This window comes from Mesorhizobium sp. M0018 (assembly GCF_040323955.1).
Classification (GTDB): domain Bacteria; phylum Pseudomonadota; class Alphaproteobacteria; order Rhizobiales; family Rhizobiaceae; genus Mesorhizobium.
In genome coordinates this window covers 1-52,500 of record NZ_JAMYVL010000029.1, presented here as the reverse complement: position 1 = coordinate 52,500, position 52,500 = coordinate 1, and the positions used below count along the sequence as shown (strand labels likewise).

45 protein-coding genes and 1 pseudogene are annotated in these 52,500 nt (G+C 62.7%); 16 read left to right on the top strand and 30 right to left on the bottom strand.

All coding sequences use genetic code 11. The features are described from left to right. Window positions 1-452: 452 nt before the first annotated feature. Window positions 453-2,411, top strand: coding sequence for a M23 family metallopeptidase (locus NKJ81_RS28665; RefSeq protein WP_352542490.1), 1,959 nt, complete (start codon window positions 453-455; stop codon window positions 2,409-2,411). A 17-nt stretch (window positions 2,412-2,428) separates the two neighbouring features. Here NKJ81_RS28665 and NKJ81_RS28660 read toward each other — a convergent pair whose 3' ends face one another. After that, complete coding sequence (locus NKJ81_RS28660; protein WP_352542489.1) at window positions 2,429-3,994, bottom strand: MFS transporter; 1,566 nt, start codon at window positions 3,992-3,994, stop codon at window positions 2,429-2,431. A gap of 168 nt (window positions 3,995-4,162) precedes the next feature. On the opposite strand from NKJ81_RS28660, the gene NKJ81_RS28655 reads away from it, so the two are divergent. Further along, window positions 4,163-4,795: a TMEM175 family protein gene (locus tag NKJ81_RS28655; RefSeq protein ID WP_352542488.1), complete on the top strand. Its 633-nt coding sequence runs from the start codon at window positions 4,163-4,165 to the stop codon at window positions 4,793-4,795. Between the two features lie 165 nt (window positions 4,796-4,960). Here NKJ81_RS28655 and NKJ81_RS28650 read toward each other — a convergent pair whose 3' ends face one another. From NKJ81_RS28650 to NKJ81_RS28605, 10 genes are all read right to left on the bottom strand, one after another. Then, the gene (locus NKJ81_RS28650; RefSeq protein WP_352542487.1) at window positions 4,961-6,442 is read right to left on the bottom strand and encodes a L,D-transpeptidase family protein; all 1,482 of its coding nucleotides are present in this window, start codon (window positions 6,440-6,442) and stop codon (window positions 4,961-4,963) included. Window positions 6,443-6,680: 238 nt separating this feature from the next. Next, the gene (locus NKJ81_RS28645) at window positions 6,681-7,046 is read right to left on the bottom strand and encodes an MmcQ/YjbR family DNA-binding protein (RefSeq protein ID WP_352456638.1); all 366 of its coding nucleotides are present in this window, start codon (window positions 7,044-7,046) and stop codon (window positions 6,681-6,683) included. 147 nt (window positions 7,047-7,193) lie between these two features. After that, window positions 7,194-9,800: an ATP-dependent chaperone ClpB gene (gene clpB / locus NKJ81_RS28640; RefSeq protein ID WP_352542486.1), complete on the bottom strand. Its 2,607-nt coding sequence runs from the start codon at window positions 9,798-9,800 to the stop codon at window positions 7,194-7,196. A gap of 238 nt (window positions 9,801-10,038) precedes the next feature. Beyond that, window positions 10,039-11,013: a DUF4167 domain-containing protein gene (locus NKJ81_RS28635; RefSeq protein ID WP_352471311.1), complete on the bottom strand. Its 975-nt coding sequence runs from the start codon at window positions 11,011-11,013 to the stop codon at window positions 10,039-10,041. Between the two features lie 340 nt (window positions 11,014-11,353). Further along, window positions 11,354-12,223, bottom strand: coding sequence for a peptide chain release factor N(5)-glutamine methyltransferase (prmC, locus tag NKJ81_RS28630; protein WP_352542485.1), 870 nt, complete (start codon window positions 12,221-12,223; stop codon window positions 11,354-11,356). Then, entirely contained in the window at window positions 12,216-13,295 is a 1,080-nt protein-coding gene (gene prfA, locus NKJ81_RS28625; RefSeq protein ID WP_352542484.1) for a peptide chain release factor 1, read from the bottom strand. The genes prmC and prfA overlap by 8 nt, the downstream gene beginning before the upstream one ends. A gap of 8 nt (window positions 13,296-13,303) precedes the next feature. Then, window positions 13,304-15,574: a phosphoenolpyruvate--protein phosphotransferase gene (ptsP, locus tag NKJ81_RS28620; protein WP_352471315.1), complete on the bottom strand. Its 2,271-nt coding sequence runs from the start codon at window positions 15,572-15,574 to the stop codon at window positions 13,304-13,306. A 182-nt stretch (window positions 15,575-15,756) separates the two neighbouring features. Beyond that, the gene (locus NKJ81_RS28615; RefSeq protein WP_352471486.1) at window positions 15,757-17,010 is read right to left on the bottom strand and encodes an aspartate kinase; all 1,254 of its coding nucleotides are present in this window, start codon (window positions 17,008-17,010) and stop codon (window positions 15,757-15,759) included. Window positions 17,011-17,173: 163 nt separating this feature from the next. Next, window positions 17,174-19,405, bottom strand: coding sequence for a sensor domain-containing diguanylate cyclase (locus NKJ81_RS28610; RefSeq protein WP_352471316.1), 2,232 nt, complete (start codon window positions 19,403-19,405; stop codon window positions 17,174-17,176). Window positions 19,406-19,527: 122 nt separating this feature from the next. Continuing rightward, complete coding sequence (locus NKJ81_RS28605; protein WP_352542483.1) at window positions 19,528-20,097, bottom strand: putative glycolipid-binding domain-containing protein; 570 nt, start codon at window positions 20,095-20,097, stop codon at window positions 19,528-19,530. 214 nt (window positions 20,098-20,311) lie between these two features. Here NKJ81_RS28605 and ubiG point away from each other — a divergent pair, with 214 nt between their 5' ends. Next, window positions 20,312-21,061, top strand: coding sequence for a bifunctional 2-polyprenyl-6-hydroxyphenol methylase/3-demethylubiquinol 3-O-methyltransferase UbiG (ubiG, locus tag NKJ81_RS28600; protein ID WP_254816707.1), 750 nt, complete (start codon window positions 20,312-20,314; stop codon window positions 21,059-21,061). Between the two features lie 19 nt (window positions 21,062-21,080). On the opposite strand, the gene NKJ81_RS28595 is transcribed toward ubiG, so the two are convergent. Next, entirely contained in the window at window positions 21,081-21,971 is an 891-nt protein-coding gene (locus NKJ81_RS28595; protein ID WP_352542482.1) for a DMT family transporter, read from the bottom strand. A 101-nt stretch (window positions 21,972-22,072) separates the two neighbouring features. Here NKJ81_RS28595 and NKJ81_RS28590 point away from each other — a divergent pair, with 101 nt between their 5' ends. Continuing rightward, window positions 22,073-22,558, top strand: a complete 486-nt coding sequence (locus NKJ81_RS28590) for a MarR family winged helix-turn-helix transcriptional regulator (RefSeq protein WP_352542481.1) — start codon at window positions 22,073-22,075, stop codon at window positions 22,556-22,558. Window positions 22,559-22,627: 69 nt separating this feature from the next. Beyond that, window positions 22,628-24,120 (top strand): annotated as a pseudogene (locus NKJ81_RS28585) (FAD-dependent monooxygenase). 54 nt (window positions 24,121-24,174) lie between these two features. On the opposite strand, the gene NKJ81_RS28580 reads toward NKJ81_RS28585, so the two are convergent. Continuing rightward, the gene (locus NKJ81_RS28580) at window positions 24,175-24,828 is read right to left on the bottom strand and encodes a Vgb family protein (RefSeq protein ID WP_352471321.1); all 654 of its coding nucleotides are present in this window, start codon (window positions 24,826-24,828) and stop codon (window positions 24,175-24,177) included. A gap of 9 nt (window positions 24,829-24,837) precedes the next feature. After that, on the bottom strand, window positions 24,838-26,058 hold the full coding sequence (locus NKJ81_RS28575; protein ID WP_352471322.1) for a helix-turn-helix domain-containing protein: 1,221 nt from the start codon (window positions 26,056-26,058) through the stop codon (window positions 24,838-24,840). Window positions 26,059-26,210: 152 nt separating this feature from the next. Here NKJ81_RS28575 and NKJ81_RS28570 point away from each other — a divergent pair, with 152 nt between their 5' ends. Beyond that, on the top strand, window positions 26,211-27,011 hold the full coding sequence (locus NKJ81_RS28570; protein WP_352542480.1) for an SDR family NAD(P)-dependent oxidoreductase: 801 nt from the start codon (window positions 26,211-26,213) through the stop codon (window positions 27,009-27,011). A 141-nt stretch (window positions 27,012-27,152) separates the two neighbouring features. Here the strand turns inward: NKJ81_RS28570 and NKJ81_RS28565 are convergent, their stop codons facing one another. From NKJ81_RS28565 to NKJ81_RS28550, 4 genes are read right to left on the bottom strand one after another with little or no spacing between them, the layout of a single operon-like run. After that, window positions 27,153-27,578, bottom strand: a complete 426-nt coding sequence (locus NKJ81_RS28565; protein ID WP_352471325.1) for a DUF1178 family protein — start codon at window positions 27,576-27,578, stop codon at window positions 27,153-27,155. Further along, window positions 27,575-28,441: a carbon-nitrogen hydrolase family protein gene (locus tag NKJ81_RS28560; RefSeq protein WP_352503211.1), complete on the bottom strand. Its 867-nt coding sequence runs from the start codon at window positions 28,439-28,441 to the stop codon at window positions 27,575-27,577. Before NKJ81_RS28560 ends, NKJ81_RS28565 begins: the two co-directional genes overlap by 4 nt. Before the next feature lie 10 nt (window positions 28,442-28,451). Then, window positions 28,452-28,721: a glutaredoxin 3 gene (gene grxC / locus NKJ81_RS28555; RefSeq protein ID WP_352491813.1), complete on the bottom strand. Its 270-nt coding sequence runs from the start codon at window positions 28,719-28,721 to the stop codon at window positions 28,452-28,454. Between the two features lie 28 nt (window positions 28,722-28,749). Continuing rightward, complete coding sequence (locus tag NKJ81_RS28550) at window positions 28,750-29,550, bottom strand: ComF family protein (RefSeq protein WP_352542479.1); 801 nt, start codon at window positions 29,548-29,550, stop codon at window positions 28,750-28,752. A 54-nt stretch (window positions 29,551-29,604) separates the two neighbouring features. On the opposite strand from NKJ81_RS28550, the gene NKJ81_RS28545 reads away from it, so the two are divergent. Beyond that, complete coding sequence (locus NKJ81_RS28545) at window positions 29,605-30,477, top strand: methyltransferase domain-containing protein (protein ID WP_352542478.1); 873 nt, start codon at window positions 29,605-29,607, stop codon at window positions 30,475-30,477. 50 nt (window positions 30,478-30,527) lie between these two features. Here NKJ81_RS28545 and NKJ81_RS28540 read toward each other — a convergent pair whose 3' ends face one another. From NKJ81_RS28540 to argJ, 5 genes are all read right to left on the bottom strand, one after another. Further along, complete coding sequence (locus NKJ81_RS28540; RefSeq protein ID WP_352453066.1) at window positions 30,528-30,707, bottom strand: Flp family type IVb pilin; 180 nt, start codon at window positions 30,705-30,707, stop codon at window positions 30,528-30,530. Window positions 30,708-30,850: 143 nt separating this feature from the next. Continuing rightward, complete coding sequence (locus NKJ81_RS28535; protein ID WP_352542477.1) at window positions 30,851-31,156, bottom strand: hypothetical protein; 306 nt, start codon at window positions 31,154-31,156, stop codon at window positions 30,851-30,853. Window positions 31,157-31,283: 127 nt separating this feature from the next. Then, a complete protein-coding gene (locus NKJ81_RS28530; protein WP_023677979.1) occupies window positions 31,284-31,706 on the bottom strand; it encodes a (deoxy)nucleoside triphosphate pyrophosphohydrolase in 423 nt (140 codons plus the stop codon). Continuing rightward, window positions 31,703-32,482 carry a GNAT family N-acetyltransferase gene (locus NKJ81_RS28525; protein ID WP_352471332.1) on the bottom strand — a complete coding sequence of 260 codons (780 nt, stop codon included), beginning with the start codon at window positions 32,480-32,482 and terminating at the stop codon, window positions 31,703-31,705. The genes NKJ81_RS28530 and NKJ81_RS28525 overlap by 4 nt, the downstream gene beginning before the upstream one ends. Then, window positions 32,482-33,723, bottom strand: coding sequence for a bifunctional glutamate N-acetyltransferase/amino-acid acetyltransferase ArgJ (gene argJ / locus NKJ81_RS28520; RefSeq protein ID WP_352471333.1), 1,242 nt, complete (start codon window positions 33,721-33,723; stop codon window positions 32,482-32,484). The genes NKJ81_RS28525 and argJ overlap by 1 nt, the downstream gene beginning before the upstream one ends. A gap of 179 nt (window positions 33,724-33,902) precedes the next feature. Here argJ and NKJ81_RS28515 point away from each other — a divergent pair, with 179 nt between their 5' ends. Beyond that, window positions 33,903-35,129, top strand: a complete 1,227-nt coding sequence (locus tag NKJ81_RS28515) for a caspase family protein (RefSeq protein WP_352542476.1) — start codon at window positions 33,903-33,905, stop codon at window positions 35,127-35,129. 3 nt (window positions 35,130-35,132) lie between these two features. Here NKJ81_RS28515 and NKJ81_RS28510 read toward each other — a convergent pair whose 3' ends face one another. Continuing rightward, window positions 35,133-35,369, bottom strand: a complete 237-nt coding sequence (locus tag NKJ81_RS28510) for a putative antibiotic biosynthesis monooxygenase (protein WP_352471336.1) — start codon at window positions 35,367-35,369, stop codon at window positions 35,133-35,135. 108 nt (window positions 35,370-35,477) lie between these two features. Between NKJ81_RS28510 and NKJ81_RS28505 the strand changes: the two genes are divergently transcribed. Continuing rightward, window positions 35,478-36,134 carry a TetR/AcrR family transcriptional regulator gene (locus NKJ81_RS28505; RefSeq protein WP_352542475.1) on the top strand — a complete coding sequence of 219 codons (657 nt, stop codon included), beginning with the start codon at window positions 35,478-35,480 and terminating at the stop codon, window positions 36,132-36,134. A 43-nt stretch (window positions 36,135-36,177) separates the two neighbouring features. Here NKJ81_RS28505 and NKJ81_RS28500 read toward each other — a convergent pair whose 3' ends face one another. Continuing rightward, window positions 36,178-37,095 carry a peptidylprolyl isomerase gene (locus NKJ81_RS28500; protein WP_352542474.1) on the bottom strand — a complete coding sequence of 306 codons (918 nt, stop codon included), beginning with the start codon at window positions 37,093-37,095 and terminating at the stop codon, window positions 36,178-36,180. A 252-nt stretch (window positions 37,096-37,347) separates the two neighbouring features. Here NKJ81_RS28500 and secA point away from each other — a divergent pair, with 252 nt between their 5' ends. The 7 genes from secA (at window position 37,348) to NKJ81_RS28465 (ending at window position 47,580) form a co-directional block, all read left to right on the top strand. Continuing rightward, window positions 37,348-40,080: a preprotein translocase subunit SecA gene (gene secA / locus NKJ81_RS28495; protein ID WP_352542473.1), complete on the top strand. Its 2,733-nt coding sequence runs from the start codon at window positions 37,348-37,350 to the stop codon at window positions 40,078-40,080. A gap of 542 nt (window positions 40,081-40,622) precedes the next feature. Further along, window positions 40,623-41,684 (top strand): PP2C family protein-serine/threonine phosphatase, encoded by a 1,062-nt coding sequence (locus NKJ81_RS28490; RefSeq protein WP_352542472.1) that lies wholly within the window; start codon window positions 40,623-40,625, stop codon window positions 41,682-41,684. Next, window positions 41,681-42,754 carry a protein kinase domain-containing protein gene (locus tag NKJ81_RS28485; protein WP_352542471.1) on the top strand — a complete coding sequence of 358 codons (1,074 nt, stop codon included), beginning with the start codon at window positions 41,681-41,683 and terminating at the stop codon, window positions 42,752-42,754. The genes NKJ81_RS28490 and NKJ81_RS28485 overlap by 4 nt, the downstream gene beginning before the upstream one ends. Continuing rightward, the gene (locus NKJ81_RS28480) at window positions 42,751-43,815 is read left to right on the top strand and encodes a serine/threonine-protein kinase (RefSeq protein WP_352542470.1); all 1,065 of its coding nucleotides are present in this window, start codon (window positions 42,751-42,753) and stop codon (window positions 43,813-43,815) included. The genes NKJ81_RS28485 and NKJ81_RS28480 overlap by 4 nt, the downstream gene beginning before the upstream one ends. A 265-nt stretch (window positions 43,816-44,080) precedes the next feature. Continuing rightward, window positions 44,081-45,481 (top strand): lipopolysaccharide biosynthesis protein, encoded by a 1,401-nt coding sequence (locus tag NKJ81_RS28475; RefSeq protein ID WP_352542469.1) that lies wholly within the window; start codon window positions 44,081-44,083, stop codon window positions 45,479-45,481. Then, window positions 45,481-46,761: a GNAT family N-acetyltransferase gene (locus NKJ81_RS28470; RefSeq protein WP_352542468.1), complete on the top strand. Its 1,281-nt coding sequence runs from the start codon at window positions 45,481-45,483 to the stop codon at window positions 46,759-46,761. The genes NKJ81_RS28475 and NKJ81_RS28470 overlap by 1 nt, the downstream gene beginning before the upstream one ends. A 210-nt stretch (window positions 46,762-46,971) precedes the next feature. Continuing rightward, window positions 46,972-47,580: a hypothetical protein gene (locus NKJ81_RS28465; protein WP_023677966.1), complete on the top strand. Its 609-nt coding sequence runs from the start codon at window positions 46,972-46,974 to the stop codon at window positions 47,578-47,580. A 268-nt stretch (window positions 47,581-47,848) separates the two neighbouring features. Here the strand turns inward: NKJ81_RS28465 and ssuD are convergent, their stop codons facing one another. From ssuD to NKJ81_RS28440, 5 genes are all read right to left on the bottom strand, one after another. Continuing rightward, a complete protein-coding gene (gene ssuD / locus NKJ81_RS28460) occupies window positions 47,849-48,997 on the bottom strand; it encodes an FMNH2-dependent alkanesulfonate monooxygenase (protein WP_352542467.1) in 1,149 nt (382 codons plus the stop codon). Window positions 48,998-49,039: 42 nt separating this feature from the next. Next, the gene (locus NKJ81_RS28455) at window positions 49,040-49,888 is read right to left on the bottom strand and encodes an ABC transporter permease subunit (protein ID WP_352542466.1); all 849 of its coding nucleotides are present in this window, start codon (window positions 49,886-49,888) and stop codon (window positions 49,040-49,042) included. After that, the gene (locus tag NKJ81_RS28450; RefSeq protein ID WP_352542465.1) at window positions 49,885-50,679 is read right to left on the bottom strand and encodes a taurine ABC transporter ATP-binding protein; all 795 of its coding nucleotides are present in this window, start codon (window positions 50,677-50,679) and stop codon (window positions 49,885-49,887) included. Before NKJ81_RS28450 ends, NKJ81_RS28455 begins: the two co-directional genes overlap by 4 nt. 68 nt (window positions 50,680-50,747) lie before the next feature. Then, complete coding sequence (gene tauA / locus NKJ81_RS28445; protein ID WP_352542464.1) at window positions 50,748-51,755, bottom strand: taurine ABC transporter substrate-binding protein; 1,008 nt, start codon at window positions 51,753-51,755, stop codon at window positions 50,748-50,750. 258 nt (window positions 51,756-52,013) lie between these two features. Continuing rightward, a partial coding sequence (locus tag NKJ81_RS28440; RefSeq protein WP_352542463.1) for an NAD(P)H-dependent oxidoreductase occupies window positions 52,014-52,500 on the bottom strand: 487 nt, incomplete at its 5' end.

The window sequence follows — 52,500 nt, the reverse complement described above, 5'->3', positions numbered from 1 at the left end:
CTTCTTCGTCGCCAGCGGCGCGCCGCCCTCGTTGTTGAGGCGTATATAGTCGGGGGGCGTCCAAAGTGTCAACAGCGATTTCGAACTTTTTTGAATTTTTTGCGACGAAAGTTGGGGCGCCGCTTTTCTGTAGCCGACTGCCGCTACGGCATGGGGACAACAAAGCCGGCTGTCGCGGTGGAGCCCTATTGCCGCCGTATTGCAGTTTGACACCAGGGCCAACGAAGCCCGCGAAAGCGCCACCCGCGCAGGGCCTTCTATAAGAGACCAAACGGCGCCTCCCAGGCGCTTCCTATAAGAGACTAAAGAGAACCCATAGAGACAGACGTGTGATTGGGGATTTCGGCCGGGGCCAGGCGCTTCGTTGACTTCACCCGCCGTGACAGGCAAATGTCATGGCCACAACAAGAACGACAAGCCGTTCCGCCCCGGGGAAGAAGCAGCCTTTCTGGATGCCAGACACGGAAGATGTCATAGCCGACCTCGGCAACGAGCCGCCGCTGATCGCGGACGGCCGCAGCGGCCCTCCCGACCGGCGCGAGGTTTCGGCGCGCTGGCTGTCGGGCACCTTCCTTACCGGCGTGACCTCGAGCGTGCTGATGGGCGTGGCGCTGTTTGCAGCGCTTGACGGCCGCCAGCAGTTGGCGACGCCACCCGAGATCGCCGAACTGATCAGCCTTGCCAGTGGCGACGATTCCGGTGAGATTGCCAAGACGACACGGCTGGTCGCGCTGCGCCAGATCGCCAAGGCCAAGGATCGCCGGCGCATGGAAGTGTCGATGGTGACCAAGGTTGGCGACCGCGATGTCATCCACACCATGCCTTTCGTGCAGATCAAGATGGCGCTTGCCGCCGGTCACACGACCAGCCGGGCCTATCCGCCTTTCGACCCGATGCAGGTGTTTGGCAATGGCGACGACAATGCCGGCCAGCCGGCAGCCGCCGCCGCCAGCCAGATCTATGGCGCCAAGGTCGAAAGCGAGATGAGCTTGAAGACCGTCGATTTCCCGATCGAGACGGCGGCCTTCGACGAAAAGAGCGACCTTTCTGCCGACGAGGTGGAAAAGGTCGTGCGCGAGGCCGGCACCGATCTGAGCGACGGCGCTGTCCAGGTCGCTTCGCTGCATTATGTCGACCCACAGCGATTCGGTGACGGCTTCGCCGAAAGCATGGCCGGCTCCTATGACGTCAAGATCGTCCCGGAAAACGTCTCGGTGTCGCCGCGTGCCGCCATCGACGACCAGGCGCCGGCTTTCGCCGAGGAAATCATCCCCTTCACCAAGGATCTCGACATTGCCGAGGCCTTCGCTGATTCGGGCTATACCGGCGAGGATGCCACCGGAATGGCCGAGGCGATCGCCAAATTGCTGAATGCGACGGCCCTCAAGGCAGGAACCGTGCTGCGCGTTGGGCTTGAGGTCCATGGCGACGCCGCCAAGATCGTTCGCACCAGCGTGTACGACAGGACCCAGCACATCGTCACCATCGCACTCGACGACCACGACCAGTACGTGCCGGCGCAGGAGCCGGAGCCAAATCCCGAATTGCTGACGGCGTTCGACGATTCGCCTGCGCCCGTAGTGCGCGGCAATCTGCCGAACGTCTACGACGGCATCTACCGCACCGCCTATTCCTACGGCATGTCCAAGGCGATGACGCAACGACTGATCAAGTTGCTGGCGTCCGGTGTCGACTTTCAGTCGCGCCTCAATCCCACGGACCGCATCGAAGTGCTGTTCTCGCAACCCGATGGCGACGACCAGGCGTCTGACGAATCCGAGCTGCTTTACGTCTCCGCGACTTTCGGCGGCACGACGCGAAATTTCTACCGTTTCCAGATGCAGGACGGCAGCACCGACTACTTCGACGAAAATGGTAGCAGCGCCGAGCAGTTTCTGCTGCGCAATCCGTTGCCCAATGGCCGATTTACGTCAGGGTTCGGTGCCAGGCGCCACCCCATTTTGGGGTATGTGAAAATGCATACCGGCACCGACTGGGCAGCTCCCGTGGGATCGCCGATCATTGCCGCGGGCAATGGCGTCGTCGAAAAAGCCGGCTGGGCCGGTGGCTATGGCAAGCAGATCATCTTGCGTCACGCCAACGGCTACGAGACGTCCTACAATCACCAGAGCGCCTTTGCCAAAGGCATCGAGCCGGGTGTTCGCGTTCGCCAGGGTCAGGTTATCGGCTATCTCGGCTCAACCGGCCTCTCCACCGGTCCGCATCTTCATTACGAACTGATCGTCAACGGCACAAAGGTCGATTCGATGCGCGTCCGCCTACCGGTCGGCAAGACGCTGAAGGGCGACGACCTTGTCGCCTTCAAGCGCGAGCGCGAACGCATCGACGACCTGCTCAAGCAGGAAGACAGCAATCAGTTGAAGGTCGCGAGCGCCAAGATCGAAGGCTGAGCCGACGTTTTTCGTCGTCAGCCGAGCTGATTCGCCGTGTCGCGCGCCCATGGCAGCCGCTCGCCGGAAACCGTCGTCCACGCGGCGATTGCCGAAAGCAGGCAAAGCACCGCGGTCACCGCGGCAACGGCGGCGAATGCCGCGTCGCTGGCGGCAAGTCGTGCCGCATCGAGGCCGGGCGCCAGGCCGGCTGGCGGCGGTTCGCCGAAACCCGGAATGCCGGAGCCGGCAGCGGTGCCGAGCACGCCAGCATAGACCCAGGCCGCCAGCGATCCCATCGCCGCCACGGCAATCAGGCCGCCGATGCGCGAGACGGCGTTGTTGATGCCCGAGGCCGCACCCGTATCCTTGTCCTCGACCGCCGTCATGACGGCGGTCGACAGCGGCGATACCACCAGCGCCATGCCGAACCCCATCAGAGCCATCAGCGGGAATACCCCGATCCAGAAATTGTGGATGCCCCAATAGGCCAGCAAGGCAAGTCCGGCAAAGGCAAGAGCCACAACCAGACTGCCGCTGGCGATCGGAAAGCGAGGCCCGATGCGGTCGGACCACTGGCCGACCGGTCCGGACAACACTGCGATCAATGCCGAAAGCGGCAAGAAGATGAAACCGACCTCGGCCGCGCTCAGCCCCCATCCGGCGATCATGAGCATCGGCAGATAGAACAGATTGGCCGACAGCGCAAAATAAAGGAAGAAGGTAGCCACATTGGCGCCCGCGAACGCGCCGATCCGAAACAACGACAGATCGATCATCGGCTCGCGCCGCCGGCGCTCGAAGACGATGAACACGACGAGCAAAACCGCACCGGCGGCAATACTCGGGCCGGACATCAGCCCCTCCCCGTCGCCACTGATCGAGGTCAGACCGTAAGCGAGAGCTCCGAACGCCAATATGGCGAGTGCAGCGCCGCCGAGATCGAGGCTGCGCTTTTCCACCGGCGCGTCGGCAGGGACCTTGGCCAGCAGAAGATAGACCGAGATAAGGCCGAGCGGCAGATTGATGGCGAAGATCGCCCGCCAGATGCCGGCGCCGAACGCCGACAGCACGAAGCCGCCCAGCACCGGGCCGAGCGCCGTCGTCAGTGCTGATGCTGCGGCCCAGATGCCGATCGCCCGGCCGCGTTCCTTTTTCGGATAGGCTTTGGCGATAATGGCCAGGCTGCCCGGCACCATGATGGCCGCTCCGACACCCTGGATAGCCCGAAACGCAATAAGCACCGCCGGGTTAGGCGCCAGCGCGCAGGCAAGCGAGGCGGCAATGAACAGGACGATGCCGGCGACGAAGGAGTGGCGCAGGCCGAAGCGATCGCCGGCGGCGCCGCCGACGAGAATGAGGGCTGAGAGTGTCAATGCGTAGGCATTGGAAATCCATTGTGCCTCGGCGAGGCTGGCGCCGAGGTCGACGCGGATCGCCGGCGTCGCAATGGCCAGGACCGACCCGTCGATGAAGCCGAGCGCAGAAGCCAGGATCGCGGCGATCAGCACGAACCGCCGCTGCGCCTGCGGACAGAACGTATCGGCGGGAAGTGAGCCGGTCAGGGGAACGGCGCCGGTACCGACTTTGGTTGGCGTGTGCATGCCGCCTTACCTAGATCGCCGGCGCGCCGCCGACAACCGGCCAGCACGCTGTTCTCGTTGAAACCAGGCCCAACCTGGCCACACAGGCAGGATCACGCCGCTCAGGGTGCAAACGGGAAGTGCCGTGCTAAGCTTCTCGCAGCGCTACAGACAAGGGGGAAATACCGCATGAAACGGCCGCTCGAACCCTCGGCGGAAGGACGCGGGCGCGTTGTCGGCATCACCGACGGCGTGTTCGCCATCGCGCTCACCCTGATCGTTCTCGAGATCAGAGTGCCGGCGCATGAAACGGTGCATTCCGAACGCGAGTTGATCACAGCGATCACAGCACTGGCGCCGCGCTTCCTGACCTATGCGCTCAGCTTCCTGACGCTGACCATCTTCTGGTTCGGCCAGCAGGCGCAACACGGGCTGATTGCAAAATCCGACCGGCGGCTTGCCACGCTGAACCTCTGCTTCCTCGGCTTCATCGCCTTGCTGCCGTTCTCGACCGACCTTCTCGCCGACTTCCTCGAATTCAGGACTGCGGTGCTCGTCTACTGGTTCAATCTTTTGATGCTCGGACTGACGCTGCTCGCCAGTTGGCGCTACGCGGACAAAAACGGATTTCTGGCCGAAGGTGTCGACGCGGAGACCACCCGAACGGTCTATCTGCGCATCGTCAAGGCACAGATCCTGTGGGCCGTCGGCGCTGCACTCTGCCTGATCAGCCCGTTGCTCAGCGTCGGCTTCATCCTGGTGGTGCAGCTGATCTATGCCGCAGCGCCGCGCGCGCCACTGCTGCGCAAGGTCATCGGGTGAATGGAGCGACGCCTGTCCGCTTTAGGTGTGTTGAGATTCAGGTCAGGCCGAGCCGAAAATGGTGGCTTCCGAGAACCGGAGCGGAGCGTACTTTTGAGTACGTGAGCACCGGAAGCGGAGGAAGCCGCCGTTTGCAGGCCGGCATCACCTGAATATCAACATGCCCTACTCGACGAACTCCACCGTAACGCCGGGCGTCACGATCTTGGCAAGCTCGCGCGCGTCCCAATTGGTCAGCCGCACGCAGCCATGGCTTTCGGTCTTGCCGATCTTGGACGGATCCGGCGTGCCGTGGATGCCGTAGGTCGGCTTGTCCAGCGCAATCCAGACCGAGCCGACCGGGCCGTTCGGCCCCGGCGGGATGGTCAGGATCCTGTCGTTTTCGCCCTGCTTGAAATTGATGTTCGGGTTGTAGGTGTAGTTCGGGTCCAATGCGACACGCGACACCGCATGCGTGCCGGACGGCGACGGCGTGTCGGACGAGCCGATAGTCGCCGGATAGGCTGCGACCAGCTTGCCCGCCGCATCATAGGCGCGGACCTGCTTATTGGACTTGTCGGCGATGATGCGCGCCACCGGCGTCGCCACCAGCCTGCCGAAATTGGCGACCTTGATGATGGTGCCCGGACGATTGAAATTGGCGTCCGGATTGAGCTTGTTCAGATAGGTTTCATCCATATGGAAGCGCTCGGCCAGCGCTTCGGGTACCGACGTGTAGCCCATCCGATCGAGCTGGGCCTTTTGGCTGTAGTCCTCCGGTATCGAGGCGACATAGGGACCGGCCGCATCCTCGGGCGTGATCGTATAGGAGGCGAAGGCATCGCCGCCGGATTGCGCCAGGGCCGCCTGGATGCCGATTGCGTCGGTCGATTTCAGATTGCTGCCGGTGATCTCATTATAGGCGGCGAGCGCCTTGTCGACATTCGAGCCGAAGCGTCCGTCGATGACGCCGGGCGATGCACCGGCACGGTCGAGCAGCACCTGCAGTGCCGCCACGTCCTCGCGGGCGCCGAGCGCAAGCGACGGGTCGATCGCCGTCTTGCCGCCAGTGCTTGGCGGCGGGGCTGTGTCCGGCGGTAAGGCCGCCTGCTCGTTCGGCACCGTCGGCTCGACCGGCTCGATCGAGGCCTCGTTGAGCGGCTGGCGCTCGATGGTGCGCGGCTTTACCGGCTGCGCTGCCTCCGGATAACCGTTGCCGTAGCCGTCATCCCGTGGCGCTTCGGGGAAGGCTTCCACCGAATTGTCGCCATAGGGGTCGTACTCGTCAGCCGGCGGTATGATGACCCTGCCCTCGTCTTCCATCTGCCTGCGGCGGAACCGCGCCGTGTCCTCAGGGTCGTCGAGATAATAGGGGTCGTCCTCGACCGGTCCGAGGTTGCGCAAGCGCTCGCGGCGCAAGGCGCGGCGGTCGAGCCTGGTCTGCGGCGGCTGGATGGCGATGACCTTGCCGGTCTCCGCATCGACGATGACGCGGTTTCCCCTGGCATCGTAGTAGATATCGAGATTGCCGTTCTGGGCGACAAGAATGCCGCCTCCATTGGCGGCACGAACCACCCGTGGCGCGGCATCCACTATTGGCGAGGCCATCGCATTCGACGCCAGCAGCCCGGCAGCAAGCGCTGAAAGGGTGAAGATGGTGCGCAACATGATGGCCAAATTCTCCGGTCCGTAATTGCCGCCGCCGGCATTGTCTCTTCAAAGCGCCGCGCGTCTTTTTCGACGCGCAAAGAACGCTCTAACGCTTTAAATCTCCGCATCGTGCTTTGCGAAAATCAAAACTCGATTTCGGGCCGATGTGGTAGGCGAACCCCCTCGCCAGCAAATCAGTTGCCAACGATAAGGTTCCAATATGAACCGGGCATGAAGATGGCGGATTTCTGACCGATTAACCGGCAGCGAGTCCCAATTCCTTGCGCGCCTGCTTCGTCAGCTTCAGCACGACAAGACGGTGGCTTTCGCGCAGGTAATCCTTCAGCGCGCCATCATCCATGCTTTCGCCGGTCTGGCGCTGGATCCATTTCATGCCGCGTGAGGCAAGATAGGGCGCGGGCCGAAGGCCCGGCTGCTCCCTCAGCACGTCATAGGCGATGTCGGAGCATTTGAAGGTAACGAACGGCTCCTTGCCCTCACTCCAGCCGCCGATCGCGAAGACCTTGCCGCCGACCTTCCAGACATGGGCGCCGCCCCACTGCACGACATGGGTCGCCGAAGGCAGCGAGGCGCAGAAGCTGTTATAGTCGTCCAGCGTCATCTGCGCCCCGCCAGTGATGTTGGACCATGAACCGAAGGCCGGCGTAACAAAAGGGTATGCCGGTTTTTCGGAAAGGGTCATGGTCGAGATTGAAGATAGGAATTCCATCCCGATTCGATCGGGATGGAACAGGCTTTTGGCTTGAGCTCAGGCGGCTGCCTCGGTTGCCACGACCGCGGGCTTCGAGCGGAAGTTCAAGCGGTCGGAGCCGGCGGTGACCTTGACAGTCGAGCCGTCGAGGATCTCGCCGAGCAGGATCTTTTCCGCCAGCGGGTCCTGCAATTCCTTCTGCATCACCCGCTTCAGCGGCCGCGCGCCATAGGCCGGGTCGTAACCCTTGGCCGCCAGCCAGTCGATCGCCTCCTGATCAAGCGAAAGCGATATCTTGCGGTCAACAAGCAGGTTTTCCAGCCGCTTGAGCTGGATTTGGACGATCTGGCCCATATCCTGGCGGCGCAGCCGGTGGAACAGGATTACCTCGTCGATGCGGTTGAGGAATTCCGGCCGGAACGAAGCCCTGACGACATTCATCACCTCGTCGCGCACGACGTCGACATCCTGGTCCTCGCCAAGATTGACCAGATATTCGCCGCCGAGATTGGACGTCATGATGATCAGCGTGTTGCGGAAGTCGACCGTGCGGCCCTGCCCGTCGGTCAGCCGGCCGTCGTCCAGCACCTGCAGCAGCACGTTGAAGACATCAGGATGCGCCTTCTCGATCTCGTCGAACAGCACGACCTGATAGGGCCGGCGCCGTATCGCTTCGGTCAGCGCGCCGCCTTCCTCGTAGCCGACATAGCCGGGAGGCGCGCCGATCAGCCGGGCGACCGAATGCTTCTCCATGAACTCCGACATGTCGATGCGCACCATGGCGCTCTCGTCGTCGAACAGGAAGCTGGCCAGCGCCTTCGTCAGTTCGGTCTTGCCGACACCCGTCGGCCCGAGGAACATGAACGAGCCGAGCGGCCGGTTCGGGTCCTGCAGGCCGGCGCGCGCACGGCGCACGGCTTTCGACACTGCCTGCACCGCCTCGCCCTGGCCGACGACGCGCCTGCCGATCTCGTCTTCCATGCGCAACAGCTTGTCGCGCTCCCCTTCCAGCATCTTGTCGACCGGGATCCCCGTCCAGCGCGAGACGATATGGGCGACATGATCGGGACCGACCACTTCCTCGACCATGCCGGCCTTGCCGTCCCTGGCTTCAGCCTGCTTCAGCTGCTTTTCGAGTTCCGGGATCTTGCCGTAGGCAAGTTCGCCGGCGCGCTGGAATTCGCCCTTGCGCTGGGCAATGGCAAGTTCGTTGCGCGCCTCGTCGAGCTGCTTCTTGAGGTCGGCGGCAAGCCCGAGCTTCTGCTTCTCGGCCTGCCATTTCGAGGTCAGCTCGGTCGATTCCTCCTCGAGGTTCGAGAGTTCCTTCTCGAGCCGCGCGAGCCGGTCCTTCGAGGCATCGTCCTTCTCGACCTTCAGCGCCTCGCGCTCGATCTTGAGCTGCATGATGCGGCGGTCGATCTCGTCCAGCGCCTCGGGCTTCGAATCGACCTGCATGCGGAGCCGCGACGCGGCCTCGTCGACCAGGTCGATCGCCTTGTCCGGCAAGAAGCGGTCGGCGATGTAGCGGTTTGACAACGTAGCGGCCGCGACCAGTGCCGAATCCGAGATGCGCACCTTGTGGTGCTGCTCGTATTTCTCTTTCAGGCCGCGCAGGATCGAGACAGTGTCTTCGACCGTCGGCTCATTGACGAAGACCGGCTGGAAGCGGCGGGCAAGGGCCGCATCCTTCTCGACATGCTTGCGGTATTCGTCGAGCGTGGTTGCGCCGACACAATGCAGTTCGCCGCGGGCGAGCGCCGGCTTCAGCAGATTCGACGCGTCCATGGCGCCATCCGCCTTGCCGGCACCGACAAGCGTGTGCATCTCGTCGATGAACAGAATGATGCCGCCGGCGGCAGACGTGACTTCGGAAAGCACCGCCTTCAGCCGCTCCTCGAACTCGCCGCGGTATTTGGCGCCGGCGATCAGCGACCCCATGTCGAGCGCCATCAACTGCTTGTCCTTGAGCGATTCCGGCACATCGCCATTGACGATGCGCAGCGCCAGCCCTTCGGCGATCGCCGTCTTGCCGACGCCGGGTTCGCCGATCAGCACTGGGTTGTTCTTAGTGCGGCGCGACAGCACCTGGATGGTGCGGCGGATTTCGTCGTCGCGGCCGATGACCGGATCGAGCTTGCCCGCGCGGGCGTCCGCCGTCAGGTCGCGCGCGTATTTCTTCAGCGCGTCATAGCCCTGCTCGGCGCTCGCCGAATCGGCAGTGCGACCTTTGCGTACGTCGTTGATGACCTGGTTCAGCGCCTGCGGCGTGACACCCGCCTTGGACAGGATGTCGGCGGTCTTGGCCGATTTTTCCATGGCCAGCGCCTGCAATAGCCGTTCGACGGTAACGAAGCTGTCACTGGCCTTCTTGGCCAGTTCCTCGGCGGTCGAAAACACCTTTGCCAGCGGCTGCGCCAGATAGAGCTGGCCATTGCCGCCCTCGACCTTGGGCATTGCCTCCAGTGCTGTTTCGACGCCGAGTTTGACGTCACGGACATTGCCGCCGGCGCGCTCGATCAGCGACGCAGCCAGGCCCTCGTCGTCATCGACAAGGACCTTGAGGATATGCTCGGGGGTGAATTGCTGGTGATTGCGGGAAAGCGCCATGGTTTGTGCGGACTGGATAAAGCCGCGCACGCGCTCGGAATATTTTTCAAGATTCATGCCTGTCTCCTTCCGTCACCGGCCCGCTTCGCGGCACCGGATCAGATTGCGGTGACGGACCCGCCCGTTCGAGCCGGATCCTGTTCACGCAAGATATGGGACGCAAACCACGGACCCTCAAGACGCCTCGACACTGGCGAATGCATAATATTCCGAGCGCGCAAAGCAAAAACGGCGGAGATTTCTCTCCGCCGCCTGGGGTAAAGGATGCGCTAAGATCGACTGAACGTTTTTCCGATCAATTCTCGACGTCTGCGATCACAGCTTGACCGTCGGGGCCTTCAGCCGGCGCTGCATCGACATTGCCAGCGTCGGTATTGCCAGTCTCGGCATTGCTTGTCTCGGCACTGCTTGTCTCGGCACTGCCAGTCTCGGCACTGTCAGGGCCGGCGTTGTCGTTGCCGCCATTTGCCTGTTCGACATCGAGGCGCGGGCGACGCGGACGCCTGGGGCGGCGGGCCGGGCTGTTTTCGGCCGCGGCTTCGTTGAGCTCGGCCTGGGCGGCGAGACCCGCCGGCGAAAGGTTGTCGAATTGCGGTGCGGGCTCGCTCACAAAGACCGGCCCAGCGGCCGGCACGGGCTCCGCCTGCGCCGGCGTCTCGTCGCGCCGTGGCTGTTCGGCGCGCTGGCCACCCTGCTCGCCGCGCGCGCCATACTCGCCGCGCTGGCCGTTCTGGCCGTAACCGCCATTGGGGCGACGGTCGCGGTGGCGTCCGCCATTGTTGTCGCGGCCGTCACGGTTGTCGCGGCCGCCCCGATTGTCGCGGCTGTTTTCCTGGTTCAGAGCCAGCTCGGCCGGCGTGCCATCGATGACCGGCTGCGGGCCGGCACCGTGATTGGCCGCCGAACCCGACGTCTCGTTGGCATTGTTGTTGCCGGCATTGTCGAACTCGTCGCGATCCTCGTCGCCGTCATCGTCGAAATCATCGCGATTCTGCTGCGCGTTCTGGATCGGCATCTGCGCCTGAGCGGCTGCGATGATGCGGTTATAGTGCTCTGCATGCTGGAGATAGTTTTCCGCCATCACCCGGTCGCCGGAGCTTTGCGCGTCACGGGCAAGGGTTGCGTACTTCTCGGCAATCTGCTGAGCCGATCCGCGGATCTTCACGTCCGGGCCGTTGCTCTCGTAGTTGCGCGTCAGGGGATTAGGCCCCTTACGGTTGTTGTTGTTATTGTTGTTGCCGCCGCCGCCATTGTTGTTGCGACCGCGCATGCGCCTGTTTTGCTGTTGTGGCCTCATTAGACTCTCTTCACTTTGAAATTTTCGAAAAACTCTTCACGAACGGAGGCGCTCATGCGGCCAGCCGTTTCGTTCCTTCACCGGCGTTCGCCCGCATCAATTGCGTTGGCGCCACGTGCCATCCTGTTCCGGTTACTTCACTTGCCGGACGATTCCCGCACGAAGCTTGGGCGTCGTTTGCGCAAGAAGGCAGCTATTTCCAAGGAAAACCGAATCGCTAAGAGCACTGCCTGCTTCGTCTCATCCGGTTAAGGCGACCCTAGCCGCATTCCCCGGTATTGCCAAGCGCTTTTTTCGCACTGCATCACGGCTTTCACCGTTCGAACACAAGAACTCTGTCGTTTCCGCCGAGATCACGAAACACCCCGACCGAACGGTACCCGGCCGCGGAGAATATCTCCGTAACCTGTTGGTGCTGCGTATGGCCGATCTCGACCGCAATCCTGCCTTGGACTTCCAAATACGCTGCCGCTCCCGCGGCGATCTTCCTGTAGGGGCTCAGACCGTCCACACCGCCATCGAGGGCCTGGCGTGGATCGAAACCGCGGACCTCGTCCTGCAGATTTCCAATGTCGTCTGAGGGTATATAGGGAGGGTTTGCGACAATTACATGGTACCGGCCAGAAACTTTTTCAAACCAGTCGGATTTGAGCGGCGTGAACCGGCCGGCGAGCCCCAATTCCCCGGCATTACGCATGGCTGTGGCCAGCGCCTCCTGCGAAATGTCAACGCCGGTGGCGGTCGCGGCCGGAACGGCGCTGAGCAGCGCCAGCGCGATGGCACCGGTACCGGTCCCTAGATCGAGGATGCGGCAGCAGCCCTCGCGTGCCGCCACTGCCTTGACGAAGGGCAGTGTAGCCTCGACCAGCGTTTCGGTATCCGGCCGCGGCTCCAGCGTTTGCGGCGAAAGCGAAAGGCGCAAGCCGTAGAATTCGCGGTAGCCAAGGATTCGGTGTACCGGCTCGCCAGCGATGCGCCGCCGCAAGGCGGCTTCGATTACCGCCGTCACGTCCGTATCGACAGCGCGCCCGGGATCGGCGATGGCCTGCGTGCGACTGGTGCCGGAAAAATGCTCGACGATCAGCCTGGCATCGAGCGCCGGATCCGCGATCCCGGCTGCGGTGAGCCGGTTTCGCGCTTCCCGCAGCAGCGGCGCCAGCGTGGCGGGCAGGCTGTCAGCCATCGATGCCGATATCGGCGAGCAGCTTCGACTGGTGATCGGCGATCAGCGCGTCGATGATCTCGTCGAGTTCGCCCATCATCACCCGGTCGAGCTTATAGAGCGTCAGGTTGATACGATGATCGGTGACGCGACCCTGCGGAAAATTATAGGTGCGGATGCGTTCCGAGCGGTCGCCCGAGCCGACCTGCGACTTGCGCGATTCGGAACGTTCCTCGTCCGCCTTGCTGCGCTCGAGGTCGTAGAGCCTGGCGCGTAGGATCTGCATGGCCTTCGCCCGGTTCTGGTGCTGCGACTTTTCCGCCTGCACCACCATGATGCCGGTCGGCAGATGGGTGATGCGCACGGCCGAATCGGTGGTGTTGACGTGCTGGCCGCCGGAACCCGAGGCGCGCATCGTGTCGATGCGGATGTCTTCGGTCCTGATGTCGATGTCGACCTCTTCGGCTTCCGGCAGCACCGCGACTGTCGCCGCCGAGGTATGAATGCGTCCGCCCGCCTCGGTCGTCGGCACGCGCTGCACCCTATGCACGCCGGATTCGAACTTCAGATGGGCAAAGACGCCCTTGCCCGAAACGGTGGCGATGATTTCCTTGTAGCCGCCGACCTCACCCTCGCTGGCCGACACCGTCTCGAAACGCCAGCCATGCGCCGCGGCATAGCGCTCGTACATGCGAAACAGGTCGCCGGCGAAAAGCGCCGCCTCGTCGCCGCCGGTGCCGGCGCGGATCTCGAGGATGGCGTTCTTGTCGTCGGCAGCATCCTTGGGCAACAGCAGGATTTGGATGTCCTTCTGCAGCGCCTCGATGTGATGCTTGACCCCTGGCAGGTCGGCCTCGGCCAAGGCCCGCATCTCGGCGTCGGTGCCCTTGTCGGCGAGCATCGCCTCCAGATCGCCCTGTTCGTGCTCGGCGGCGCGCAGCGCCCTGATCTTTGCCACCATCTCCTGGATGTCGGCATATTCGGAGGCCATCCTGACATAGGCGTCCGGCGCTGGCCCGGCCGACATCTGCGCTTCGAGCATGTCGAAACGCTTGACGACTTGATCCATACGGTCGCGGGGCAGGTTGATCATGGCGAAGTCTATAGCGGTATAGAGCGGTCGTCGGCAAAGGCTTGCAGCAGCGCCCGCATCGGCAGGCCATGCGCCGGCGCCATCAGATTATCGTCGAAGAACGCTTCCAGTTCGCTGAGCGGCAGTTCCGTCAGCATCGCCTTGACCGGGCCGATCGATGCCGGCGACATCGAGATCGAGCGATAGCCAAGGCCGATCAGCGCCATCGCCGAGATCGGCTTGCCGGCCAGTTCGCCGCACAAGGTCACCGGCGTCTGGTTGCGCGCCCCGGCGTCGGCAATTTGCTTCAAAACACGCAGGAACGGCGTCGACAGCGGGTCGAAGCGGTCGGACAATTGGGTATTGCCACGGTCCACCGCCATGACGAACTGGAACAGGTCGTTCGAGCCGACCGAGACGAAATCGACCGCCTTCATCAGTTCGTCGAGCTGGAACAGCAGCGACGGCACCTCCAGCATCGCCCCAAGCTTCAGGCTGGTCGGCAAATGATGGGCAAAGCGCGACAAATGCCGCACCTCGCGATCGATGATCTCGCGCGCCTGCGCGATCTCGCCGAGTTCCGTCACCATTGGCAGCATCAGCTTCAGTTCGCGCCCGCCGCACGCCTTGAGCAGCGCGCGGATCTGGGTGCGCAGCAATCCAGGCCGGTCGAGCGTCAGGCGGATAGCGCGCCAGCCGAGCGCCGGATTTTCCTCCTGGATCGAGCCCTTGAAATAGGGCAGCACCTTGTCGCCGCCAATATCGATGGTGCGGAACGTCACCGGCTTGTCGCGCGCCGCCTCGAGCACGTCACGATAGAGCCGCTCCTGGGCTTCGGCGCGCGGAAAGGTCGAAGCGACCATGAATTGCAGCTCTGTGCGGAACAGGCCGATGCCGGCCGCACCCGCTTCGGCCAGTTGCGGCAGATCGACCGCCAGCCCGGCATTCATCAGAAGATCGACCTGGACCCCGTCCTTGGTCACCGACGGCTTCTTGCGCAGTTCGCGGTAGACCTCCTGCCGCCGCGCCCTGAAGCGCACTTTCTCGGCATAGGCCGCCTCGAGGTCGGGCTGCGGGCGCAGATGGATAGCGCCTTCCTCGCCGTCAACGATGATGGCATCGCCGTTTTCCGCCATGGAAACGGCGCCCTTCATCTGGCCGGCGACCGGTATGCCCATGGCCCGCGCCACAATGACGACATGGCTGGTCGCGGCGCCGTCCTCCAGCACCAGCCCGCGCAGCTTGTCCCTGGGATAATCGAGCAGCTCCGCAGCACCCATCGAGCGGGCGACGATGATGGCGTCCTTGGGCAGCGAGGCCGCGACGTCCTCCGGTCCGCGCCCCATCAGCTGCCGCAGCAGCCGATTGGCGAGATCGTCGAAATCGCTCATCCGTTCGCGCAGATACGGATCGGTCATGTGCAGCATGCGGGCACGCATGTCGCTCTGCACCTTTTCGACCGCCGCTTCGGCCGTCAGGCCGTTGCGGATCGCCTCCTCGAGCCGGCGCACCCAGCCGCGATCGTTGGCGAACATGCGATAGGCTTCGAGCACCTGGCGATGCTCGCCCTCGAAGGCGACGTCGCGGCGCTCCAGCATGTCGTCGATGGAGAGCCTGAGCGAGCCGAGCGACGCGTCGAGCCGCCTGACCTCTTCCTCGCTGTCCTCGTTGAAAAGATTGGTGACGACGATGCGCGGCTCGTGCAGCACCACATGGCCGAGACCGACGCCTTCGTTGAAGGACAGGCCGGTAAAGCTTACCGGGCGGCGCAGATCGAGCTCGAGGCCGGGCCTTGTCAGCCGCTCCAGATCGCCGGTGGCGATCATCTCGGCGATCACCATCGCCGTTGTTTCCAGCGCCTCGACCTCGTCGTCGCGATAATGGCGCATGGTCTTGTTCTGCACGACCAGGACGCCGAGTGTCCGCCCTGCCCGCAGCACCGGCACGCCGAGGAAGGAATTGTATATCTCTTCCCCTGTCTCCGGCAGGTAGGCGAAGGCAGGATGCTCCTGCGCATTGGAGAGGTTGAGCGGCCGCGCCGAGGCCGCGATCGTGCCGACCAGACCTTGGCCCAGCCTGAGCTGCGCCAGGTGGACGGCGTTCGGGTTCAGGCCTTCGGTGGCGTAGAGTTCGAGCACCGAATCGGCGCGCAGCACATAGAGCGAGCAGACCTCGGCAACCATGTTGGAGGCGATGTCGCGCACGATTCGGTCAAGCCGCTCCTGCGGCTCCAGCGGCTCTTGCATGAGCTCGCGGAGCCGTTTCAGCAAAACGCGCGGGCCACTGGCCGAATCACGCATCGCGGCTTCTTCCTCCAATAGCATTTCAACCGGTGCAGGTTGCCCTGCACAGCGGCACAAACGCAACAACTCAATTAGAGCGCCATCGTCCAATTGGACGCATAAAGACCGCTCCAAGATTTTCGATCCGCTGCATCCTGCCTTCCGAAAATCGATTCCGATTTTCGGGCCGTTGCAGTCCGCTACTGCTTATCCAGACCGTACACGGAATGCAAAGTGCGAACTGCTAGTTCCGTATAGGGACCGTCGATCAGGATCGAAATCTTGATTTCGGACGTCGTGATGGCGCGGATGTTAATCGCGCGGTCGGCAAGCGCCTTGAAGGCGGTAGCGGCGACGCCGGCATGGCTGCGCATGCCGATGCCGATGACCGAGACCTTCGACATGCCGGCTTCCGACTGCACCACGTCGTAGCCGATCGTCGCCTTCAGCCGCTCGAGCACGGCGAGCGCCTTGTCGACGTCGCCGGATGGCACGGTGAAGGTCATGTCAGTGAACTTGCCGTCCTCAGAGATATTCTGGACGATCATGTCGACATTGATGTTGGCCTCGGCCAGCGGCCCGAAAATGCCGGCGGCGACGCCCGGCCGATCGCCGACGCGGCGCAACGAAATCTGCGCCTCGTCCTTGGCGTAGGCAATTCCGGTGACGACCTGCTGTTCCACGATCTCTTCCTCGTCGCAAATAAGCGTTCCCGGCGGATTAAGCAAATCTCCCATTCCTGGTGCGTCGGGATCGTCGAAGGACGACCGCACGAAAGTACGCACCCTGTGCACCATGGCAAGCTCGACCGAGCGCACCTGCAGGACCTTGGCGCCGAGCGAGGCCATTTCGAGCATTTCCTCGAACGAAATCTTGGCCAGCCGCCGCGCCTTCGGCTCGATGCGCGGATCGGTCGTGTAGACCCCGTCGACATCGGTGTAGATATCGCAGCGGTCGGCCTTGACCGCTGCCGCGATGGCGACAGCGCTGGTATCGGAACCGCCGCGGCCGAGCGTTGCGATCCGGTTGTCCGGCCCGATGCCTTGGAAACCGGCGACCACCGCCACCTGGCCTTCGCCGAAGCGCTTGATCAGGAATCCGCCGTCGATATCGAGAATGCGCGCCGCGCCATGCGCGTTGTCGGTCTTGATCGGGATCTGCCAGCCTTGCCAGGAGCGGGCATGCACGCCGATATTCTGCAGCGCGATCGCCAGCAAGCCGGCAGTGACCTGCTCGCCGGACGCGACCACGGCGTCATATTCACGCGCATCGTGCATCGGCGAGGCTTCGCGCGTCCATTGCACGAGCTCGTTGGTCTTGCCGGACATCGCCGAGACCACGACGGCGACCTCATGGCCGGCGTCGACCTCGCGTTTGACATGACGCGCCACATTGCGGATGCGGGCGATGTCGGCGACGGAGGTTCCGCCGAATTTCATCACGATGCGCGCCATAGAAGCGAAATGCCTTTGACTGGATGCCGGACCGGAGGCCGAAAAGCGGAAAAATGCGCCAAGCTGTGGCCGGGCGCTCAATGCGCGGCCTCCTTAGCCAAATGATAGCGGTTTCGCAAGGCGGTGAGGATTCCGTCGCCTTGCCCCGTCCATCAACCAGATTTCAAGCCACGCTCTTGGTGAGTTTTGGCTTTTGCTGCTCGACACGGGCGAGACCCGCTCCGGCGATGACGCGGTCACGGCCCTCAGCCTTTGCCTGATACAAAGCGCGATCCGCGGCATTGACGATCTCCGCCCATGAGGCGCCGAGCTCCGGGAAGGCGGCGACCCCGAACGACGCGGTGATGGTGCCGAGCGTGCGGCCGCGATGCGTGACATGCAGCTGCTTGATCGCCTTTCGCAGAGCTTCGGCGCGATCGGCGCCATCGGCCAGTGACGTTCCCGGCATCATCAAGGCAAATTCCTCGCCGCCGTAGCGCGAAACCACGTCGCTTTCCCTGACATGGTCGACCAGCGTGGCGGCCACCTGCTTGAGGACGAGATCCCCAGCTTCATGGCCGAACGTATCGTTGAACTGCTTGAAATGATCGACGTCGAGCATGATCAACGTCAGCGGCTGCTCGGCACGTTCCAGGCGCCTGAGCTCGCGGCTGCTGGTCTCCTCAAGGTAGCGGCGATTGTAGAGCCCGGTGTTGGGATCCCGGATCGACTGCTGCCGCAACGTCTCGCGCAGGCGCAGATTGGCAAGCGCCAACGCCAGCGTATCGACGACGCCACGCAGTATCTGCTGCCGTTCGGCAAGCCACTCCGGCTTGTCAACGGCATTCGGCTCGCACAGATGCAGGATGCCAAGTGTCTCTCCCTGCGCTGCTAGAGGCATACAGACATAACCGCGGCCGCCATTTTCGGTGATGTGGTTGCAGCGCGGCGTCAGCATGCCTGGACCGGCGACGTGCTCCTGGCCGCGCCGCAGCGCCCAACAATCTTCCGGTCCGAACTGGCCGACGCTCGACCGGATGGTGCCCCAATGCGCCATCTCCTCCACCAGGTTGCGCGACGCACTGGTCAGATGAACGGTTCCGCTCAATCCGCCGAAGAAATCAGGCATGGCGGAGCCGACGACGGAAAATGCCTCGTGAAAAGTGACGCAGGCCTGAAGCAGTTCGCCGAGCTTGACCAGGCGGGTCGTGGCCTCCGATGTCTCTTTCAGTTCACGATTGAGCCTCGCCAGTTCTTCGGCACGATCGTGCACCGCCCGCTCGGCACTGCGCAGGTCGCTGATGTCGCTGAGCGTCAGCACGATGCCGCCATCGGCGCGGTTGAGCGGATTGCAGCTGACGACCACGGGCAAGGAGGTCCCATCCGGCTTTGCCAGCCTCACCTCATTCTGGTGGCGGCGGCCGGTGGTCATGGCCAGTTCGACCGGAGATGTTCCCGACGCGGGCTTGTCTCCCGACGGCCCCCTGATATCCAGGGCCGACTGCCAGTCCTGCCCCACGACCTTGTCGCTGCGCCGCCCGATGATCTCGGCTGCCGCCGGATTGACGGACACGACCTGACCCTTGCCGTCGATGACGGCGATGCCTTCGGCAACGGTCTGGACGATGTCTTCGATGTAGGCCTTCTGATCGACAAGTTGAGCGCGCGAGGCTTCGATTTCGGAGGCCATAGTGTCGAACCCTTGCGCCAACTGTCCGAACTCGTCATCGGAGGTGCGGCCGATACGGGCCCCGGCGTCGCCGCGCGCCAGCGATTCGATGCCGCGGTTGAGACCAGCAAGGCCTTTACTGAAGCCTCGCAACAACAGGAAGGCGGAGGCCGCCGCGATCAGCACGGCTGCCGCGGTACACAGGCCCACAAGCCACAGCATATCGTTCGTGCGCTGCTGCGCGGCACGCAGCAGCGGCGTATATTCGAACAGGACGGCGCCGACGATCTTGCCGGGTGCATCCTCGATCGGCACCGCAACCAGGTCAATCGGATCGGCCACGTCGGCACTGGCCTCGACGAAGTTGCGCGGCACGCCGTCGTCAATCGTCCGGGCGATTTCATTGCCGGGATCGTAGTCGAACGTCGTGCCGATATTTTGCTCTTCTCCCGGAACGTCGGCGAAAATAACCTTGTTTTTGTCTACGATGACGAGATCGCGTTTCGAGCGGCCGTGCTGCAAAGTCACGAATTCGCGGAGCCCATCTGGTCTCTCGAATAATGAACGCGGCGCGTCCGATGCCCTGAAGGCAATAGTTTCGGCCAACTGCCGTGCGACGCTTGTCGCCTCGGCCAGCGCCACGGATTTGGTCAGCGATATCTGCGAGACGATCGCAACGCCGCCGACCAGGCCGATCAAGGCCACGGCGCTGAACAATGTCGCGACTATCTGGGTTCTTATGCGCACCGGGCTGCCCCTACTCGGACAGCAATCTAAATGCCAAACACTGACCCAACGTTAAGAAACCGCCAATATCGTAAATTTGCCGTTAAGCCACACCGGCCAGCTGCACTCCCAACGCGGGCGGTTCAGCCCGTCCGCACGATGGCCTGCCACAGGCGCGGATAGTCGAGGACGAAACCGAGCGGCGAGACCTCCAGTGTCTCGTGGTAGCCGAACATCGGGGCGGCATAGGCGTAATGTGCAGCATCGACGCGCTGATAGGTTTGCTCGAGGCGAACGAGCCTGAGTTCGGGAAATGTCAGATAGGCTGCCGGCGCGGGCGTCGCCATACCGACATCGAGGGCAAAGCGGCGAAGCGCCAAAAGGTTTGTGGCGGGCGTGAAGCCGAGATCGACATCGATGAGACCGTCGACTTCCGCTTGATGCTCGCCGTTCAGCGTCCATTGGCGCTCGGTCAGCCGGTCGATCCTGTAATGCAGCTGTTGCGTGCCGAAAAAGCCGTCGGCGCGCGCCGATCGTGTATGCCAATCGGCGTCGCAGTCCGCCTCGTAGGCGATGCTGCACGGCTCGCCGTCCTGGACGAAAAGCGCGTGTCCCCTGAGGTTCCACCCGGAACTCGCTTCCGACAGAAGGCAAGCGTCGTGGCCTTCCTGGTCAAGCCGGCGCCAAAGAATGGAAGCAACCGCTCGCATCATTGCGCACTCCTCCGAACCCGATGTCTCTGCTTCGTCCGCCAAAGCCTAGGCGTTTCCTTCCGGCACACCATCAACTGACACGTGCTGACACAAATGCAGCCGGCAAAAGGCGGCGCCGGAAGGCATCGCGCGCATCGCACCGCCGGCGGTGAATTTCGCGCCTTGACATTCGCAGCCTCGCGCCCGACTTCCTAGCGTCCGAGGAGACCACGCCATGCCTGAGCCCCGACGATCGACGATCGATGCCGGAGAGGTGGAACGCTTTTCCGCCCTTGCCGCCGAATGGTGGAACCCGAACGGCAAGTTCCGCCCGTTGCACAAGTTCAACCCGATCCGGCTTGCCTATATCCGCGACCAGGTGGCGGCCCGCTTCGGCCGCGATCCGCGTGCGGCACGGCCGTTCGAAGGCCTGCGCTTCCTTGACATCGGCTGCGGCGGCGGGCTCTTGTGCGAGCCGATGGCGCGGCTTGGCGCCGAAGTGGTCGGCGCCGATGCCTCCGCCACCAACATCGAAGTGGCCAAGCTGCATGCGGCGGAAGTCGGCGTGAGCGTGGATTATCGCGCCACGACCGCGGAAGACCTTGCCGATGCCGGCGAAAAATTCGACGTCATCCTCAACATGGAAGTGGTCGAGCATGTCGCCGATGTCGATCTGTTCCTGGCCAAATGCGGCGAGATGGTAAAGCCCGGCGGCATCATGTTCGTCGCCACCATCAACCGCACGCTGAAGGCCCTGGGGCTGGCCATCATCGGCGCCGAATATGTGCTGCGTTGGCTGCCACGCGGCACCCACCAGTTCGGCAAGCTGGTGCGCCCCGAGGAACTGGAAAAGGCGCTTGCCGGCGCCGGCCTGACCGTCATCGACCGCACCGGCGTCACCTACAACCCGCTCGCCGACCGCTGGCAGCGCTCGAAGGACATGGACGTCAACTACATGGTGCTGGCGGAGAAGGCATCCGTCTGAAGCTTACGCCTTCTGGCCTCTATGGCCTCTGGCTTTGCGCCTTGGTGGTGATGAACACGCCGGCGGTGATGATGACGGCACCGGCCCAGGTCAGCAGTTGATAGCGCTCGCCGAGGAAGAGGGTCCCGGCAAACAGCCCGACCGCCGCCGCGACATAGCCGATCTGGCTGAGATAGACCGGGCCGCCGACCGCTTGCAGGCGGAAGAAGAAGGCGAACATCGCCGAGGCTGATGCCACCTGTGCCGCTGCGACCAGCGGCACGCCGCCGAGCGAGCCGAATGCATTGCCGCCAAGCAGGACCAGAATGCCGGCAAACAGCATCAAGGCTGCTGCCAGGTGGCTGCCGACGGCGAGCTCGATCGGGCCGGTGCCTTCGGGCCAGTCGACGGTACGGTAAATGTTGCCGGCGGCGAGGCTGACCGGGATGAGCAGGCCCATCGCAACCCAGAAAAATTCGGCCGGCTGGCCCGCTTCGCCGCGCGTCACCGCCACCATGACTGCGCCGACGAAACCGACGACTATGCCGACGATGCCCAGCATGGTCGGGCGCCTGACGCCGAGCAGCATCGAGAACACCAGCGTGACGACCGGCGACAGCGTGAACATGATGCCGCTGTAGCCGGCGCCCAGATGCGGAATGGCTGAAAACATCAGCAGATTGGGGATTGCATATGAGACGGCCGCGGTGACGAAGAAATAGCGCAGCCTGTGCGGCGTAAGCCGCATGCGCTTCCCGTTGAGCAGCAATGCGCACAAAAGCACGCCGCCGGCACCAAGCGAGATGACGAAGGCCCAGATCATGGCGGCCACGCCGGCCGCCGTCGCGATCTTGCCGAACGGCAGCGTCAGGCCGAGCAGTCCACCGGTGACAACCAGAAGGCCAAGCGCCGAGTCCCAGAGAAATTTCATCGCACCGTCCCGTCGCCCGTTCGCGGCACTTGGCCAATATCGCAAGCTGAGGTAAGATAAGGTAAAGATTCTTCACGTCAAGATACATAACGGTGAGAGACATGGATCGCGCAGCAAAAGCGATCGGGCAATGGAAAAAGGAACGGCCGGATCTCGATGTCTCGCCGATGGCCGTGCTCGGACGGTTGAACGAGGCCGCCTCGCTGATCGCACGAGAGCGGCTGGCGCCGCTGTTTGCAAGTTACGGGCTGCAATCCGGGGAATTCGATGTGCTGGCGACGCTGCGTCGTTCCGGGCCGCCATACGCGCTGACGCCGACGGCTCTTTACGAGGCGACGATGGTAACGTCGGGCGCGATGACCAACCGCCTCGATCGGCTCGAGAAATCCGGTCTGATCAAGCGCGGGCCGCACCCCGACGATCGCCGCGGCATTGTCGTGCAGCTGACTAAAAAGGGTCTGGCGTTGATTGACGAGGCGGTTACCGCTCACGTCGCCAACGAGCACCAGATACTTTCTGGCCTGATACGCCCGGAGCAGATCATGCTGGCTCGCCTGCTCGAAAAATTGATAGCGAGCCTGAACTAACCGAAACGGCAACCACTGGGACTCTGCGATCATTGCATTGGGAGTCGTAACTGCCAGGGGAGTTTGCCGATGACAGAACATGCAGTCGTGATTGCCGGAGGAGGTCCGACGGGCCTGACCCTGGCAGGCGAGTTGGCGTTGGCAGGCATCGAAGTAGCCATTGTCGAACGCCGCCCGAACCAGGAGCTTGCCGGTTCGCGTGCTGGAGGTCTGAGCTCACGCACTCTCGAAGTTTTCGATCAGCGCGGCATCGCGGACCGGTTCCTCGCGGAAGGACAAATAGCCCAAGTCACGGGATTCGCGGCGATGCGTTTAGACATCAGCGATTTTCCGACCCGCCACAACTACGGGCTGGCGCTGAGACAGAAACACATTGAGCGCATTCTCGCTGGATGGGTCAGCGAGCTGGCAGTGCCGATCTATCGCGCCCGTGAATTAACGTGTTTCGTGCAGGACGACGCCGGCGTCACCATCGAACTGTCCGATGGTGCGTCGCTGCGGGCAAGCTATCTCGTCGGGTGTGATGGAGGCCGCAGTCTGGTCCGCAAAGCTGCTGGCATTGAGTTTCGAGGATGGGATGCGACGACCAGCAGCATCCTCGCCGAGGCCGAGATGGCGGAGGAGCCGCCACTGGGCATTCATCGCACCGCACTTGGCATCCATGCCTTCGGCAGGGAAGAGTACGAAATTCGTGACGGCAAGGTCGTCTTTGCCGATAAAGGTCCCATAGGCGTCATGGTCACTGAAAAGAATGTCGGCGCCACGACCGAGCCCACGCTGCGCGATCTCCGCGAAGCGCTCGTCGCCGCATGCGGAACAGATTACGGAATCCATAGCCAACCTGGATTTCCAGGTTCACGGACATGTCGCGGCAGGCGGCGGCTTACCGCAAGGGCCGGGTTCTCCTAGCGGGCGATGCCGCCCATGTGCATTCCCCGGTGGGCGGACAAGGCCTCAATATCGGTGTGCAGGATGCGGTGAACCTCGGTTGGAAGTTGGCCCAAGTGGTGAAAGGAACATCGCCTGAACGCTTGCTCGACACTTATCACATCGAGCGGCATCCGGTTGCGGCCCGCGTGTTGCGTACGACAATGGCACAGGTCGCATTGCAACGTACTGATGATCGCACTGAAGCCTTGCGTGAAATCGTATCAGAGCTCCTTGGGATGGAGGAGCCTCGCAAACGGATCGCTGCCGAGATGTCCGGACTTGGTATCCATTACGACCTCGGCCAGGGGCATCCGCTGGTCGGCCGCCGCATGCCCGACCTCGACCTGGCCACGCCTGATGGTCCCATGCGCGTATTTGCGCTCCTCCAAAATGCGCGGCCAGTGCTCTTGAATCTCGACGCGCCGGGCAGCCTCGACATCAAGCCGTGGTCAGACCGCATTAAGTTGGTTTACGCCAAATGCGACGATCCATGGGAGTTGCCTTCGCTAGGTTTGGTCTCCGCTCCAACCGCAGTTTTAATCCGACCCGACGGATATGTTGCTTGGGTAGGCGACAGGACGCAGGATGGTCTTCAAGACGCGATGAACACCTGGTTCGGACCACCGGGCTAAAAACCGCAAAAACCAGTTAGCTCGAATGGTCAAACGGCTACGGACGGCAAAAACTCAGATCCTGGTCGCCGAGCCTCGTTTGGGCCGGCGAACAGCTCTGATCTTGCCGCTGTTTCCGCCGCCACAGAAAAACTGGTCGCCGCCATCGGATTCGAGCCCCGACACGCCTGTTCCCGGCGGCATATCGAGCTTCTCAAGGACCTTTCCCGTTTCAGGATCGATCCGTCTGACATCGCTCTCCTCACCCTCCCAGGTGCCATGCCACAGCTCGCCGTCGACCCAGCTGACGCCGGTGACGACGCGGTTGGAAACGATGGTGCGAAGAATTGCCCCTGTCTCGGGATCGACCTGATGAATCTTTCGGCCCCGATGCTGCCCGACCCAGAGTGTTCCTTCGGCCCAGGCGAGCCCGGAATCACCGCCATTGCCGGGCGCCGGGATCGTCGCCAGCACCTGGCCATTCTTCGGATCGATCTTCTGGATGCGATCCTCGGCGATCTGATAGAGGTGCTGGCCGTCGAAGGCCGTTCCGGCGTGTGCCGCGACGTCGATCGAGCGCACCACTTTGCCGCTCGCCGGATCGAAGGCGTTCAATCTGTCGCCTGAGGCAAACCAGACATGCTCACCGTCGAAGGTAACGCCGTCCACGTGGTCGACACCCGGAAAGGGTCCATATTCTCGAAGGATTTCGGCTGCGGATCGTTCCATAATTCCATCCTAGTAGCCCGGCAGTGGGCCGGGGAGTAACAAGATTGTCGGGAAACCCGTCAGCGGCGGGGTCATCCAGCGACGCGCCCGTCCGCGGCCGAACGACTGCACCTTGCCGGCCTGGGCGAGCTGCTCGAGCGCTCGCTGCACGGTACGCGAACTGGCTCCAAGCGCAATCGCCAGGGCCGAACTCGACCAAGACTCGCCGTCCGCGAGGAAGGCGAGCACGGCGGCATGCTCTTCTTCGACGGGTGGCGCCAGCACGACGACCTCACCTGCGCGGCGCGGGGCCAGCGCAAAGCCCCGCTTCGTCGCGCTCACATCCGCCAAGCTCCGAAGCTCCGCGCGAAGCCGCCCGACTTCGACGCGCAATCGTGCGCGATGTGATTCGTCCGCGTCCTTTCCGCGGAAAGCGCGCGCAATGAGCGTCGCTCTTGCCACGTCCCCCGGCCAGGCTTCGGCCAGCGCGCGGGCCAGCGCGAACAGCACCGGGCGGGTCGCCAGCGAGACGACGGTGTCTGCGACACGCACGACATTGCGGCATGCATCCACCACGAGCGCCCCCGACGCCAGGAGCGCTTCGACTTCATCGAGCAGGAGGGGCCGTTCCCCGCCACGCGCGACAAGGCGCGCGGCCGGCGTGTCCAGCACCAGCGATGCGCTCTCCACCTCCGCGATCAGCGCGGGGATGCCCGCCGCGCGCGCCGCCCGCGCCGCCAGGCCGAGCGCGGCGCGCGCAGGACCGGTCCGCAAGCGGCGGATGGCGATGCCGGCGACAGCCAGCTCGTGGGCGGCCCGCGATGCCGGCGGCAGCGGCGACGGATCGAAGCCGTCCAGCCTGCGCTCGGCTTCGTCGAGATGGCCGATCAGCAGCAGGCGCCGAACGTCGAGGTTGCGCGCATGCGCGGCGTTGACGCGGTCGCCATGCTTTTCGAGCGTCGCCCGTGCGGCGTCGAGTGCCTTGGCCGGCCAGGTAAGGTCGCGCGAGACGAGCGCGATCTCGGCCTCGGCGACGATACACCGCGCGCGGGCCACGGCCTCCCTCGGGCTGAATGCGCGCGCCGCCCTCTTGAGAAGAACCTTCGCCCGAACCAGGTCGCCAAGCTGCGCCATCGCGATACCGCGCAACGCCAGCGCCGGCGCATCGTCGCGCAGCGCAACCCGCTTCAAGGCGCCGAGCGGATCGCCCGTCGCAAGCGCATGCGCCGCGGCCGTGATCAGCGAGTCCATCGGAATCCCGTCACACTTGTCACTCCCATGGCTTCGATGCCCGGCGCTAAGTCCATCTCACCAACCAGTCGTATCGACAACGGCGACTGTAGCCAACCTGAGTTGCGGCGCGCCAACGCTCGAACACAACGATAAGCATTAGGAGAGACGCAATGAAGATCGAAGGTACAACCATCCTGGTGACTGGCGCCAATCGGGGCATCGGTCGGGCACTGGTCGAGGAAGCCCTGAGCAGAGGCGTAAAGCGCGTCTATGCCGCAACCCGCCAACCGATGGCTCATCCGGACCGGCGTGTGACGTCCCTGACCATGGATGTGACCAACGCTGCGCAGATCCGGGAGGCCGTCGAGAAGATCGATGCTCTCGATATCCTCATCAACAACGCCGGCGTATCGCCCATCGATGACCTCAGCGACCGTCGTGTGCTCGAACAACAGCTCGCCGTAAACCTCTTCGGCTCGTACGACGTTACCCAGGCTCTGCTGCCGTTGCTCGCCCGGTCGCGGGGAGCCATCGTCAACATTCTGTCGCTGGCCTCGATTGCCGCCGTGCCGTTCAGTCCGGCTTACTCCATCTCGAAGGCGGCCTCGTTCTCGCTGTCGCAGTCGTTGCGCACCCTTTTGGCCGGACGGGGTGTCAGCGTCCACAGGGTCCTTCCCGGCCCGGTGGACACGGACATGACACGGGGCCTGGACATCGCGAAAGCCTCTCCGGAGTCTGTCGCGCGGGCGATCCTGGACGGAGTGGAGAACGGCGAAGAGGAAATCTTCCCCGATCCCATGTCGGAATCCCTGGCGGAGGGCTGGCGCAGCAGTGCAGTCAAGGCGCTTGAACGCCAGTTTGCAGCCTATGCGGAAGCAACTCCGTCAAGTGAAGCAAGCCCGTCAGGCAGTGAGCATGAAAGAAGCAGCGAAACGATTACCCGCGAGCCCCATCCTTGCTGCTCGGCCTGAAATTGCGGACGCTTGTGCAGGGGGCGGCGGCATGGCTCCACGACGCAGCCGGTCGCCTGTCACCGACGACGGCGCCGACCTTCAGATCATGGCTCTGCCTGGCGGAGAGATGCCTCGCTATGTCTGGAGCAAGTTGACGGATCAGTTGCGGTCGTCGGGGAAGCTTGGAATAGGCATGAACTCGACACCGTCTTCGGCGAGGCTCTTGGCCTCGTCCAGCGTCGCCTCGCCATAGATACCGCGCGGATCGCTTTCGCCGAAATGGATCTTGCGCGCTTCCTCGGCGAATTTGTCGCCGACATAGTCGGCATTCTCGCGCACCTTGTCGGCCAGCGCCTTGAGCTGCGCCAGCGCCTGCTTCTGCGCCTCGCCCATGGCCAGCGCGATGCTTTCGCGCTTGCGCCCGGTGGAGACGGCAGGCGCCATCAGCGCCTTGTCGACCTTGTGCGAGCCGCAGGCCGGGCAATCGACGAAACCGCGCCTCTTCTGGGTGTCGAAATCGTCGTTGCTGCGGAACCAGGCCTCGAACTCGTGCTCGTGCTCGCAGATCAGGGAAAAGCGGATCAAGAGGCGGCACCCCTCAGCGGCATTGCCTCCGCCGAACCGGCGTTTACGGCAAAATCGCGTGCGTTTTTGAGATTCGGTATCTTTTTGCGCGCGGCGACTGACTGCGCCGGGTCGATCTCGGCGACGATCACCGCCGGCTCGTCATGCGCAGCTTCGGCGACGATGCGGCCCCAGGGATCGACGATCAGCGAATGGCCATAGGTTTCGCGGCCGTCCTCGTGCACGCCGCCCTGCGCGGCGGCAACCACATAGGCGCCGTTCTCGATAGCGCGCGCCCTGAGCAGCACATGCCAATGCGCTTCGCCGGTCTGGCGGGTGAAGGCGGCGGGCACCGTAAGCAGATCGGCGCCGGCCAGCGCCTCGGCACGGAACAGCTGCGGAAAGCGCAGATCGTAGCAGACGGCAAAGCCGAGCTTCGCGCCATTGACTTCGGCGACGACGGCCTCGGTGCCAGGCTCATAGGCGGCGGATTCGCGCCAGCTCTCGCCATTGTCGAGATCGACGTCGAACATGTGGATCTTGTCGTAGGTGGCAATCCTGGCGCCGTCCGGCCCGAACAGAAGGGCGCGGTTGGCAAGCTTGCCGTCGGCGCGCAGAATGGCGGTCGAGCCGATATGCAGGAAAATGCCGAGCTCGCTGGCCAGCCGCCGCGACGTCGAGACGACGATGTCCTTGTCTTCGGAGGTGAAGGAAGCGGCCCGCGCCTGGCTGTCGCGGATCAGCGCGCCGGTCATTTCCGGCGTCTGGATATAGGTCGCGCCAAGGCCTGCTGCCTCGCGCACCAGCCGTTCCAGATCGACCGCATTGCGCTCCGGGCTGGTTCCCGAACGCATCTGGATCGCCGCCGCCTTGAAACCACCCATCGTCATGTCCTTATCTGGCCGAGCCGTTGGCGAGCAATTTGTCCAGCCGTCCTTCCGCCTCCAATTCGTGGAGATCGTCAGAGCCGCCGACATGCGTGTCGCCGATGAATATCTGCGGAAAGGTGGAACGGCCGTGAGCGCGGGAGATCATCTCCTGGCGCAGCTCCGGCGAGAACGAGGCGTCGTGCTCGGTGTAGGTCACACCCTTCCTGTCGAGCAGCCGCTTGGCCGCGGTGCAATAGCCGCACATCATCCGCGTGTAGATCGTCACATCGACCATCGGTCAGCAATCCTGCCTCGTTCCTAGGCTATATAGGCGCCGATTCGTCGGCCCGAAAGTCCCCCGGCAGCACACGCGCAAAGGTCAGTACGTCGACCGCGCCGGCGCCGCCCTTCTTCAACGCCTTGGCGACCGCGCGGACGGTGGCGCCGGTGGTGTAGACGTCGTCGATCAGCAGCACCCGGCGGCCGGTGATTTCGATCTCCGCCTCATCAGGCACTTTGAATGCGGCGCGAACATTTTCCTCGCGTTCCCGCCGCTCAAGCCCGACCTGCTGGCGCGTGAGTTTGACGCGCCTGATGGCTGATGGCGCGAAAGGCCGCTCCCCGAGCTGCGCCACCGCCCGCGCCAGTTCCGCCGACTGGTTGAACTGCCGTCGGAAGAAACGCCGCCAGTGCAGCGGCACCGGCACGACCACGTCGGCCTCGGCGATGAGCTCGGCACCGGCGCGAAGCATCCAGCGCGCCATCCACGGCGCCAGATCGGTGCGGTCCTGGTATTTCAGCCCTTGCACCATCTGGCGGGCAACGCCGGAATAGGCGACCGCCGCCCGCGCGCGCTCGAACGGCGGCGGGTCGGCTATCGCCTCCGCCGAAAGGAACCCTTCACCCATACTGTGGGTGAACGGCGTGCCCATCACCGGGCACCATGGCCGTTCCAGCAACCTGAGTTTCGGCCAGCAGGCGCCGCACAACACGCCGGGCTGCGAGACATGGCGGCGGCAGCCGGCACAGACCGGCGGGAACAAGAGGCGCGCTGGCCAGCCCACTGCCTTGCGGGCAATGCTCTTGATCGCAATACGCTTGATCTCTAGCATGGGATCGGCCATGTGGTTGGTCCTCCGCATCACTATATCAGAGAGCGAAGCACAAGGACCTGCCCATTGCAGCCTGTAATTGACACCTCGCTCTGGCTGGCGCGCAAGCGCCGGGCACTGACCCGTCCCATCGCCGGCGCGGATTTCCTCATGCGGCGGGCGGCCGAGGATCTTGCCGACCGGCTCGGCGCCGTCGAACGCAGGTTCGGCAAGGCGGCCTCGTTGTTTTGCCAGACGCCGGCTGCAGCAGAGGTGCTCGCCGAAAGCGGCAAGGTGACGGAAAACGTGCGCGTCGAGGCCGACGCCGCTTTCCTGGGTGGCCAGCCAGGACTGTTGGCGCCGTTGGAAACCGTGCCATTCGAGCCGGAAAGCCTCGACCTCGCAGTGTCGCTGCTGTCGCTGCAGGCGATGAACGACATTCCCGGCATGCTGGTGCAGGTCCGCCGGGCGCTGAAGCCGGACGGGCTTTTCCTCGGCGCCTTCGCCGGCACAGGCACGCTCTCCGAACTGCGCGAAAGCCTGATTGCCGCCGAGACCGAACTCTATGGCGGCGCCAGCCCGCGTGTGATCCCGTTCACCGACGTCCGCGACGCCGGCGCGCTGCTGCAGCGCGCCGGCCTGGCACTGCCGGTTGCCGACGTCGAGACGATCACGGTGCGCTACGATTCGCTATTTGGCCTGGTCGCCGACCTGCGCGCCATGGGCGAGACCAGCGCGCTTGTCGACCGCAGCAGGCGGCCGGGCACGCGAGCGCTGTTCGCGCGCGCCGCCGAAATCTATGCGGAGCGGTTTTCGGATGCCGATGGCCGCGTCAGGGCGAGTTTCTCGGTGGTCTGGATGTCAGGCTGGGCGCCCGATGCCTCTCAGCAAAAGCCGCTGAAGCCGGGCTCCGCAAAAATATCGCTGAAGACAATCCTGGAAAACCCCGGCGGCCCCTGAGCGCATCCTTGCGCAAAAGCCAAGCGTATTCCACGCAAAAGCTAGCGGGGTCACTGTGCAAAAGCGTTGGCAAGCTTGCTGCTGTTGTCGCTGAACAACCACTGGATGGCGCCGGCAGCCTGGCCAATACCAGCGACAATGGCAAGCGACAGCACGGCGACGATCAAACCATATTCGATAGCCGTCGCACCCCTCTCGTCTTCTAAAAATCGTTGCAGCAAGATTTTCATGGGCGCCATCCCTCTTGCCTGAACCTAGCGCCGACCCGTTAAGAAAGGTTAATGCGACAGGCTTAACGCGCGGTGAACCATCTGCATTCTAGGAACCAGCTGCATTCTAGGAACCAGCCGAATCCTGGAGATCTGTTGAGGAGTCAGCAGTCGCCGCTGCTTCTGCCATCGGCCCGTATAACGCAGACCGAACTGGGCAGCGGCTGCAGCACGCTCTTGCGTAGCGTATAGCTGTCGCGCTGGCCGATCGAGCCGGTGCTCATCGTATCAAGCCCGTCGCGGGCAAACTGCGAGCGGGTCCGGCTGTCGAGGTAGGGCGTCGCGATCAAGGCCAGAGCCACCGCGGCCGAGCCGAACAAGAGGGCGATGCGCAATATTCCCATGCCGGCATTGGCGGCGCCAGGAAGGCGGTCGGGCCAAGGCCAGTCCCAGTCCTTTTCAAGGCTCATGCAAATCGCTCCCCAGCGGTGGAATCGGCGAAACCGCCTAGCGTCAATTTTTCACGGTCAGATAAATCTTTCATTAACGCTGCTGCCGGCGCGTTGCGGCGCTGCCCGATTTACGGCAGGTCGGCCGCTACAGCAGATCGATGAGGAACTGGATCAGCGGGGCATCGGCCGGCGGCATTGGAAAATCGCGCATCTGGCGCGGCCGCACCCATTTCAGCACCTGGCCTTCCTTCGGTTGGGCAATGCCGCGGAACCGACGGCAGACGAACAGCGGCATCAGCAGGTGAAAATCATCGTAGGAATGGCTGGCGAAGGTGAGTGGCGCCAGGCAAGGGATGTCGGTTTCGATGCCGATCTCCTCGTACAATTCGCGGATCAGGCATTGTTCCGGCGTCTCACCGGGCTCGACCTTGCCGCCCGGAAACTCCCACAGGCCGGCGAGTTGCTTGCCTTCGGGCCGCTGCGCCAAAAGCACGCGCCCGTCGGCATCGACCAGCGCGCAGGCCGCGACCAGGAGCAGGCGTTTGCCGATCGTATCCAAGCCGCTCATGCGCCGGGTGGCCGGCGATAGCGATAACGATAGACTTCGTCGAATCCGAGCGAACGGTAGAGCGCCAGCGCCGGCGCGTTGTCCGCCTCGACCTGCAGCCAGGCTTCCCGCGCCCCGCGCAGCCGCGCCCATTTCAGCGCCGACCGGATGAGATGGCGGCCATGGCCCTGGTTGCGCACCGACCTGTCAGTGGCGATCTCGAACAGGCCGGCAAGGTCGCCGTCATGCACGCAGATCAACGTTGCCAGCGGTTCGCTGCCGGCCTCCAGCGCAAACAGCCCGGCCTCCGGCTGGATGGCGCCGATGATCTCCGACAGGCCCGGACGCAGCGACACATCCGAGCCGCTCACCTTGAGCGCCGCGCCGATGAAACGGCTGATGTCCTTCAACGGAATCTGGTCCATGGCATCGTCGAGCGCGGCGTCCGCCAGCGGCAGCCGCATGACCAGCGACTCCGCGAACGTACTCCAGCCTTCGCTGTCGAGGTACTTCGAAAGATCAGGCCCCGACAGCGGTGAGATGCGAAAGGTCAGCGGCCTGCCATAGGCGTCGAAGCGGCGGCTGGCGCGACCGATGCGCTCGGCAATGTGCTGGATGTCGCCCGGATCGAGCGGATTGACCGAGTTCAGCCGCTTGGCCGGGTGGCCGGCCGTCAGCCGCACCACCCAGGTGCCGTCATAATGGACGGCGGCCGCCGGCCAGGCGCGAAAGCCGGCCGCCTCATAGCGGCGCACGATCGCCAACACGCTTGCCGGATGTCTGGAAGCCAACGCCATCAGCTCCGATAATCGCCGTTTATGGCGACATATTCCTTGGTGAGATCGCAGGTCCACACCGTCGCCTTGCCGCGGCCGATGCCGATGTCGGCGCGGATGCGGATCTCGTCGCGCTTCATATACGCCGAAGTCGCCTCCTCGGAATAAGCGGCGTCGCGCTCGCCCTGATAGGCCAGGCGGTTATCGCCGAACCAGATCGACAGAAGGTCGCGGTCGGCCGGTTCGCCGGCCTTGCCGACGGCCATGACGACGCGGCCCCAATTGGCGTCCTCGCCGGCGACTGCCGTCTTGACCAGCGGCGAATTGGCGATCGACAGCGCGATGCGCTTGGCCGAGCGGGCCGATTTGGCCCCGGTGACGGTGACCTCGACCTGCTTGCGGGCGCCCTCGCCGTCGCGCACCACCTGCAGTGCCAGCGATTTCAGCACCTTGCCGAGGGCACGGCGGAAGGCGCCGAGGCGCGCATCCTTGGGGTCGGAAATTGCCGGCGCGCCGCGCCTGGCGGCAGCACCCGTGGCGAACATCAGCAGCGTGTCGCTGGTCGAGGTGTCGCTGTCGACGGTAACCGCGTTGAAGGTCTTGGCCGTGCCGCGCGACAGGAGGTCCTGCAGCACCGGTGCTGCGATCGGCGCATCGGTGGCGATGAAGGAAAGCATCGTCGCCATGTCGGGCGCGATCATCCCGGCGCCCTTGGCGATACCGTTGATGGTGACGTCGGCATCGCCGAGCTTGACCGTCGCGGTCGCCAGTTTGGGATAGGTGTCGGTAGTCATGATCGCCTTGGCGGCTTCGGTCCACAATTCCGGCTTGCCGTCCTTGACCAGCCCGGCCAGCAGATGGCTGAACTTGCCGGCGTCGAGCGGTTCGCCGATCACGCCGGTCGAGGCCAGGAATACCTCGCCCGCTGTGCAATCGGCCGCTTTCGCCGCCACCTCGCCCGTGAGTGCCGTCGAGGCGCGGCCCTTCTGGCCGGTAAAGGCATTGGCATTGCCGGAATTGACCACCAGCACGCGTGCCTTGCCAGCCACGAGATTCTGCCGGCAGAAATCGACCGGCGCCGAAGGGCATTTCGACCTGGTGAACACGCCGGCGACGGTGGTGCCGGCGTCGAACACCATGGCCAGCAAGTCGGTGCGGTTCTTGTATTTTATGCCGGCCTCGGCGGTGGCGATGCGCACGCCCTCGATCACCGGCATCTTGGGATATTTCTTCGGCGCGAGCGGCGAAACCTGTGTGGACATGGAAGACCCCGGGCGGGAAAAATCGCGAAAGGAACGCCGGTTTGCCCGATAGCACGCGCTGGCGCAAGGCGTTTCACAGCCGTTACGGGTGCCGGAAGCCTGACACCGCCTCATGCAGCAAGCAGGCTGTTGCAAATTTGTTGGCGTCGCTGCGACCGATAGCGCTATGATCCTGCCCCATGGGCAGGCTTGTGGTCTTGGCACTGGCGTTTCTGGGCTTTCTGCTGCTGCGCGCCGATGCGCAGACGGCGCGGCGCGTGGCGCTTGTGGTCGGCAACGGCAGCTACGCCGAAGCCGGCACGCTGGCCAATCCCGTCAACGATGCGCTCGACATCGCCGACAAGCTGCGCGCCATCGGCTTCGAGGTGATCGAAGGCAACGATCTCGGCAAGCGCGAGCTCGAACGCAAGATCGGCGAATTCTCCGATGCGCTGCAAGGCGCCGGTGCCGGGCTGTTCTACTATGCCGGCCACGGCCTGCAGGTCGACGGGCGCAACTTCATCGTGCCGGTCGACGCCCGGCTGGACATGCCGGTCAAGCTGCAGCTCGAGGCGGTGCCGATCGACGAGGTTCTCGACATCATGGAGCAGCAGACCAAGGTCAGCCTGGTCTTCCTCGATGCCTGCCGCAACAACCCGTTTGCCCGAAGCCTCAGCCGCAGCACCATCACGCGCTCGGCGACGGCTCTCGCCGGCCTCGCCCAGTTCGAGTCGACACGCGGCTCATTCATCGCCTTCTCGACTGCGCCCGGCGCCGTCGCAATGGACGGGACGGGGCGCAACTCGCCCTTTGCGGCGGCACTTTTGCGGCATATGGCCGAGCCCGGACAAAGCATCAACGACATGATGATCGCGGTGCGCCGCGACGTCGTTTCCGCAACGCGCGAGGCGCAGCGTCCCTGGGAGCAGGGGTCGCTGCTCGAGCGTTTCGAATTCGTTCCGGGCGGAGACACTGCCCGGCAAACGAAACCGGCCGTCAGCCCGGCTCCCGCGTCTGAGGTCGCAGCGCTCGAGCGCTCCGTCGGCGACAAGAGCGCCATCGAGCAGTTTCTGCGCCAGGACTATCTGGCGCTGGATGCCAAGAGGATGCGCGAAACCGTCAAGCGGCTTTACGGTGCGTCGGCCACCATCTACGGCACGCGCTACGACAGCGAGGCGATCGTCAAGGTCAAGACGGACTGGTTCGCGCAATGGGCATCGTGGTCGTTCGGCCTCGAGCCCGGCAGCCTTGAGGTGACGCCGCACGGCCAGGACCGTGCCGACGTGGTTTTCGCCATGCGCTACGACTATGTGCCGAAAGACAAATCGGCGCAGCGCCTGACCGGCAAGGCGCGGGTGACGCTGGAACTCGTGCTGGCCGACGGCGCGTGGCGCGTTGCCTCGGAGACGTCGCAAGCGCTGGAATGAACATCAGCGGACCGCTGGGTTGATGAACCCGCGAAACGCCCGCTGCACGCCCGGAATCAGCCCCCAGATCATGATCGAGACCATCAGCGGCGCGATGACCAGCGTGCGCTGCCAGATTTGCCATTCCTGCGTCAGCGGAAAAACCACGTACAAAATGGCAGTGATCAGCGGATAGACGCCGAGCAGCACCAGCAGGGCGAAGCGCAGGCGCGAAAAGCGGGTCACGGCGGTCGAGTTCATCAAACTCTCCTTATCGTTACGGAACGTTCCGTTACATATAAAACGGATCGTTCCGTTTCGTCAAGAGTTGTATATGATGGCTGCGAAATCGCGCGTAAGGAAGAAGAGATGGGCGAAATCACCGATCCCGGGCGCAAGTCGGCTGGCGCACGGCGCAGCCCGGAAAGCGCCGATGCCATTCTCGATGCCGCCGAGGCGGTACTGGTCGAAGCTGGCTATTCCGGCTTCTCGATCGAGGCGGTGGCGCGCCGCGCACGCGCCGGAAAACCGACGATCTATCGCTGGTGGCCAAGCAAGGCCGCCTTGCTGCTCGACGTTTATCAACGGCAAAAGCGCGTCGACAATCCCGATACCGGGAACCTTGCGGAGGATCTCGTCGGCTTTCTGAAGAGCTTGTTCGCGCATTGGCGCGACACGTCGTCGGGCAGCGTGTTCAGATCGCTGATTGCCGAGGCGCAGTCGGACGAAAAAGCCGCCGCCGCCCTCGCCGAATACGCAAGAGGGCGTCGTGTCCACACCGGCCAGATGGTCGAACGCGCCAAGGCAAGGGGAGAAATAGCTGCCGACGTCGATGCCACTGTCGTCGCCGACCTGATTGCCTCGTTCGCCTGGACGCATCTTCTGACGAACCGCCTGGATGAGGACGAAGCGACGCTGCGCAGGGCGGTCGGCTATGTTTTGAAAGGCATAGTCGCTGACGATGCCGACCACGCCACGGCGGTCCGGCGGCGGCGTCGACGCATCATCGCTCGCCCTGCCAAATAGAAGCGACAGGGCGGCAGCGCGCCCTGTCGTAGCCCAGTCTGGCCTATTTGGCGCTTTCCAGCGCGTCGACCGTCTTCTTCAGGTTCGCATCGGGGATGTCGACCTTGGCGTTGGCGCGCAGCGACTTGACCAGCGCGAAATACTTGTCGCGGATGACCGCCTGGCGCGCCTGGTCCTTGACCTGGTCGAACGCCGGCGGCTGCTTGGTGCGCTTGTCCTCGACCTTGATGACGTGCCAGCCGAACTGCGACTGCACCGGCTGGTCGGTATATTTGCCGACCGCCAGCGCAAACACCGCCTTGTCGAATTCCGGCACCATCTGGCCAGGTCCGAACCAGCCGAGATCGCCGCCGCTGGTCTTGCCGCTCGGATCGCTGGTGTGCTCGTTGGCAAGCTTCTGGAAGTCGGCGCCGCCGTCGAGCTGCTTGATGATGGCGTCTGCCTCTTCCTTCGTCTTCACGAGGATGTGACGGGCGTGCACCTCATTGCTGGGCGGCGTGTTGGCGATTTCCTGGTCGTAGCGGGCGCGGACCTCGGCATCGGTAACCTTGTCGACGACGCCCTTCTCGACCATTTCGCCATGCAGCGCGCGCTGCTGCAGGAAGGCCATGCGGCGCTGGAAGTCGGGATCCTTGTCGAGGCCGGTGGTCACCGCCTGGGCCGCCATCACGCGGATTTCGATCGCCGCCGACAGCGCCGCGGCGCGGCGCTGCTCGGGCGGAAGCTGCGCGAACTGTTGTGACAGCTCGCCCTCGGCAAGCCCAAGGTCTGCCTCGGTCAGCGTCTGGCCGTTGATGGTGGCGACCACGGCGTTCGGATCGACCGGCTTGGCCGCCGGAGCGGGTGCTGCCGGCTGGGCAGGGGCGGCCTCCTGTGCCATCAGCGGCGACAGCGAGAGGGCCGATAGCCCGAATGCCAGACCAAGGCTGGCGAGCGACGCGCGGCGGAACAATACTGACATTACGATTATCTCCAAAGCGGGATAGCTAGAGCGGAATGGCTTCCAGACCAGCAAGATTGTGGCGGAATTTGGCGCGGTCGACAGGGCGAGCGCGGCGTTGACATCGAATGAGCCCCCTCTTATCTGTCCAACGACTTTGCGTCCAGAACCGTTTTCCGGGCGCTTTTTGCGTTTGTCCGCGTTCACGTGGAGTTGATGGGGCCAGCCGGCGCCCGTCGCAATGACTTGGAATGCTATCGAAAGGGCCATTGGATGGTCAGTCTCGGCGGTCTCGCCCGTAAGGTTTTCGGCTCCTCCAACGATCGTCGGGTCAAATCGACCCGGCCGCGCGTCGAGGCGATCAATGCCATGGAAAACGAGATGCAGGCGCTTTCCGACGCCGAGCTTCAGGCCCGCACGGACAAGTTCCGCCAGGACATCGCCAACGGCGCCAGTCTCGACGACCTCCTGGTGCCGGCCTTCGCCACCGTGCGTGAGGCCGCCCGCCGCGTGCTCGGCATGCGGCCGTTCGACGTGCAGCTGATCGGCGGCATGGTGCTGCACAATGGCGGCATCGCCGAGATGCGCACCGGCGAAGGCAAGACGCTGGTGGCGACGTTGCCGGTCTACCTCAACGCGCTCGCCGGCAACGGCGTCCATGTCGTCACCGTCAACGACTACCTGGCCACGCGCGACTCCGAATGGATGGGCCGCGTCTACAAATTCCTCGGCCTCAAGGTCGGCGTCATCGTCCACGGCCTGTCCGACGAGGAGCGCCGCGTCGCCTACGCCGCCGATGTCACCTACGCCACCAACAACGAGCTCGGCTTCGACTATCTGCGCGACAACATGAAATACGAGCGCGCCCAGATGGTGCAGCGCGGCCACAGCTACGCCATCGTCGACGAGGTCGATTCCATCCTGGTCGACGAAGCGCGCACGCCGCTGATCATTTCCGGTCCGCTCGAGGACCGTTCGGAAATGTACAACACCATCGACACCTTCATCATCCAGCTGCAGCCGCAGGACTACGAGATCGACGAGAAGCAGAAGACCTCGATCTTCACCGAGGAAGGCACCGAGAAGCTGGAGAACATGCTGCGCGATGCGGGTCTGCTCAAGGGCGAGTCGCTCTACGACGTCGAGAACGTCGCCATCGTCCACCACGTCAACAACGCGCTGAAGGCGCACCGGCTGTTCCAGCGGGACAAGGACTATATCGTGCGCAACGGCGAGATCGTCATCATCGACGAGTTCACCGGCCGCATGATGCCCGGCCGCCGCTATTCGGAGGGCCTGCACCAGGCGCTCGAAGCCAAGGAGCATGTGGCGATCCAGCCGGAGAACCAGACGCTCGCCTCGGTCACCTTCCAGAACTATTTCCGCCTCTACAAGAAGCTCGCCGGCATGACCGGCACGGCGCTGACCGAGGCCGAGGAATTCGCCAACATCTACAATCTCGACGTCACCGAGATCCCGACCAACCTGCCGGTCATCCGCATTGACGAAGACGACGAGGTCTACCGGACGGTCGAGGAGAAATACAAGGCGATCGTCAAGGAGATCAAGGAAGCCCGCGCCAAGGGCCAGCCGACGCTGGTCGGCACGACTTCCATCGAGAAGTCCGAGCAGCTGGCCGAACGCCTGCGCAAGGAAGGTTTCAAGGATTTCGAGGTGCTGAACGCCCGCCACCACGAGCGCGAGGCGGCGATCGTCGCCCAGGCCGGCAAGCCCGGCGCCATCACCATCGCCACCAACATGGCCGGCCGCGGCACCGACATCCAGCTCGGCGGCAATGCCGACATGCGCATCGCCGAGGAGCTTGGCGACATGCCGGCCGGCCCCGAGCGCGAAGCCAGGGAAAAGGAAATCCGCGACGACATCGCCCGGCTGAAGGAAAAGGCACTCGCCGCCGGCGGCCTCTACGTGCTGGCCACCGAACGCCATGAATCGCGCCGCATCGACAACCAGTTGCGCGGCCGCTCGGGCCGCCAGGGCGATCCCGGCCGGTCGAAATTCTTCCTGTCGCTGCAGGACGACCTGATGCGGATCTTCGGTTCCGAGCGCATGGACGGCATGCTGCAGAAGCTCGGCCTCAAGGAAGACGAGGCGATCATCCATCCGTGGATCAACAAGGCGCTGGAAAAGGCGCAGAAGAAGGTCGAGGCGCGCAACTTCGACATCCGCAAGAACCTCTTGAAATACGATGACGTCTCGAACGACCAGCGCAAGGTGGTGTTCGAGCAGCGCATCGAGCTGATGGACGGCGAGGGCCTGTCCGAGACCATCACCGAGATGCGCGAAGGCGTCATCGAGGAGATCGTCGCCAAGAACATTCCCGAAAATGCCTATGCCGAGCAGTGGAACGTCGCCGGCCTCAAGGCCGAGATCGCCGAATTCCTCAACCTCGATTTGCCGGTCGAGGACTGGGTCAAGGAAGAGGGCATCGCCGAGGACGACATCCGCGAGCGCATCAGCCAGGCCGCCGAGGCCGCCGCCAAGGAGCGCGCCGAGCGTTTCGGCCCCGACGTGATGACCTATGTCGAGCGCTCGGTGGTGCTGCAGACGCTCGACCATCTGTGGCGCGAGCACATCGTCAATCTCGACCATCTGCGCTCGGTCGTCGGCTTCCGCGGCTATGCGCAGCGCGATCCGCTGCAGGAGTACAAGGGCGAAGCGTTCGAGCTGTTCCAGGCGATGCTGGGCAATCTGCGCCAGGCCGTCACCGCGCAACTGATGCGCGTCGAACTGGTCCGCCAGGCGGCCGATGCGCCGCCGCCCGAAGCGCCCGACATGTTCGGCAGCCATATCGACGGCTTTACCGGCGAGGACGATTTCGAAGGCGGCGAGACGGCCGTGCTGGTCCGCCAGGAGACCAACGCCATTGTCGCCCCCGAAGGCCGTGACCCGAAGAACCCGGCGACCTGGGGCAAGGTCGGCCGCAACGAGGCTTGCCCGTGCGGGTCAGGGAAAAAATACAAGCATTGTCATGGGGCGTTTGCGTAAGGCACTGCTTTCCTTCGCCCCGTTCACGGGGAGAAGGTGCCGGAAGGGCGGATGAGGGGCAGCGCCGGCGCTTGCGACTAGCCGATCTCCCCACCTGAGGGGGAGATGGCCGGCAGGCCAGAGGGGGGGCGCCCCGGCAGGCATCTCGGCTCAATCTAAAACTAGATTAGCAAAACTAAATCGTCCATGTTGCAGAAGACGGCTCGCTCCATCATCGTATAACAGTCGTATCCATAGATCCTCAGCGTGACGCGTGGCTCATAAAACCTTGCGGTAGGTTTGATGGTCGATTCGCGATTTTCAAGGAGCGCCTCGCCGGTAAGCCGACGAAGCCTCAGTGTTGGCTCAAACTACAATATTGTGCCATATGCAGATCGGGGAAAATCCTGCTTTGTCGGATGCCTTCAAGAATGAACTCGTCTATTATTTTTCCGGCGAGCATTTAACTCTGGCGATTTAAGCATTTAGGAATTGTGCTGAACCAAGATCGTGGTTGCCCAAACATCAGAGAATTAGGCCTTAGACAGACGCATGGAGAACATGTGAGTAGCGAACTTGAAGATCGCATCGAATATTTTATTTCCAAGCAGGCGATCGGCCGCAGCACGCAGGTTAACGATGGTATTGGGGTAGGTTCCTCGAAGGGACCGGTGCGCCAGGAAAATCAGGATCGAGCGGCGGTTGCCTATATCGTGAGGCCGTCGGGCGAGGCTTTGCTGATTGCATTGATCTGTGACGGAATGGGGGGAATGAAAGAGGGAGGCGCAGCCGCCGGTTGTGCCGCCGGAACATTCCTTGCTCGCTTAGCATTGCCCTCAGGTGCGCCAATCGCAAGCCAAATGTTAGGGGCGATCAATGCCGCCAATGCAGAAGTTCATCGTAGATTTCGAGGCGATGGCGGCACTACTCTTACTGCTTTGGTTATTAGGGGTTCTGGAGAAGCCTGGGCTACGCACGTTGGGGATAGCAGGCTGTATGCGAGCAGACCGGATAGGAGCCTTGACCTCTTAACTCGCGACGACACCATCGGTGGGCAGCTTCATCAGATCAGCGATGCGAATGAAGATAATTTGGACAGTCGTCTTCTTCAGTTTGTTGGAATTGGAAAGGCTATTGAGCCTCACATTTTTCCTGTGTCCGATGCTCTAAGTTCGACTTTTATAATTACGTCTGATGGCGCTCATAGTATCGGAAAAAAAGCACTGGAGAGAATTAATCGCCACTCTAGAAGCCCCGGGGAACTTGCGCGCAAGATTACATACGTCGCGGAAGCGATGGGCGTCGAGGATAATTCTTCGGCAGTGGTGATTTATGCAAATGACTTTAGCCCTGGACCGCACTTCGCGAGAGGTACTGAGCTTACTATATGGAGCCCCAGCGATCGACTGGAGATGTGGCTTGCTTCGCCTAGTCAGATTGGGCAATTCTCACAAGAATTGAATAAATCTGCAGAATCGACAGGAGTAAAATCAAAGAAACCCGCTCGAACTCCTCGAAAGACCGACAAGAAACCGGGTGAGAACAAAGCTCGAGTTTCTGAAAATGAAATTGAAAAACCGCAATTGAATATAGAGTTCAATAACAAGAGTAAGAAACAGGAATGATAACTCTCCCGACCAGGTATTCCAAGATGGTCATGACTCTTTCCGGAGGAGGAATGGGGGAGACCGCTCTTTGCTTTGACAGCAATCTTCAGCGTCAAGTGGTGGTGAAATCTCTTAAGCCTGGGATCGAAAAGTATAGACTTATGGATGAGCTATCTGCCCTTGCTGACATCAGGTCGAAGTACGTAGTCCAAGTCTTGGACGTTATCCATGATGACTTAGAGATCGTGGGATTTGTCGAAGAGTACATAGAAGGCACAGACCTAAAACCGATTGAAGCCTCGTCTGGTACCGGCGTGGCACTTCGTTCATTGTACTCCATAATTTCCGGAATTAGCGACGTTCATCAGCACGGCCGTGTTCATCGCGACATAAAACCGGATAACATGAAGGTCGATAGCTCTGGCGTACTGAAAATATTTGACTTTGGTCTCGCAAAACTCTCTGATGGGGCAAAAACAAAACAACTATTTTTTACTCCGTTCTATGCAGCACCTGAGGTTTTTATTCCCGATTCCAGCGGGAACCATATTTTTACGGCGGCTGTAGATATATTCGCATTTGGGGTCACCGCATTATGGCTTCTGAATGCGGGCAAGCTGCCGCCTGAACTTGGGCATGTCCCTCCGTCCATACCTAAAAAGTCATTGGCTTTTAATTCCACCGACGTCTCAGTTCCCGTTGAAATAGCTTATTTACTGAATTCGACGCTGAGTTATGATCCATTGGAGCGACCCAATGCCGAAACGCTCCGGGCCGCTCTCGGAAAAAATCTCTTATTTGATAAGCACCGCATGCTGATCACGTATTCGGGTAGCGATCATTTCGTTGATGCTGCCAACCGGACCGTCACTCTTACTGCACAGGGCGACGGAGTAACCATAAGTTATGATGGGCTCGATTTTGTTGTGACTCAGGTATTAGGCCATGTGAGACACAACAATCGGCAGGTCGTTGTGGGATACAGGTTGCAGGGAGCCGCGGTGATAGTTTTGGGGGATCCGAGTGGCGACAGGAGACTCAGGACCTCGATTACTGCAGATATCTCTCACCCCGAGGTGATGAATTGAAGGGCCCGGTATCAAAAGGGACGGCAGCGATTGCCGGCCGCTACAGTCCGGAAGAATGGATCGGAGCAGGCGGCATGCAGCACGTTTACCGCGTAGTTGATCAATTGTTTGGCCGACAAGTTGCTCTTAAGACACCTAAGGATGACGCTGGACTAAAGCGCTTTCAGCAATCTGCCGTGGTCAGTGCTAAAGTAAATCATCCGAACGTAGCGAAGACACTTGATTACTTCGAAGATGGAGGGCGGCCTTTTATTATTGAAGAACTTGTACCAGGAGCAGACTTGGCTGCGGTGATGGAAGGCAACCTTCCTTATCTTCCACCTTCGACATGCACGCGGATATTGCATCAATTGGCAAAGGGATTAGCTGCTTCGCATGCAGTAGAAGTTGTACATAGAGATTTAAAGCCAAGCAACATTATGGTCGTAGGCGGATTCCAGTTCGATAATGTAAAAATTACAGACTTTGGCATTGCCAAGATGGCTGAAGCCGAGATCGGGCCATGGGCTGAAGCCGGAGGTTCTACTTCATCAAAAACCGTCCTCGGAGCAATACCGTACATGTCACCCGAAGCGATCAACGAATTCAAAATGCCTAAGAAATCGTCGGACGTGTGGGCAATAGCAGCAATTACCTACGAGCTTCTCGTCGGCGAGCTCCCATTTGGAACGGGCCTTAAGTCTATACCTAATATCATTGCAGCGAAAACCCCAAAGCCTCCAACTCAGATAAATTCCGCTCAGTTTAAAAGTTTAGGAAAACAACTTTTTGAAATCATCTGTCGCTGCTTAGATAAAGACGAAAACAAACGTCCGACCGCATCTCAATTGGCGCTACTTTGTGAAGATTTATGCTACTCTATAACGAGATACGATTACGGGATTATTAGCCAGCTGCATGGATATACGGGGCGTATTTCTGATAGTCAGAACACAATTCTGATGTACCATCCAGAAAGTTTCTACGGCACATCAAAAGTAAAAGAGGGCTCTCGGGTGTGGTTTGGCCGTGATGAAGGTTCGCCATGGGATAGGGCTTTTCCTATAGTGAAGGCCATCTGAAAAGCGAACAAATGAAGTGGTTGCCCCTTATCTGGATTGACTGCGGATTTGTAGGGCACATCGGGGGCGATCCGACCTCTCCCACAAAGGGGAGTAAGGAGCCGGCGTATCGCTCTCCTGCCTCCGCTAGGATCCGAGCGTTCATCGCTCGAAAAGCCGAATCGTTGGCTTTTCGTCCGCCCCGCCTCCTCCCCACCCAACCGTTTCTTAATGTGTCTTCGCTACACCCAATCCCTGTAAATTGGCGGAAAACGGAGAGTATTGGGTGCGCTTTTCCGCGGCGACGACAGCCGGGCGGTTCCTGCCGCAGCGCCTTGCGCTGCGCATCAGGCCGCTGCTTGGCCTGATCGATGCCGTGCTGTTCAGCGCCGGCGCGCGCGGCGAGGCCGGCCGCATGTCGCTGATCGCCTTTTCAGTCCGCATTATCAGCGCCGTCATCGCCTTCGTCAGCCAGGTTTTGATGGCGCGCTGGATGGGGTCGTTCGAATACGGCATTTTCGTGCTCGTGTGGGTGACGATGGTCATCGTCGGCAATCTCGCCTGCCTCGGCTTCCACACCTCGATCATCCGCTTCATTCCCGAATATCGCGAGCGCGGCATGCTGGCCGAATTGCGCGGCATCGTGCGGGCCAGCCGGCTGTTCGTGCTGGTTGCCTCGACGGTGATCGCCGGCCTCGGCGCGCTCGGCGTCTGGCTACTGTCGCCCTTTATCGAGAACTATTATGTCGTGCCGTTCATCCTCGGCATCATCTGCCTGCCGATGATCGCCATGTCCGACCTGCTGCAAGGGCTGGCGCGGGCCAATTCCTGGGCGCTGTTTGCGCTGTCGCCGACATTCCTGGTGCGGCCGCTGCTGATCCTGGCGTTCATGGCGCTGATGCTGCTGGCGGGCTACGCGCCCGATGCCAGAACGGCGATCTTCGCCGCGATCGCCGCCACCTACGCCACCACGCTCGGTCAGCTCGTCGGCGTCACCTCGCGCATCGACAAAAGAATTCCGGCCGGGCCGATGAAGCTGCATTTCGGCCAATGGTTCATCGTCTCGCTGCCGATCTTCCTGGTCGAGAGCTTCTTCTTCCTGCTCACCAATGCCGACGTGCTGATGGTCGGCGCCTATCTCGATCCCAACGACGTCGCCGTCTATTTCGCCACCGTCAAGACGCTGGCGCTGGTGCATTTCGTCTATTTCGCCGTCAAGGCCGGCGTCGCCCAGCGCTATGCGCAGTTCACCCATGGCGAGCCGCAAAAGCTCGCCGCCTTTGCCCGCGAAACCGTGTCGTGGACCTTCTGGCCGTCGCTGGCGATGGCGCTGCTGGTTCTGGCCCTGGGCGAGCCGATGCTGACCCTGTTCGGCCCCGAATTTTCCGCCGGCTATCCGCTGCTGTTCCTGCTGGTGTTCGGCGTCGTCGCGCGTGCCGCCGTCGGCCCTTGCGAAAGCCTGCTCACCATGAGCGGCAACCAGAACATCTGTGCTGCCGTCTACGCCATGACGCTGGCCTTCAACATCGCGCTTAGCGTCATGCTGATCCCGCTTTTCGGTCTGTGGGGCGCGGCGATGGCCACCGTCTTCGCCATGATCTTCGAGGCCGGCGCGCTGTCCTTTACGGTCTGGCGCAAGCTCGGCATCGCCATGGTCATTTTCGTGCCCGCCAAAGGAGCCGCCTGATGGCTGCCGTCCCCTTGCTCGAGGAAACCAGCGGCGGCCCGGCCGGCGCCATGGTGTCCGGCCTTGCCGGGCTTGCCCGCGAAGCCGACCCCGCCCATGTCGAGATCCTCGCCAACAACCGGCCCGAGCGCAAGCTTGCCATCTATCCGGCCTCCGCCGGCTTCGACCTGGTCGAGGAGCTCGACTATCTCTGTACCCGCACGATCGAGCCCAACGTCTTCTTCAATCCGCGCTTCCTGGCGCCGGCCATGCCCAGGCTCGAGGACCGCGAGGTGCGGCTGGCCGTCATCCGGGACGGCGACCAGTACCGCAACCGGCTGCGCCTGCTGGTGCCGTTCTCGGTCGAGCGGCCGGCGGTGCCGCTCGGGGTTCCAGTCATGCGCACCTGGTCGAGCCCGTTCGGCCCGATCGGCACGCCGCTGGTCGACCGCGACGATCCGATCGGCGTGATCGAGGATCTCTTCTCGATGCTGTCGCGGCCGCATCTCAAGCTGCCGAAAGTCTTCGTGCTGCCCGACATAAGGCTGGACGGCCCGGTGGCCAGCCTGCTCGCCAGCGTCGCCGAAACGCGCGGCCTGACGCTGGTCACCACCGGCAAGGCCGAGCGCCCGGTGCTCGAAAGCGAGCTCGACGGCGAGGAATATCTGAAAGCTTCGCTGCGCGCCCACCATTATCGCGAGTTCCGCCGCCTGAAGCGCCGCCTCGCCGACCTCGGCCGGCTGGAGCATGTCGTGGCGCGCGGGCCTGACGAGATCCGCCACGCCATCGAAAATTTCCTGACGCTGGAGGCTGCCGGCTGGAAAGGCCGCGAGCGCACCGCCATGGCGATCGACCGCTACCGGGCCGCCTTCGCCCGCGAAGCGGTGCACCGGCTGGCCGAGCAGGATCTCTGCCGCATCCATTCGCTGACGCTCGACGGCCGCACCATCGCCTGCCTGGTCGTCTTCGTCGAGGCCGGCGTCGCCTACACCTGGAAGACCGCCTATGACGAGACGCTCGCTGCCTATTCGCCGGGCACGCTGCTGATGATCGAGGTGACCAGGCAGCATCTCGACGACCCCAACATCATGATGACCGATTCCTGCGCGGTGCCCGACCATCCGGTGATGAGCCGGCTGTGGAGCGAACGCAAGCCGATGGGCACGCTGGTGATCGGGCTGACGCCGGACGCCGACCGCCCCGCCCGCCAGGCGGCGTCGCAGCTTCACCTCTACCGCGAAACCCGCAACATGGCGCGCCTGTTGCGCAACCGGATGAGGAGCCTGCTGCGCCGGCGCTAGTGCATGGGGTCCGAAGGGGGCCCGACCGTCCGTCTCTGCACAGTCGGCCCGCTCGGGCCTAGGTCGTCAGGGTTAATTCTCCCGATCAGCGGAAAGGATTAGCATCGACGCAGTCCCAACCGGGATGAGGCGATCAATTACGGCCGCGCGTCCAGCATCACTGCCGCCTCGGTCCTGCACGGCCAGAAGAAAAAAATCCGGGAGGAATGCATGATGAAAACAACTCACCTCAGGCGTGTCGGTATCCTCACCTTGGCAGGTCTCGTTGGCGCGTGTCTGAACGCCGCCACTCCTCGGGCGGCCGAACCCGACAAAGCCGAGATCGATGCCCTGCGTAAATCGCTGTCCAGGTATGAAGACTACAAGGTTGCCATTCGCGAGCTTTATCTATCGACGGTAGGATGCGTCTTCTACAGCGGTGAAAAGGTAGAGGGGGCGATGGACTACCCGAAGGGCGCGATGGGCATCCATTTCGTCAACGTCACGACTGTCGGCCCGACCGCGGATCCGACGCGCCCCAATGTGCTGATCTATGAGCCGGTGGGCGGCGAATTGCGCCTGGTCGGCGCGGAATGGCTCGTGCCTTTGACGCCGGACACCAAGGAGCCGCCGAAGCTCTTCGGCCAGACATTCCAGGGGCCGATGGAGGGGCATTATCCGCTCATCCCCAAGGAGTTCCACCACTACGACCTTCACGCCTGGCTATTCAAGGACAACCCGCTCGGAATGTTCAGCCCGACGAACCCGGACGTGAAATGCGACAACTATCCGTTTCCGATGCCTGAGCAGCCGACCAAGATGGTGCCGGGGCCGATGTGAGCGACCTCGTTACCGCCTGAGGCTGTCGGAGGGGCCGGCCGCGGCCTCAATAGCAGTTATCCCAGGGGGGCTCCTGGGATAACGCCAGCCGAGCTCGCTTGAGCGGCCGGATATGGCCTATCCTAACTTTATCCGGCGGTTAGCCAGGACGCTACTTGCTCTCGGTCGACTTCCCGAAAGCCGTGTCATTGGACCTGGCCGCAGCCTCGCTCCGATCGCCGCCGCGAAGCCACATGACATCGCCCTGGCCGACGCTGTCGGCAGGTCGTCACGAAGCGGACGCGGTGACTTTGGGGCGTCCGAACTCGACGTCCCAGCTGCGCTCCTGGGGTGCGGCTTCGCCATTCAGGCCGAGTTTGGGGAAAAGCAATTCAGCGACGTTGAACGCCTCTTCCAGATGCGGATAGCCGGACGCGATGATGGTTTCGATGCCGATCTCCTGATACTCGCGAATGCGCGCGGCAACATTGTCGGGATTGCCGACCAAGGCCGTTCCCGCACCTCCGCGCACCAGCCCCGGTCCCGCCCACAGGTTCGGGCCGACGACCAGCCGATCGCGTCGGCCCTGATGCAGCGCCGACATGCGCTTTTGGCCGACGGATTCCGAAATGTGGACAAATCCCTTCTGGGCTTCGGCGATCAGGTCGTCGGTTACGTGGCTGATCAGCCGGTCGGCTGCAGCCCAGGCTTCATCCTCCGTTTCGCGTACGATAAGGTGAATGCGCAGGCCAAAGCGCATCGTGCGGCCTTTCGCTGCCGCTGCCACCCTGACGCGGGCGATCTTTTCGGCAAGCTGGTCCACCGGTTCACCCCAACTCAGATAGGTGTCCACGTGCTTGGCGGCGATCGCGATGCCGGCATCCGAAGAGCCTCCGAACCAGAGTGGCGGATGCGGCCGCTGAACCGGCGGGAAGGAAATGTCGGTGCCGTGGGCGGAAAGATATTTGCCGTCGAAATCCGCCGGCTCACCCGAAAGGATCCGCCGCCAGATGGTCAGGAACTCGTCGGTCTGTGCATAGCGCTCGTCATGACTGAGCTTGTTGCCGTCGCCGGCGAGATCGGCCGGGTCGGCTCCAGTGACGACATTGAGCAGGACACGACCGCCGGAAATGCGGTCCAGAGTGGCTGCATGACGCGCAAACAGCGCCGGTGTACCGCTGCCCGGCCGAAGTGCCACGAGGAACTTCAGCCGTTCGGTGAGCGGGATCAGCCCGGCCGCCACGATCCAGGCGTCTTCACAACGCGTTCCTGTGGGCAGGAGCACACCCTTGAAGCCAAGCCGGTCCGCAGCCTGGGCGATCTCCCTGAGATAGCCGAAGGTTGCCGGGCGGTGCCGCTCGTCCGTGCCGAGATACGGTCCATCGCCATGGGTCGGCAGATACCAGTAGAGGTCGAGCGGACGGGTGTTGCTGGACATCGGATTGTTTCCTTCAGCGATTGCGGAATGTCTAGGCAAGCGTCAGATCTTGCCCTTCCAGGGGATGAGGCGATGCTCCAGCCAGCGCATGCCGCTGGTAAAGGCGAAGGCAAGAATGGCGATGACGATGAGGCCGACGAAGACGACGTCGGTGGCGAGGAAATTGGCCGCCGACATGATCATGTAGCCGAGGCCCGACTGGGCCGCGATCAGCTCGGCCGCTACCAGCGTGGACAATCCGGCGCCGATGGCAATCTTCAGGCCGGTCATGATTTCCGGCAACGCGGACGGCAGGATGATGCTGGTGAAAAGTTGCAGCCGGCTCGCACCGAGCGACAGCGCGGCATTGATGCGTTCGGCCGGCACCGACCGGACGCCGGCCTGTGCGGCAAAACAGATCGGGGCGAAGGTCGACAGCGACAGGAGCACGATCTTGGACGTTTCGCCGATGCCCAGCCAGATGATCAGCAGCGGCAGGTAGGCCAAAGGCGGCAGACCCCAGTAGAGATCGATCGGAACGCTGAAGATGCCCTTGACCCAGCGATTGAGTCCCATCAGCAGGCCGAGCGGAATGCCCAGGAAAATGCCGACACCGAGCGCCGCGGCGATGCGGCCGAGGCTGGCGAGTGTGTGCTCGAGGAGCGTACCGTTGGCATAGCCATCGGCCCAGACGGCGCTGAACTGGGTCAGTACCTCGGCCGGCGACGGCAGGAACAGCGGCGACGCCCAGCCGAAGCGCGTGGCCAAAAACCACAACGCGATGAGCGACGCCAGGGTGACCAGGCTGATGCCGAGCGTGCTTGTCGAAGCGGACCGGCGCGTCTTGGGAGACGGCGCGCGCTGAGCTATCGAAGACGAAAAAGAGGTTCCGGAATTGGCGGCGAGCGTCATTGCAAGGTTCCTGTGCGGGCGCCTTCCGGCTGGTGGATGAGCGAGCGGATTTCCTGCCGCAGTTCGATGAAACGCGGGTGGGACTGGATCGGCCCGATGTCGCCGCTCTCAGCGAAGTCGCGAACGAAGTCGGCGTCGAACCGGGCAACGATGCGGCCTGGTCGAGGCGACATCACAACGATGGTGCTGCCGAGCGTGAGGGCTTCCTCGATCGAATGGGTAATGAACAGGATCTGCTTGCCGGTCTTGGCCCAGACCGAGGCCAGAAGCTGCTGCATCGTCTCGCGCGTCAGGCTGTCGAGGGCGCCGAACGGCTCGTCCATCAGCAGGATCTTCGGATCGGTGGCCAGCGCCCGCGCGATGCCGACTCGCTGGCGCATGCCGCCGGACAGTTCATAGGGCGGCTTTTCGGCGAAATCGGCGAGCCCGACCAGTTCCAGCAGACGCCTCGATCGCTCATGGCGTTCACCGCGCCGCACGCCCCGGTATTTCAGGCCGAGAGCGACATTGTCCAGCACATTGGCCCAGGGCAGCAAGGTATCTTTCTGGAAGACGACGCCACGATCGCCGCCGGGCGCGACAATTTCTTTTCCGTCCAGTGTGATCGTGCCTTCGGTGAGCGGCAGGAAGCCGGCGATCGCGTTGAGCAATGTCGACTTGCCGCATCCGGAAGCACCAACCGCGACAACGATGGAATCTGGAGCGATATCGAGCGAGACGTGATCAAGCGCGTGTACGTCCTGGCCATCCGAGGCCGGAAAGGTCACGCTGGCATCGTGAATTCGAAGCATACTGGCCCTCCAAGCGATCTGGCTGGCGAGATTTTCGCCAGCCAGATCCGGATGTCGTTCAGGGATTTCTAGTTCGAGGCTTTGGCAGCGTCTGCGTATTCCGGATCGGCGAACGCGGCGTAGCTGTCCTTGATGGCGGTGATCTTGTGCTGGTCCTTCAGGAAGCCCGCAGTGTCCTTGAGGATTTTCGCAACGGCGCTCTTCTCACCACCGCCCAGCCATTTGTCGGACACCTGCTCGTCGAGCGGCGGAACCACTGTTGTCTTCAACTGCTCCGAATTCTCGGCCGCCGTGCCGCCCTGCAATTTGGCGATCAGCTTGGCGCTCTCGGAGTCCGGTCCCCATGCGGCCGGGTTGCTCAGGTAGGCGGTGTTGTAGCCGTCGATCAGCCGGACATACTGGCCGAGGAAGTCGGGATTGGCCTTGGCGAAATCGCCGGTCACGACCAGCGCGCTGAAGGTCGGCGCGCCACGGTCGGCGACCTGGCCGGCTGTGAGCAGAACCTTGCCGTCCTTTTTGAGTTCAGAGAGTGCCGGATCCCAGACGAAGGCCCCGTCAATGTCGCCGCGCTTCCAGGCAGCGACGATTTCGGGCTGCGGAATGGCGATGACCTGGGTTTCTTTCTCCGAAATGCCTTCCTGCTTGAGGACGGCGAGAAGCTGGTAATGATCGGTCGATACCGGCGCGGCCGCGAGCTTCTTGCCCCGCAGGTCGGCTGGCGACTTGATATCGGGCCGCACCACCAGGGCTTCTCCGTCACGGGAGACCGAGGAGATGTAGAAGGCCTTCACGTCGATGCCCCTGCTGACGGCTGCGGCGAACGGGCTTGATCCGACATCGCCGATCTGGACGTCGCCGGATGCGATGGCAGCAAAGATGTCAGCACCGGAATTGAAGCGGCGGTATTCGATGTTCCAGCCGGTTTTCTTGGCAAGATCGCCATTGGCAATGCCGAGATTGTAGGGATTGGCACCGGTCTGGTAGGCGATGACGACTTTCTTGTCGTCGGCATGCGCTGCAGCGGATGTGGCCGCTATGGCAAGCCCGACAAGGGCGGCGGAAATAAGTTTTCGCATGGAGCCTTAATCCTTTTGAACAGAGGGCAAACCCCTCGACTGCCCGCCCTATTCAAAGAGCGTTGGATTAAAGTCCACTGATATTATAGACTTAGATAGCAATGGAATTCTTAAAATCAGCTCGCGCTTAAAAAAGAATTCGGATTTAGACGGCACGCTGTCGCCCGCGGGATTATTCAGGCGCAAAATGCGGAGTGCTTACGGGCCGCGCCTTGGCAATATATCGCCCATCAGGCACTTGCCTTGGCACTTTATCCGTCAGGCCGAAGCCGCCCGGACCGGTTGGCTCTTCGGCTGGCGCGGTGAAAGCAGGGCAACGAATTGATCCACGGCCTGCCCGGCCCGCGCCAGAACCAGCGAATCTACGAGCTTGCCGTCGGCAAAGTCGCTGTCACTGCCATAGACGGCGCTCGGCACCGTCAGGGCGGAGTAAAAGCCAAACAGTGGGCGAAGCTGATGTTCGACTACCAGCGCGTGGCGCTGGCCACCACCCGTCGCGCCGATCAGGACCGGCCGGTCGACGAGCGCCAGTGGATCGATGAGGTCGAACAGATGCTTGAACAGGCCAGCATAGGAGCCGTTGTAGACCGGCGTCGTGACGATCAGCGCGTCGGCCTGTTCGACCGCGTTTACCACATTCAGCGCCTCCGGCGTCAATTCCCTTCGCGTAAACGCAGCACCCAGACCACGGCCGGCATCGACAAGATCGAGGAAATTTACTGTGACAGACAATCTTTCGCGCAGC

Excerpts from the sequence above, each read along its gene's own strand:
- NKJ81_RS28655 (WP_352542488.1), top strand. The coding sequence starts at position 4,163 with ATGAAACGGCCGCTCGAACCCTCGGCGGAAGGACGCGGGCGCGTTGTC.
- NKJ81_RS28485 (WP_352542471.1), top strand. The coding sequence starts at position 41,681 with ATGATAACTCTCCCGACCAGGTATTCCAAGATGGTCATGACTCTTTCC.
- NKJ81_RS28510 (WP_352471336.1), bottom strand. The coding sequence starts at position 35,369 with ATGAACTCGACCGCCGTGACCCGCTTTTCGCGCCTGCGCTTCGCCCTG.
- NKJ81_RS28665 (WP_352542490.1), top strand. The coding sequence starts at position 453 with ATGCCAGACACGGAAGATGTCATAGCCGACCTCGGCAACGAGCCGCCG.
- NKJ81_RS28570 (WP_352542480.1), top strand. The coding sequence starts at position 26,211 with ATGAAGATCGAAGGTACAACCATCCTGGTGACTGGCGCCAATCGGGGC.
- NKJ81_RS28660 (WP_352542489.1), bottom strand. The coding sequence starts at position 3,994 with ATGCACACGCCAACCAAAGTCGGTACCGGCGCCGTTCCCCTGACCGGC.
- ubiG (WP_254816707.1), top strand. The coding sequence starts at position 20,312 with ATGCCTGAGCCCCGACGATCGACGATCGATGCCGGAGAGGTGGAACGC.
- grxC (WP_352491813.1), bottom strand. The coding sequence starts at position 28,721 with ATGGTCGATGTGACGATCTACACGCGGATGATGTGCGGCTATTGCACC.
- NKJ81_RS28465 (WP_023677966.1), top strand. The coding sequence starts at position 46,972 with ATGATGAAAACAACTCACCTCAGGCGTGTCGGTATCCTCACCTTGGCA.
- NKJ81_RS28540 (WP_352453066.1), bottom strand. The coding sequence starts at position 30,707 with ATGAAAATCTTGCTGCAACGATTTTTAGAAGACGAGAGGGGTGCGACG.
- ssuD (WP_352542467.1), bottom strand. The coding sequence starts at position 48,997 with ATGTCCAGCAACACCCGTCCGCTCGACCTCTACTGGTATCTGCCGACC.
- NKJ81_RS28450 (WP_352542465.1), bottom strand. The coding sequence starts at position 50,679 with ATGCTTCGAATTCACGATGCCAGCGTGACCTTTCCGGCCTCGGATGGC.
- NKJ81_RS28650 (WP_352542487.1), bottom strand. The coding sequence starts at position 6,442 with ATGTTGCGCACCATCTTCACCCTTTCAGCGCTTGCTGCCGGGCTGCTG.
- NKJ81_RS28500 (WP_352542474.1), bottom strand. The coding sequence starts at position 37,095 with ATGTCAGTATTGTTCCGCCGCGCGTCGCTCGCCAGCCTTGGTCTGGCA.
- NKJ81_RS28505 (WP_352542475.1), top strand. The coding sequence starts at position 35,478 with ATGGGCGAAATCACCGATCCCGGGCGCAAGTCGGCTGGCGCACGGCGC.
- NKJ81_RS28515 (WP_352542476.1), top strand. The coding sequence starts at position 33,903 with ATGGGCAGGCTTGTGGTCTTGGCACTGGCGTTTCTGGGCTTTCTGCTG.
- NKJ81_RS28605 (WP_352542483.1), bottom strand. The coding sequence starts at position 20,097 with ATGATGCGAGCGGTTGCTTCCATTCTTTGGCGCCGGCTTGACCAGGAA.
- NKJ81_RS28550 (WP_352542479.1), bottom strand. The coding sequence starts at position 29,550 with ATGGCCGATCCCATGCTAGAGATCAAGCGTATTGCGATCAAGAGCATT.
- ptsP (WP_352471315.1), bottom strand. The coding sequence starts at position 15,574 with ATGCGTGATTCGGCCAGTGGCCCGCGCGTTTTGCTGAAACGGCTCCGC.
- NKJ81_RS28530 (WP_023677979.1), bottom strand. The coding sequence starts at position 31,706 with ATGAGCGGCTTGGATACGATCGGCAAACGCCTGCTCCTGGTCGCGGCC.
- NKJ81_RS28455 (WP_352542466.1), bottom strand. The coding sequence starts at position 49,888 with ATGACGCTCGCCGCCAATTCCGGAACCTCTTTTTCGTCTTCGATAGCT.
- NKJ81_RS28635 (WP_352471311.1), bottom strand. The coding sequence starts at position 11,013 with ATGCGCGGTCGCAACAACAATGGCGGCGGCGGCAACAACAATAACAAC.
- prmC (WP_352542485.1), bottom strand. The coding sequence starts at position 12,223 with ATGGCTGACAGCCTGCCCGCCACGCTGGCGCCGCTGCTGCGGGAAGCG.
- NKJ81_RS28590 (WP_352542481.1), top strand. The coding sequence starts at position 22,073 with ATGGATCGCGCAGCAAAAGCGATCGGGCAATGGAAAAAGGAACGGCCG.
- clpB (WP_352542486.1), bottom strand. The coding sequence starts at position 9,800 with ATGAATCTTGAAAAATATTCCGAGCGCGTGCGCGGCTTTATCCAGTCC.
- NKJ81_RS28580 (WP_352471321.1), bottom strand. The coding sequence starts at position 24,828 with ATGGAACGATCCGCAGCCGAAATCCTTCGAGAATATGGACCCTTTCCG.
- tauA (WP_352542464.1), bottom strand. The coding sequence starts at position 51,755 with ATGCGAAAACTTATTTCCGCCGCCCTTGTCGGGCTTGCCATAGCGGCC.
- NKJ81_RS28595 (WP_352542482.1), bottom strand. The coding sequence starts at position 21,971 with ATGAAATTTCTCTGGGACTCGGCGCTTGGCCTTCTGGTTGTCACCGGT.
- secA (WP_352542473.1), top strand. The coding sequence starts at position 37,348 with ATGGTCAGTCTCGGCGGTCTCGCCCGTAAGGTTTTCGGCTCCTCCAAC.
- NKJ81_RS28645 (WP_352456638.1), bottom strand. The coding sequence starts at position 7,046 with ATGACGCTGGACGACTATAACAGCTTCTGCGCCTCGCTGCCTTCGGCG.
- NKJ81_RS28525 (WP_352471332.1), bottom strand. The coding sequence starts at position 32,482 with ATGGCGTTGGCTTCCAGACATCCGGCAAGCGTGTTGGCGATCGTGCGC.
- NKJ81_RS28535 (WP_352542477.1), bottom strand. The coding sequence starts at position 31,156 with ATGAGCCTTGAAAAGGACTGGGACTGGCCTTGGCCCGACCGCCTTCCT.
- argJ (WP_352471333.1), bottom strand. The coding sequence starts at position 33,723 with ATGTCCACACAGGTTTCGCCGCTCGCGCCGAAGAAATATCCCAAGATG.
- NKJ81_RS28470 (WP_352542468.1), top strand. The coding sequence starts at position 45,481 with ATGGCTGCCGTCCCCTTGCTCGAGGAAACCAGCGGCGGCCCGGCCGGC.
- prfA (WP_352542484.1), bottom strand. The coding sequence starts at position 13,295 with ATGATCAACCTGCCCCGCGACCGTATGGATCAAGTCGTCAAGCGTTTC.
- NKJ81_RS28560 (WP_352503211.1), bottom strand. The coding sequence starts at position 28,441 with ATGGGTGGTTTCAAGGCGGCGGCGATCCAGATGCGTTCGGGAACCAGC.
- NKJ81_RS28575 (WP_352471322.1), bottom strand. The coding sequence starts at position 26,058 with ATGGACTCGCTGATCACGGCCGCGGCGCATGCGCTTGCGACGGGCGAT.
- NKJ81_RS28615 (WP_352471486.1), bottom strand. The coding sequence starts at position 17,010 with ATGGCGCGCATCGTGATGAAATTCGGCGGAACCTCCGTCGCCGACATC.